This window comes from Ensifer sp. ENS03, from assembly GCF_014852035.1.
GTDB lineage: Bacteria > Pseudomonadota > Alphaproteobacteria > Rhizobiales > Rhizobiaceae > Ensifer > Ensifer adhaerens.
This window is the reverse complement of sequence record NZ_JACVAV010000001.1, coordinates 619,522-677,192: the sequence shown is the minus strand read 5'-3', so window position 1 is coordinate 677,192 and position 57,671 is coordinate 619,522. Positions and strand designations below refer to the sequence as shown.

The window sequence follows — 57,671 nt, the reverse complement described above, 5'->3', positions numbered from 1 at the left end:
GACATTGACGCCGTCGCCGTAGAGGTCGCTGTCGGCGACCATGATGTCGCCCATGTTGATGCCGACGCGCAGCACGATTTGCTGATCGTGGGGCACGTCCGCATTGGCGGAGATCATCGCCCGCTGCAAGGCAGCCGCACATTCGACCGCGTTGACCGCGCTGGAAAACTCGATCAGCACGCCGTCGCCCGTTCGCTTGAACACCCGGCCCTGGTGGGTTTCGACGAGCGGTTCCAGCACTTCGCTCCAGCGCGCCATGAGCTGAGTATAGGTGGTTTTCTCGTCTCGCTCCATCAGCCGGCTATAGCCAACGACATCAGCAGCCAGGATGGCGGCAAGCCGCCGTGTGATGGATTCTTTGGCCATGGATTGCGACGCCTTACTGGGAATCCTCTTGGCGAAATTTTACCGGCGGATGAGCCCTATGTCCATTCGAACCGGATCCGCCCCGCGCCCAAGCGCTAGCCCGAATTGGGTATTGCCGCGACAGGAACCTGGCGCGGTATCCCGACGTTGCCTTCACAGGGAATTGAGCTGCTTGCTCAAGGCGATGGCTGCGAGCACGCCGGTCGCAATCGGCTCGCGCTCCCATTTCGACAAAGGAGTGTGAAAGGATGCTTGTGTCCATACCGGGCCGGCCGATCCTGCCGGGTGAACTCACCAAGATCGACGATGTCTTCAAGGAAACACTAAGAGAGCGAGAGCTGTCGCGCCAGTCGGCAGAGGCAACGGCGCTCGCCGCCCGGCTGATCGAACTTTATCAGAATGGCGTACAGGACGTGGTGGCGCTCAGAGCCTTGGCCAAGCTGTTCTGACGAAGCAAGGCGCCCCGCAAATCGCGATACCGATCGTTTAGAGAAGAAATGGTACGGTTGGTGGGAATCGAACCTACGACCTCAGGTGCCACAAACCTGCGCTCTAACCAACTGAGCTACAACCGCACATAAAGCGACATCAGTCGCTTGGCGGCTCACATACGGAGACTTCCGTCGCTTTGCAAGCCTTAACTTGAGATTATCCTGGAAAAAATCCGGATGGCAAGCCATCCGGATTCTTGGTTTTGGGCGCAGATGGCAGAATTCGGCGACAGCAGTCTGTCGCCATCGTTCAGCCGGCGCGGTCGGTTGACTTTAGACCTTCTTGAAGGACGACATCGCCTTTTCAGCGGCGTCCTTGCCCGGCTTGGTGACGTTTTCGGCAACCTTCTTGGTGGCTTCCTGCATCGACTTCGCCTGCTCGACCGCGAGTTCGGCCTGCTTGCGGACAAAGCTCGTCTGCAGTTCGACGAATTCCGACAGCGACTTCACGCCGAGCAGCGCTTCCATGTGAGACAGCGAATTTTCGGCATTGGTGCGCAGTGCGTCGATGGCCTTGAGACCGAGTTCGACGGAGCCGGTTTGGGCGCTTTCGAGCGTTGCTTCAACGGTCTTCGTTGCCTCTTCGGCAGCGGTCTTCATCTTGGCATAGGCTTCCTTCGACTGGACGGCACCCTTTTCCGCGAAGTCGCGGAAGCTGTCGGTGAACTTCGCCGGGTCGAAAGAGGAAAGGGAAAATACGTCGTCGGTCTTCTTGGTAGCCATGAAAGCGCTCCTTGGTGTCTGGCCCTCTTCAGAGGCGCCGTTGATTGATGCGCATTATATAAACTACTTGCTTGTGCATTGCAATAAAATTGTGCAGTGCACAAAATCCGGAGAATTAACCTTTCGCGCTGAAAGCCGTGACGAAGCTCCGGCCCTCGCTGGACCCTTGCGGGCCTGCCGGGTATTAATAGAGTGTTAACCCGCAAGCGATCCGTCAATAGGCCCCCTTTTATGCCCGCGAGACAGTATCCCTTCATTGATATCGCCGTGCATGCGCGGGTGCGGGAGCATTTTGCCCGCGGCGACGCGGCGATCCTGTTTTCGCGGGACTTTGCGCGCATTCTCTGGGCCAACGACCAGGGCGCGGCCTTTTTCGGCGCCGGGTCGATCTATGATTTCATCGATGCGGGACCGGACCAGGGCGAGCTGTCGCTGCGTCAGCTCAAGGCCGCGGGAGCGCAGCTCGTGCGCGCCGGCGACCGGCGCCAGCTTTCGATCCGGAAGTTCTCGGGTTTCCGCGGCACACCGCTCAATGTGAGCGTGGAGATGATCCGCGTGCGCCCGGACGAGGACGCGGTGCTCTTTACTGCACCGCATTCGGGCACGCCGCTGTCGCTTGAGGATCGCGCTGCGCGCATGATCGCCGGCCTCGACGGCCCGGACACCCACATGGCCGTTCTCGATGGCAACGGCGGCATCATCGCGCACTCGCCGGGCTTCATCGATCTCGGCATGTCGGACGAGACGCGCAAGCAGCTCGTCGATACGGTCGGCCGAGACCACGACTGGCTGATCAAGCGCCCGGTCGCAACGCGGAAGGGGCACCTGCCGGCCGCGGTCGGCAAGATCGCCGATGAGCCGTCGCTGCATCTGCTCTTTGCTGTCGAGACCATTCTCGGCACGCTCGATCCGGACGAAGAGACCTCGGCGGCGCAAGCGTTGCCAATCCTGCCGCCGACCGAGGAGCTGGAACCGACCGTCGAGACACCGGCCCCGGAGGCAAAGGATATCGTCGAACCGGCCGAAGCGCTGGTCGAAAGCGCTGCACCGGCCGAAGACGCTGCCCTGGCCGACGCATTCGAACAGGCGGAGTCCGTCGAACCGGTTGCCGCGCCACAGGACGATGGCGACCTTGAGGACGCAGACGTCCACGTCGCTGCAGGCCAGGTCGCTCTGCCGGAGGAACCGGAGGGGGTTGCCGCTGCAGATGCGAAAACTTCGGCGCAGGGCGTGGAGCCTGCGGAAGATGAAGGCGAGCCGGCGCTTGCGGTCGCGACCGACGTGATCGCGACCGATACGCCGGTTGCCGCGGAAATCCGCGTGACGGCAGAGGTCACACGCGAGGACGCGACGGTAGAGGCGACCGATGCTGGCACCGCTGAAACGGAACAGGCCGACTTCGCCTTCGTGCCCGGCGGCCGTGCCGTCCGCTTCGTCTGGAAGATCGACGCCGAAGGCCGCTTCAGCGAGATCTCCGAGGAATTCGCCACCGCCGTCGGTCCGCGCGCCGCCGATGTGATCGGCGCCACCTTTAACCACGTGGCAGCACGCTACGGCCTCGATCCTGATCAGAAGATCGGCGCGCTGCTGCAGCGCCGCGACACCTGGTCGGGCAAGACGATTTTCTGGCCCGTGCAGGGCACCAGCCTCAAGGTTCCGGTCGACCTGGCGGCCCTGCCCACCTACTCGCGCGCACGCGAATTCGACGGCTTTCGCGGTTTCGGTATCGTGCGCCTTGCCGATGCCGTCGAAGACGAGCACGCCAACGGCCTGACGTTCGGCGCCGCAACGGACATGACGGCAGAAGCTGCCGCGGAAGCGACGCCGTCGGAAGACCACGCGCATACTCCAGCGGTCGATCCTGAGACCGTCGGCCCTGAGATCGAGGAGCGGTCCGCCGACGAGGTGCAGGTCGTCGCGCAGAGGTCCTCCGAAACGGAGGCCGAGCCTGTCGCAGCTGCGCAGGATCGTGATGCGCCCCAAGACCGGACCCTCACCTCCAGCGAGGAGGCAGAGGCAGAGCCGGACCATGCAGCCGAAGTTGCCGCGGACGAACAGGTCGCCGCAACTGACGATCTCTTCCAGGGAGAGCGCCCTGCCCTACAGCTCGTCGACAACGCTGAGCCCCCCGTCTCCGACAAGATCGTCGAGCTCGAGAAACATCGCGCGGCGACCGCGCTGACGCGGGGCGAACAGGCGGCGTTCCGCGAGATCGCGCGGCAATTGGGCGAGCATTTTGGCGGGCCGGCGGAAACCGCACCCGCAGAGAAAAGCGACGCAGCGGCCGATGCAAGCACACCCTTCCCGGTAGACGCGCACGAAGCCATCACTTCCACGACGCCAGCGGCAGAAGAACAGACTGGCGCGGAAGAAACCGGAGAAGAGACCGACGACGGCGCAGCCGAGGACGAACAGGCGAACGTGCATCTCGAGCAGCAAGCGGCAGATATCGGCCTTAGCGGCGAGATCCTCGACAGCCTGCCAATCGGTATGCTCGTGCATCGCGGGGAAGAGCTGCTGCACGCCAATCCGGAATTCCTGCGGCTCACCGCGTATGGCGACCTCGACGACTTTGTCCGGGAAGGCGGCCTTGACGCGCTCTTTGCCAATGGCGAAGAGGCGACCGACCAGGAACCCGACGGCACGATGATGCTGATCCGCAGGGACGGTCAGATGCGGCCGGTCATCGCACGGCTGCACACGATCCGCTGGGACGGCCGGAGCGCGCTGATGCTGGCGCTGACGCCGGCGGCCGCGAACGCGCCGTCGACGAAAGCAGACGATGCCATCTCCGGTGACGACGTCGACCGTCTGAAGACGGAAATCGACGAACTCAAGTCCATCCTCGAAACCGCAACCGATGGCGTTGTCATTCTCGGGCATGACGGCGACATCCGCTCGATGAACCGCTCGGCAAGCGCACTCTTCAACTATGACGAGGGCGAGATCCGCGGCAAACCTTTCGCCGCGCTCTTCGCTCACGAAAGCCAGAAGGCAGTCATCGACTACCTGCACGGGCTTTCCGGCCACGGCGTCGCGAGTGTGCTGAACGACGGACGCGAGGTGATCGGGCGGGAAGCGAATGGCGGCTTCATTCCGCTGTTCATGACCATCGGCCGGCTTTCGGCCTCCAATGGCTTTTGCGCCGTGATCCGCGACATCACCCAGTGGAAACGCACCGAAGAGGAACTCCGGAACGCCAAGCGCGCCGCGGAAACGGCCAATGCCCACAAGACCGAGTTCCTCGCCCGCGTCAGCCACGAGATCCGCACGCCGCTCAACGCGATCATCGGCTTTTCCGACATGATGGCGAGCGAGCATTTCGGCCCGGTCGGTCACCCGCGCTACATCGAATATGCCGGCGACATCGGCCGGTCGGGCCGCCACGTGCTCGATATCGTCAACGATCTGCTCGACATCTCGAAGATCGAAGCAGGCGAAATGGAACTCGATTTCGGCGCCGTCGAGATCAACGACGCGGTCTCGGAAGCCGTGTCGCTCGTCCAGCCGCAGGCCAACAGCCAGCGCGTCATCATCCGCACCTCGCTGTCAGCGGCCGTGCCGAACGTCGTGGCCGACGGCCGGTCGATCAAGCAGATCGCGCTCAACATTCTAGCGAACGCCATCCGTTTCACGCCTTCGGGCGGCCAGATCGTGGTGTCGACCTCCTACGAGGCGAACGGTAGCGTCATGCTGAGGATCCGCGACACCGGCGTCGGCATGACCCGCGGCGAACTGGACCAGGCGATGAAACCGTTCCGGCAGGTGACGACAGGCGCGCGCAAGCGTGGCGACGGCACCGGGCTCGGGCTGCCGCTCACCAAGGCGATGGCGGAGGCGAACCGCGCCCACTTCTCGATCACCTCGGCACCCAACGAGGGAACGCTGGTGGAAATTTCCTTCCCGTCACAACGCGTCTTGGCGAACTGAGGCCGGATGCTATAAGGAAATGTTGACTTGTGGTGGCCAGTTTGCTGGCCGCCATTGGCCATTTCTCGCCGTCATGCCGCGGAATCGATCGATTGCAGTCCACATCTCAGAGCATCAAGCGCCGCCATGCGCGTGCCGGAACCGGTCTTTCGCATCCCCTGCTGGCGACATGGGCCGGATTGACATCGGTCATCGTGCTGATGCCGATCATCGCGATCGCCTGGCTGGCGATCTCGGGCGGCGGCGGCGACTGGCCGCATCTGATGCAGAACGTCATTCCGCGCGCCACCGGGCGCACGCTGCTCTTGATCTCGCTGACGGGTGCCGTGACCGCCTTCGTCGGCATCCTCACGGCCTGGCTTGTCGCAAGCTGCGAGTTTCCGCTGCGGCGCTTCCTGTCGGCAGCACTGGTGTTGCCGCTTGCAATCCCCGCCTATCTCGCTGCCTATGCGTTCGGCGAGCTTTTCACCTTTACCGGGCCGGTGCAGGGACTGATCCGCGCGATCTTCGGCTTCAAGACGAGCCGTGACTACTGGTTTCCGGATATCCGCTCGCTCGGCGGCGCCGTGCTCGTGCTGAGTTCGGTTCTCTATCCCTATATCTACCTCGCCTGCCGTTCGATGTTCCTGATGCAGGGACGCGCGGCCGCCGACGTCGCCCGCACGCTCGGCGCCGGGCCGCTGAAAGTGTTCTTCCGCATCCAGATCCCGATGGCTCGCCCGGCCATCATGATCGGCCTGACGCTGGTGGCGATGGAAACGCTGAACGACATCGGCGCAGTCGAATTCCTTGGCGTGCAGACGCTGACCTTCTCGATCTTCGACACCTGGCTGAACCGCGGCAGCCTCGCGGGCGCCGCGCAGATCGCCTGCATCATGCTGGTCTTCGTCATCGGCCTGATGATGATCGAGCGGGCCGCACGGCGGCGTCAGCGCTTCTCCAGCCAGAAGACGACGTCCGCCGTCCACGATGCTGCCCGGCTCATACTGTCCGGCTGGAAGAAGTGGGCCGCCATGGTCGCCTGCCTGCTGCCCGTGGTTTCAGGCTTTGCCGTACCCGTGCTGATCCTCGGCAATTATGCGCTCAAGCGCATCGACCAGTTCATCGAGCCGCGGCTGCTCAACGCGCTCTTTCATAGCATCCTCGTCTCAGGTGCGACCGCAACGGTGACCGTTCTGCTCGGTTTCGTGCTCGCCTATGCGGCGCGCACGGGGCATTCTCGGGTGAGCGACATCGCCGGGCGGCTCGCCTCCTTCGGCTATGGCGTGCCCGGCACTGTTCTTGCGATCGGCGTGCTCTTCCCGCTGGCCGCTCTCGACAACATTATCGATGCCGGCATGCGCGATACGTTCGGTATCTCCACCGGGTTGATGATGACCGGCACCGGCTTTGCGATCATCTACGCCTGCAGCGTGCGCTTCCTCACCATGGCCGAGGGCTCGCTCGAAGCGGGTTTCCAGAAGCTTTCGCCGCATCTCGACATGGCGGCGCGCGCGCTCGGCCGGACCGGCGGCCAGACTTTGCGCACCGTGCTTTTGCCGATGATGCGGCCGGCGGTACTGACCGCCGCTCTCCTCGTCTTCATCGAGACGATGAAGGAGCTTTCGGCAACGATCATGCTCAGACCGTTCAACTTCAACACGCTCGCCACGCTCGTCTACGAAGACGCGTCTCGGGCCAAGGTCGAAGACGCTTCGGTCGCCGCGATGATCATCGTCGTCGCCGGCATGATCCCGGTCATCCTCGTGTCGCGGTCGCTCGAACGCCGCTCCTGAGCCCCGTTCAGCAAGGCCTGGCGGGCGAGAAACGCATAAAAAAAAGGTGGCTGGGAGGCCACCTCGATAGTTGAATGCTAAACCAACAATCGCTCGAGAAGTAACGACGTCATGTCCGCGACGGCATCTCTGCCGAACGCCGATCCAACATCGATCGGCCTCAAGTTGGCATGACCATGCGCCCCCAATCCTTAACAAGACCTTACCCGCCGGATCCGCAATTTTAGGGATTTTTCAGCAAGTCTGAAGCCTTGGTTAATTCCAATCACGCGAATCCGTTAACGCGCCCTCAATTTTTAAGGGCATCCAGTCCGGCGTAAAGATCAAGCGCCTCGGGGTTGGCGAGCGCCTCCTTGTTCTTCACCGGACGGCCGTGCACCACATCACGGACCGCGAGTTCGACGATCTTGCCGGACTTCGTGCGCGGGATATCGGCGACCGCGATCACCTTTGCCGGCACGTGGCGCGGCGAGGCGCCGACGCGGATGCGGTTCTTGATCGCCTTCGTCAGGTCGTCGGTCAGGGCGACGCCGGCGGCGAGACGAACGAAGAGAACGACGCGCACGTCGTCTTCCCAGTCCTGCCCGATGCAGAGCGCCTCTGCGACCTCCTCCATCTGCTCGACCTGATTGTAGATTTCCGCCGTGCCGATGCGCACCCCACCGGGATTAAGCGTCGCGTCCGACCGGCCGTGGATGATGATGCCGCCATGCTCGGTCCATTCGGCGAAGTCGCCATGGCACCAGACATTGTCAAAGCGCTCGAAATAGGCGGCGCGATACTTGGCGCCCTCGGGATCGTTCCAGAACATCACCGGCATCGACGGGAATGCCTTGGTGCAGACGAGTTCCCCCTTCTCACCGCGCACCGATTGCCCCTCATCGTTCCAGACGTCGATCGCCAAGCCAAGACCCGGCCCCTGGATCTCGCCGCGCCAGACGGGCTTCAGCGGGTTGCCGAGGACGAAGCAGGAAACAATGTCGGTCCCGCCCGAGATCGACGCAAGCTGAACGTCAGACTTGATGCCTTCGTAGACGAAGGAAAAGCCTTCCGGCGACAGCGGCGAACCGGTCGAGGTCAACAGCCGAAGGGTGGAAAGATCATGCGTGTTGGCCGGTACGAAGCCGCCCTTGCGCACGGCGTCGATGTACTTCGCCGAGGTGCCGAACACCGCGAACGTCTCGGCTGCGGCATAGTCGAAGAGCACGTTGCCGTCGGGATAGAAGGGCGAGCCGTCGAACAGGCAGAGGGTCGCGCCGACGGCCAATCCGGAAACCAGCCAATTCCACATCATCCAGCCGCAGGTGGTGAAATAGAAGAGCTTTTCGCCGCGGCGAAGGCCGCAGTGGAAACGATGCTCCTTCAGATGCTGCAGCAGCGTGCCACCGGCCGAATGCACGATGCATTTGGGAACGCCCGTCGTGCCCGAGGAAAACAGCACGTAGAGCGGATGGCTGAAGGGCAAGCGTTCGAAGGTCAGAGTTGTTGCCGCAAACGGCGCGATGAAATCGGCAAGGGTTGCGCCACCCTCGATCGAGGCCGCCAGCGCCGCGCTGTCGCCGGCATAGGGAACGATCAGCGCCGGCACGCCAAGGGCCTTGGAGACCGCGCGAACCTTCACATCGACGTCCTGGCCCTTGCCGTTGTACCAATAGCCGTCGCAGGCAATGAACAGCTTCGGCGTGATCTGGCCGAAACGATCGAGGACGCCCTGCTCGCCGAAATCGGGAGAACAGGACGACCAGATCGCGCCGATCGAGGCGGTCGCCAGCATCAAGGCGATCGTTTCGGGCATGTTCGGCATCATAGCCGCAACGCGATCGCCGGGGCCGATACCCTGAGCCTTCAGCGCCTGCTGCAGGCGCGACACGAGCGCGCGAAGCTCGTCCCACGACAGGCGATACTCGACCTTGTCTTCACCGCGGAAGACGAGCGCGTCGCCGTCGCCGGTTTCGCGAAGAAGGTTCTCGGCAAAGTTCAGCTTCGCGTCGGGGAAGAAGCGAGCATCGAGCATGCGGTCGCCGTTGACGAGGGCTGTTGCGCCGCGTTCTCCGATGACGCCGCAGTGCTCCCAAACCGCGGTCCAGAAGTCGCCGCGCTCGGCCACCGACCAGGCGTGGAAGGCATCGTAATCCGCAAAGGTTCTGCCGAAGCGTTTGCTGCTCCAGGCGATGAATTCGGCCATGGGGCTATGCGCAAGGATTTCCGGACCTGGAACCCACAACGGCTGCTCTGCGTGCATGCTTTCCTCCACTCCTGCTCCATGCCCTCTATACCATGCTGCATCGCAAAATAAACAGCACCGGAAAGCGCCTCGTCATCGCGTGGACGACATTTACCTGTCTGTTGCCTGTCCGTCGCATTTGATTTCTGAGGACCGAAGGCCTATCCAAGCTCACGTGACCCAAGCGACGGCGACCAGGCGGACATGAGACGTAAATTTCTGCATATGATGCGCGACGTACGCCTGTTGTCGCAGCTGCGGCGCCGCCATTTCCTGTGGCCGGCCGCGATCGGCGTCGGGCTTGCAGCCGGCTACAACGCCGTCCTGCCTCTGGTGATTTCGACGACGAACGTGCGTCCGACCGTGGAGCATATGCTGGACGCCTGGTCCGGCGGAAAGAGCCGAATATCGGGCAATCCCGAGATCAGCTTCTGGCCGGAGCCGACTTTGACGCTCCGCTCGGCGACGATCGAAACTACGGATGGATCGTCCCGCAAGCTCGCGCATATCGGCAGCATTACCGCGACGTTCAGCCTGTTTTCAGCGATCGACGGCACACCGGCGCTGGACGATATCCGGCTGATCGAGCCCGTCGTCACGCTCGAGCGGCACACGGACGGCACACTCAACTGGCAGCGGCCGCACTGGCTGAGTACCCCGGACACACAGGCTGCCGAGAAGGATACGCCGTTCGGCGATGTCACCGTCGAAAACGGCCGCCTGCAGATCATCGACCTCGTCACCAACCAGACTCGGGAATTTTCCGGTATATCCGGAACCGTCTCCTGGCCTTCGTTCACCAAGCAGCTCAGCGCCCGGCTTTCGGGAAGCCTTGGCGGACAGACGGTGGCCTGGACGCTCGAATGCAACGAACCGCTGATGCTGCTGACCGGCCACGATGCGGCGCTCAAGACGTCGCTATCCTCGGCGGCGCTCAGTCTCTCGTTCGAAGGCAACGGCAATCTCTCCCCTGCACCGACTGCCGCGGGACGGCTGCAGGTTTCGACGGCCTCGCTGCAGGCCCTTGCCGCCTGGTACAAAGGCAAGGCGGCGGGCGCATTGCCGGACAGCGGCTTCAGCCTCAGCGCCAACGTCACCAGCGGTAAGGCCTCGCTGAAGCTCGACGAGCTTCAGCTGACGCTCGGCGGCGCCAACGCGAGCGGCATCCTCGACATCTCCACGCCGATCGACGATACCCACCGCGTCGAAGGCACGCTCGCCTTCGACCGCATCGATCTCAATGGGCTGCAGCCGTTCATCGACCCGCTGGAGCCGGACGAACTCACACAACAACTCGGCGACGCGTTCGCGCGCAGCTGGCGTGCCGATGTGCGGCTGTCGGCGCAGGAGGCGCTGGCAGGCCCGCTACGGCTCGAAGATCTCGCCGCCGGCGTCATCATCGATCACGGGCGCGCCTCCATCGACGTCGCCGACAGCACCTATGCCAATGGCCGGCTCAGCGGGCGGCTCGCCGCTTCGGAAGAGGGGCTGGCCGGCGGTGGCCGTCTGGAACTGGTGCTGAAGAATGCCGACCTTGCCGCCGCCCTTGCTGACTTCGGTTTCACCGGCCCGGTTCCGACCGGCCGGGGCAATGTCAATCTGGACCTTACGACGGAACACCCGTTCTGGCGCGCGCAGGTGGCCGAGGCTTCCGGCCGCATCAGGCTTTCGCTCGCCAACGGCAACCTCACCGGCTTCGACGCAAATGCCTTTGCGAACCTTGTCCGAGCCGGCGAATTCTTTTCGCTGGCGCAGGCGAGCGACGGCAACTTCGCCTTCCAGACGGCGGATATCGAAGCCAGCTTCGGGGAAGGGTCGGCGCGGCTGAACCGAGCGCTCTTTGCCGGCCAGACCGGCAATCTCTCGGTCAACGGCGTCATTCCCTACCGCAGCGGCAGCCTGGCGCTCGCAGGCACCTACACCGACACATTGAATGCCGGGCAAAGGCTGCGTTTCTTCGTCGGCGGTTCCTGGCCGAATGCAGTGATCTCACCCCTGTCGGTTCTTGGCGAACCCAACTGAAAACGGCCGGCGTCAGAGACACCAGCCGTCGGTTCGTGGCGGACAAGCCGCGTCACGCTAGTCTCGAATTCGCACCGTTCAGGACTGGGCGAAGGCCGCCCGCTCGTCCCGTTCGCGCTGCGCCTCGCGCTGCTTGGTGACGATCGAGGCAACGACCACCCCGATGGCGACGACACCGATGAGGATGGTGCAGATCGCGTTGATTTCCGGCGTCACGCCCAGCCGCACCTGGCTGTAGATCTTCATCGGCAGCGTGGTGGCGCCCGGTCCCGTGGTGAAACTCGAGATCACCAGATCGTCCAGCGACAGCGTGAAGGCGAGGACCCAGCCGGAAAACACCGCGGGCGCGATGACCGGAAGGGTGATCGAGAAGAAGGTCGTGACCGGCGTGGCGCCGAGATCGAGGGCTGCCTCTTCGATCGACCGGTCGAAGCTGAGCAAGCGCGACTGCACCACCACGGCAACGAAGCACATGGTGAAAGTGATGTGCGCCAGCGTGATCGTCCAGAAGCCGCGGTCGAGACCGATGGCAACGAACAACAACAGCAGCGACAGGCCGGTGATCACCTCGGGCATGACGAGCGGTGCATAGACCATGCCGGAAAACAGCATGCGGCCACGGAAGCGCGTGTAGCGGACGAGCGCCAAAGCCGCGAGCGTACCGAGCACGGTGGCGAAGGTCGCCGAGATCAGCGCGACGCGGATCGTCACCCAGGCAGCATCGAGCAGCGCCTGGTTATGCCAGAGCTGCGTATACCACTTGGTCGAAAAGCCCGCCCAGACGGTGACGAGCTTCGATTCGTTGAAGGAGAAGATCACCAGAAGCACGATCGGCAGGTAGAGAAAGCCGAAGCCGAGCACGATCGAGGCGATGTTGAAGCGTGACCAGTTGCCCATGTCCTACCTCCCCTCGCTGTCGGCTTTGGCCTGGGCGTTCTGGAAGTAGACGATCGGCAACACCAGGATCAGAAGCAGGATCGTCGCCACGGCCGAAGAGACCGGCCAGTCGCGGTTGGCGTTGAACTCGTTCCAGAGCGTCTTGCCGATCATCAGCGTTTCCGAACCGCCAAGCAGGTCGGGGATAACGAATTCGCCGACGGCTGGGATGAAGACCAGCAGGCAGCCGGCGACGACGCCCGCCAGCGACAGCGGGAATGTCACGCGCCAGAAGGCGGTAAACGGCGTGCAGCCGAGGTCGAGCGCGGCCTCCGTCAGGGTGTGATCCATCTTCTCAAGCGACGAATAGATCGGCAGCACCATGAAGGGCAGATAGGAATAGACGATGCCGATGTAGATCGCCCAATTGGTGTTGAGGATGATCAGCGGCTGGTCGATGACGTTGATGCTCATCAGGAACTGGTTGAGCAGCCCCTCGGGTTTGAGGATCGCGATCCAGGCGTAGACGCGGATCAGGAAGCTCGTCCAGAAGGGCAGGATCACCAGCATCAGCAGCGTCGGGCGAATGGTCTTCGGCGCTTTCGCCATACCGTAGGCAACCGGATAGGCGATCAGCAGCGTCAGCACGGTCGAGACGCCCGCGATGATGACGCTCGACACATAGGCGTTGAAGTAGAGGACGTCTTCCGTCAGCCAGACGTAGTTGTCGAAGGAGAATTCCCGAGCCTTTTCAAGGATACCGGACAGGCCTCCGAACAGATCGAAGACCGGCGTATAGGGCGGCATGGCCACCGCCGTCTGCGACAGCGAGATGCGGAAGACGATGAAGAAGGGGATCAGGAAGAAAAACAGCAGCCAGGCATAGGGGATGATGATGACGAGGCGGCTGAAGAGGGCGGATGCGACACGGGTCATGGCCTCAATCCTTCAGAACGACGCCGGCGTCTTCGCCGAAGGAAACCCAGACCTCCTGGTCGTAGCCGAGCGGATCCTCGACCGCGCGCACCGCGTTGAGCGACGAGGCCTTGATCACGCGTCCGTCCTTCAGGCGCACGTGGAAGACGGTCATGTCGCCGAGATAACCGATGTCCCAGATCTCGCCCTGAACGGTGTTGACGGGCGCGTGCGCCGGCGGCTGGCGGCTGACGCGGATCTTTTCCGGGCGGACGGCAACGGCGGACTTGCCGCCGGCAGCCGGCGTCTCGGGCGATGCCATGCGGATCGGGAAACCGTTGGTGCCCTCAAGGCGCACATAGCCGCCCTCGGCGCCGGAAACAGCGCCCTCGAAAATGTTGACGTCGCCGATGAAGTCCGCGACGAAACGGGAGTTCGGCGCCTCGTAGATTTCGGCAGGCGTCGCCACCTGAATGACCTTGCCGTGGCTCATCACCGCGATGCGGTCGGCCATGGTCATTGCCTCTTCCTGGTCGTGGGTGACGACGACGAAGGTGAGACCGAGTTCCTGCTGCAGATCCATCAGTTCGAACTGGGTCTCCTCGCGCAGCTTCTTGTCGAGCGCGCCGAGCGGTTCGTCGAGGAGCAGCACCTTCGGCCGCTTGGCAAGTGAGCGGGCAAGCGCGACACGCTGGCGCTGACCGCCCGAAAGCTGGTGCGGCTTGCGCTGGGAGAACTTTTCGAGCTTCACCAGCTTCAACATCTGGGCGACGCGCTCGGCAATATCCGCCTTCGGCATGCCATCCTGTTTCAGGCCGAAGGCGATGTTCCTCTCCACGTTCATATGCGGGAAGAGCGCGTAGGACTGGAACATCATGTTGACCGGACGCCTGTAGGGCGGAATCCCGGCCAGGCTCTGTCCGTCGAGAATGATCTCGCCCGACGTCGGCTGTTCGAAGCCGGCGAGCATGCGCAGAAGCGTCGACTTTCCGCAGCCGGACGCACCGAGCAGCGCAAAGAACTCGCGCGTATAAATATCCAGCGAAAGGTCGTCGACGGCGGTGAAATCGCCGAACCGCTTGGTCACGTTCTTAAAGGAAATGAATGGCTTGGAAGCGGGATCCGCCCAAGGGGCAAAGGACCGCCGGATACTGCCGAGAGACTTCATCATCTATCCCCGAATGATACAGCCGATGGGCACTCTCGTTTTCCCCGGTGCCCCCTTAAGAAAATTGCCCGGATTTTGAGGTCCGGGCAATTCGTTTTCCGCTCTTACTGGCCGGTTACGACCTTTGTCCAGAGTCGGGTCAATACCCTCTGCTCTTTCGCCTCGAAGGGCGTCACCGTGAACAGTTTCTGCATCACCTCTTCCGTCGGGTAGATGGCGGTATCTTCCATGACGGCCTTGTCGAGGAACTGCTGCGAGGCCTTGTTGCCGTTGGCGTAGAAGACATAGTTCGATGCCTTGGCGACGACCTCGGGCTTCATCATGTAATTGAGGAAGGCGTGCGCCTCCTCGACGTGCGGTGCATCAGCCGGGATCGCAAGCATGTCGAACCACATCTGCGCGCCCTGGGACGGGATCGCGTAGTCGACGGTCACACCAGCCTTGGCTTCGGCCGCACGGTCGCGGGCCTGGAAGACGTCGCCGGAAAAGCCGATTGCAAGGCAGATGTCGCCGTTGGCGAGCGCGTTGATGTATTCCGAGGAATGGAACTTGCGCACATTGGGGCGGATGCTCGCCAGCAGCTCAGCCGCCTTTTCGAGATCGGCCGCCTCGTGGCTATCCGGGTTGAGGCCGAGATAGGCGAGCGCCGAAGGCATCACGTCGGTCGGGGAATCGAGGATGTGGATGCCGCAATCCTTGAACTTCGCCGCCAGTTCCGGCTTGAAGATGACGTCCCAGTTGGGCTTCTCGTCCGTGCCGAGGATCGCCTTCATCTTGTCGACATTGTAGCCGATGCCGGTGGTGCCCCACATGTAGTCGATGGCATAGTCGTTGCCAGGATCGTACTTGGCCGTACGCTCCATGATCACGTCCCACATATTGGAAAGGTTCGGCAGCTTCGACTTGTCGAGCTTCTGGAACACGCCCGCGGCGATCTGCCTCTGCAGGAAGGTTGCCGTCGGCACCACCACGTCGTAGCCGGAGCCACCTGCAAGCAGCTTCGTCTCCAGGATCTCGTTGGAATCGAAGACGTCGTAGACGACCTTGATGCCGGTCTCCTTGGTGAAATCTTCCAGAATGCTGCTGTCGATATAGTCCGACCAGTTGTAGACGTTGACCACGCGCTCCTGCGCCGAGGCCAGCATGGTCGAGCCGGCCAGAACGGCTGCCGCCAGGGTTGTGACGATGAGCTTGGACATACAACTCCCCTCTTGGTTTTTTCGTATCGGGCCCGGCACGCCGGGACACCGTCCAATCCGCTTCGTTCAGGCCGGAGGTTAGGCATCTTTCTCGATAACCTCAAGCGCTTTCGTGCCGATAAGAAGCGCCGCCCTGTGGGCTCATCAGTTTCACAAGTCGAAGAAAAACGGGCACTTATGGCGCCTTGCTTCCAGCCTGTCGCCTTCGACCCGGCCGCGGCGGCACCGTTAACCATAGCTTTGCCGCCTCTGTACGGACCGCCATTTACGATTGATTAACCATGATCGCCATGCGATTTTCCCGACAGTTGCGGTTCAGGATCTCAGGTGTCGTCATGGGTGAGCAGATCGTCGGCGGGAAAGGCCGCAGGATCGATCCGAAGCAGTTGAAGCGCCTGTCGGTGCTCGAGCCGCAAAAGGCCCTTGCGGCAATCGCATTCGACTGGACGATGATCGCAGCAGCCATCGCCGTCAGCGAGTATTTCGGCAATGTCTTCGTCTACCTGATTGCCGTGGTGCTGATCGCCGGACGCATGCACGCGCTCGGCTGCATGATCCACGAGGCGGCGCACTATCGCATCATCCGCAACCGGAAACTCAGCGACTGGATGAGCGACCTGCTGCTCGCCTGGCCGGTGCTGGCCACGGTCGATGGCTACCGCCAAAATCATCTCGCCCACCATCAGCACGCCAATAGCGACGAGGATCCGGACTGGACAGCGAAGCTCGGCATGCCGCAATTCACCTTTCCGCAAAAGGTTGCGCGCGGCGTCACGCAATTGCTCGGTTACCTCGTCGCGGTCAATTCGCTGCGCGACATGCTGCATATGGCCAAACGCATGGGCAAGAACGACCGTTCAACGCTGCAGTACAAGCTGCTGCGCGTCGGCTTCTACGCCGCCGCCGCCGCGATCTTCACGCTCTTCGGCATCTGGCGGGAAGTGGCGCTCTACTGGGTGGTGCCGTTCCTCACCTTCTTCTGCCTGTTCCTTTATATACGCAGCGTCGCCGAGCATTTCGGCAGCATGGACTATAGCGACGAACTGACGAGCTCACGCACCGTCTATCCGCACGCCTGGGAGAAGCTGTTCTTCGCGCCCCACAACATCAACTACCACCTGGAGCACCATCTGTATCCCGGTGTGCCGTTCTACAATCTACCGGAACTGCACGCGATCCTGATGCGCAACAAGGCCTATGCGGACACGGCCCATATCACCCGCGGCTATACTACCGGGCTACCGGCGGAATGCTTTGCCGCGAATGCGCCGCTTCTGCCCAACCAGCACCCCGTCAGCTACTGAAAATCGAAAACGCTGAGCCCGGTCGCCATCTCATCAAGTCCGAGCGGCCGGGTAACGGGCGGCTCGGCACGCGCCAGGCAGCCCTGGCGCTCGCAGAGCCGACAGCCGGCACCGATTTCGACCGCCGGCAGCAGCACCGAACCGTAGACGGTCTCGTCGGCAACCGAAGCTTCGCAGCCTAGAAGCAGGGCTGTGCGCCGGACGCGCTCGTGGAACGCCGCCTGCGGACCCTCCAGCGTGCGTGCGATGGTCAAGAACGCAGCGCCGTCGGGCATCTCGACACGATCGACCAGAAGCTGGCCCGGCACTGAGAAGGCGGCATGGATGTTGAGCTTGGGACAGCCACCGCCGAACTTTGCCTGAGGGAAGCCCGATGCGCCCGCCCTCCGCAAGCGGTGGCCGGCATTGTCGATCTCCATCAGGAAGAATGGCAGCCCTTGGGCGCCCGGCCGTTGCAGCATGGTCAGCCGGTTGGCCGCCTGTTCGAAGGAGACCTGGAAACGGGCGCGCAGGACATCGATGTCGTACTTCGCCCGTTGTGCGGCGGCGAGGAACGCAGCATAGGGCATCATCAGCGCATGCGCGCCATAGCGCGCCAGCTCGAAGCGAGCGATACGGCGTGCCTCCGCGGTCGAAAGCCGTAACGCCCCAAGCTCGGCCGTGATCGCCTCGTGGCAGGCAATCGACACGGCCTCCATCGCGATCTCGCGCAACTGGTCGTAGGGCGACAGCCGCTCGGAAACGAAGAGACGCATGGAGTGCCTGTCGAAGCGACGGCGCAGGTTCGGCATGGCATGGACCGGCAGGCTGCGCACGACGAGGCCATGCTCCTTCTTCAGCCAGGCCTTGAGCGCGCCGATGAGATCATCACCCGGCGAGAGCGCCTCGTGGAAGGCTTCCGCCGCCGCCTCGATGCCGGCAAAATAATTCGGCCGCCCCTCGAAGGTCTCGCGTACCTCGTCCATCGGCAACCGTGTGCCCGAAAGCGCCTCCATGTGCCCCTGCCCCGCCAGGAGGTCAGCCAAGTCCTTGAGGCGCGCTGCCTGCTCGCGATAGGCGCGATAGAGCTTGACGACGCCGCCGGCAGCATTGGGGGCCGCTTCCGCCACCTCGATCAGCTCCTGCTCTCCCGGTAGCTCGGCCGACAGCAGCGGATCGGCGAAAACCTCGCGCAATTGCGTGAGGCTGCCGCCGGTTTCGCCCTGCAACTCGTCGAGGTCGACCTTGTAGACCGAGGCAAGCTTCAAAAGCAGCTGCACCGTCAGCGGCCGCTGGTTGCGCTCGATCAGATTGAGATAGGACGGCGAGATACCGAGGGCCTCGGCCATGGCCGTCTGCGTCAGCGACAGGCCGTTACGAATGCGCCTGACCCGCGGGCCGGCAAAGATCTTGTTCTCGGCCATTTGTAACTACCTTTACAATCCGCTCAACGCAGGACGCTTTACATTTTTTACAAATTTACTTCGCCGCCCTGTCAAAGGCAAGACAAGATAACCCTTTTGATCTCTGCAAACCACCGTTTCCAATAGCCGAATACTGCAGCGCAATGTAAAAACTGTCACATGAACTCGAAACACAAGTCGCCATACGACAAAAGTCGAATGGGTGTTTGATTTTGACAGGAGGAAGTAATGACTGATTTTTACAAGCTCGTTCCCAGCGCACCGCAAGGCCGCTTCGATGGCGTCGATCGCCCCTATACCGCAGAGACCGTGAAGCGGCTGCGCGGGTCGGTCGAGATCCGCTATTCGCTGGCCGAAATGGGCGCGAACCGCTTGTGGAAACTCATTCACGAAGACGACTTCGTCAACGCACTCGGCGCACTTTCGGGCAACCAGGCAATGCAGATGGTGCGCGCCGGCCTGAAGGCGATCTACCTCTCCGGCTGGCAGGTCGCAGCCGATGCCAACACCGCTTCGGCCATGTATCCGGACCAGTCGCTTTATCCGGCCAATGCCGCGCCTGAGCTTGCCAAGCGCATCAATCGCACGCTGCAGCGCGCCGACCAGATCGAGACCTCAGAAGGCAAGGGCCTTTCGGTTGACACCTGGTTCGCACCGATCGTCGCCGATGCCGAAGCCGGTTTCGGCGGCCCGCTCAACGCCTTCGAGATCATGAAGGCCTTCATCGAGGCGGGCGCTGCCGGCGTCCACTACGAGGACCAGCTTGCTTCGGAGAAGAAGTGCGGCCATCTCGGCGGCAAGGTGCTGATCCCGACGGCAGCCCATATCCGCAACCTGAACGCGGCACGGCTTGCCGCCGACGTCATGGGCACGCCGACGCTGGTCATCGCCCGCACCGATGCCGAAGCGGCAAAGTTGCTCACCTCCGACATCGACGAGCGCGATCGCCCCTTCGTCGACTACGATGCCGGCCGCACGGTCGAAGGCTTCTACCAGGTGAAGAACGGGCTTGAGCCCTGCATTGCCCGCGCCATCGCCTATGCGCCGCATTGCGACCTGATCTGGTGCGAGACCTCCAAGCCGGACCTGGAACAGGCCCGCAAGTTCGCAGAGGGCGTGCAAAAGGCGCATCCGGGTAAGCTGCTCGCCTACAATTGCTCGCCGTCGTTCAACTGGAAAAAGAACCTCGACGACGCGACGATCGCCAAGTTCCAGCGAGAGCTGGGCGCAATGGGCTACAAGTTCCAGTTCATCACGCTTGCCGGCTTCCACCAGCTGAACTTCGGCATGTTCGAACTGGCGCGTGGCTACAAGGCACGGCAGATGGCCGCCTATTCGGAGCTGCAGGAGGCGGAATTCGCCGCCGAGGTCAACGGCTACACCGCGACCAAGCATCAACGCGAAGTCGGCACCGGCTACTTCGACGCCGTCTCGATGGCGATCACCGGCGGCCAGTCCTCGACAACAGCCATGAAGGAATCGACCGAGCACGATCAGTTCCGCCCGGCCGCAGAGTGAAAGCCCGGCGGGAGCGTGGCAATCCCTGCCCGCTGCGCTCCTGCCGACCCCTCGCAAGTGAAATGGATGCGGGCGGAAAACCGCAAGCACCTCCAGCCTCGAACCTCAAGGAGAAGTCCAATGACAGTCCAGACACGCGTCAAGGAACGGGCCGAGGAACAGTCTTCGGCGATGACCCCGGACCAACAGGCAGCGATCCGCATGGTCGCCAACGACCTGCACCGCCTCAACCAGTCCGTCATGAAGGCCGTCGATGCCGGCGTTTCGGTCGAGCTCGTGCGCTCCGCCCGCCACCACGGTGGCGAGGGCAACTGGGGCGACCTGCTGATCCCGGTTATCGTCACCCAAGGCCGGCCATGATGCTCGTCACAACGCTCTTCGCGGCGATGCTGCTGTCGCCGCTAGCGCTCCGCCACGCAGCTGTGGCCGTGAGCATCAAAGCAACCAAAAGTTGATTTCACCGAAACCGGTTGAAAGTGGGAGAAATTGGAATAGCCGGCTCTTTGCCGGCTATTCTGCGTTGTCAGGATGACAGCGCACGCAACGAATGCTTGTCTCCGCTATTTCAGGTTGATCGAACCCGTGATGCCTGACTATATTAGGAATACCTGTCTTAGACAAAGGCACGCATGTATCGTTCGACGAAACCTGCAGATACCGCCGAACTGACGGAGCTGATCTACGGCGCCGCCTGTGGCGATTGCGGCTGGCAGGATTTTCTCGACCGGCTGACGACGACCATGCCCGATGGATGCTCTGCGCTCCACTATCATGACCTTACAGCGCCAGCGTCGTGCGTGCCCTATGTCTCCGGCTTTACCTCTGATGCCATCGACCAGTTCAACGATCACTTCGCGGCGATCAATCCCTGGATACCGAAATCGGTTCTCGTACCGGTGGGCCGCGGTCTCTCCGGCGAGCATATCGTCTCGCGCTCGGAGCTGATGAAATCGGAATTCTACAATGACTGGCTGAAGCGCCAGACCGGCAGCGAGACCACCGTCGGCGTGACCATCGTGCGCAGCCCGACGCGGACCCTGCTCGTGTCGACCTGCACCTCGTCGACGAACGCGGAACTCAACCAGCAGGCGGCCGATCAATACACGCTTCTCGCGCCTCACCTGAAGCGCGCCTTCGACTTCCTGCGGCGGCGCGACCTGATGATGGCCGAGCAGCATGAGGGCCGGACCCTGCTCGATACGATCGGCGTCGGCGTGATTTATGTGGGCGGCAATCTGCGCATCCGCTCGATGAACCACAATGCCGAGCGAATGGCGGCGAACGGCTCACCGTTCCGGGTCGCGGTCAACGGCCGCCTGTTCATGGACGAACCGGAAACCAATGCGGCGCTCGAGCTTCTGGCCTCGCCGGTCGGCGCACCGGCACAGCCGCAACTGCGTGTCGTCAGGACCGCGGAGCACGGCGCCTTCCGCATTACCTTGGTGCGGCGAAGCGCCAGCATCTTTACCGAACTTCTCGACGGACCGACTGTGGCGGTTCTGGTCGAGCCTGCGACGTCGCTGCTCGGCGATCTCAGGCACGACCATCTGAAGGACAATTATGGTCTGACCCCCGCCGAAATCCGCATCGCCTGCGGTATCGCCGCCGGCCTGACGCTGAAGGAAATGTCGCAGGCCAACGGCGTCAGCTATGAGACGATCCGGACGCAGCTCAAAAGCATCTACGCCAAGACCCGGGTCAACTCGCAGGCGGCACTCGTCAAGCTGCTGATGCGCTGACCCATATACAGAAAAGACCACGGCGGTAGCGTTCCCAGCAGCAGGGTTCAGTCCTTGCTCCGCCTCAGCTGCGGCGCGGTCGCTTTCCGGCAAAGATGTCCACGTGACTACGCAACAGCCTGGTCATGCGGTCGACAACCGTTCGTATTTCCTTGCGGTGCCGATCCTCATTGTTCATGACGATCCATTGCCGGTGCCGGAGCGCCGGGATCTCCTCGCCGGCGCGCTCCAGCATCGGATCGAGATCGCCGACGAAACAGGGAAGCACCGCACAGCCGGCGCCGGCGCGGGCGAGATCGAGCAGCGAGCGCGGCCGTGTGACCGTGGCGACGATCCGCCCCTCCCAGCCCCCTTTCACCTGCTCGTGCGGCCAGCGCAGATAGGCGGAGATCGCCTCCTCCTCGCCGACGGCCACCCAACGCGCGCTCGCGCCCGACGGCGCGTTCTTTTGACGATAGGCGGCATAGGCGACGTCGCCGACCGGACTCGCCGCCAGATAGGCCTCCTCGGGCTCGAAGGCGCGGATGCCGATATCGGTCTCGCGATAGGCGAGGCTGGCGCGTGTTTCGCCGACCGTGATCGCCAGACTGAAGCCGTCCCTTTCGGTGCAGAGCGCCGGAAAGTTCTCCGCCAGCAGCCAGGCGATCCAGGTACCGACGGTGATGCGGACCGTTACGCCCTCGCCTTCCTGCCGCCAGCTCTCGACCCGGCGCGCCGCCGATTCCATTTCCTGAAGCTGCTCGAACAGCAGTTCACCATCGCCGGTAAGCTGGTAGCCGGTCTGGCTGCGCAGAAACAGCGCGCGGCCCGTGCGCTCCTCGAGTTCCAGCATCCGCCGGCCAACGGTCGCCGGGCTGGAGCCGAGCGCCTGCGCCGCTCCGGTGAGCCCACCAGCGCGCGCCACGCTCATGAAACAGCGATAGATATCCCAATCCATGTCTTTCATCGGTGAAAAACATAGAGCGATATCCGATGTATGTAAAACTAACTTTGCTGCATAAAAGAAGTGATGCCCATCAACTAAGGAGCATCACGATGGAAATGATGGCAATGGTCTACATCGCCGACATGGCCCTGAAAACGCGCCGCTGGGACGAGGATTTCGATCCGAAACCGCCCGGCCTTCTACGTCGGACCTTCACAACACTCGCGGCCGCGGTCACCAAGCGACGCAAGAGCAGCCTCTACGCCGATAAAAAAAGCACCGCGAAGCCCTGCGGCCACGCGGTGCAATGTTAGCCCCTGCCCTTGTTATATCGCACGGCACCGGTTGCCGTGCTTTCGGCTGGCGGCGTTGCCTGCCGCCAGCGAAACCGTCTACCGCACGCCTCAGGCCGCCCGGTAGTTGTCGTAGTCTTCCGCCGCCGGCTCCAGCCGGAACTGCTCGACCAGCATCATCAGCGTGTCGGCCTGGTTTGAGAGCGCGCGGCTCGTCGCCGTCGCCTCTTCCACCATCGAGGCGTTCTGCTGCGTCATCTGGTCCATCTGGTTGACTGAGCCGTTGACCTCGTTGAGCGCCACGGCCTGGTCGCGGCTGGCAGTTGCGATCATCTCGACGTGCTGGCTGACCGTGACGATCTGGGCGCTGATCGAGGCCAGCACTTCGCCGGTTTCCTTGACCAGGTGCGAGCCGGCATTGACCTCGTTGGTCGACTTGTTGATCAAGCCCTTGATCTCGCGCGCAGCTTCTGCCGAGCGCTGGGCCAGTTCACGCACTTCCTGGGCGACGACGGCAAAGCCCTTTCCGGCTTCACCCGCCCGTGCCGCCTCGATGCCGGCGTTCAGCGCCAGGAGGTTGGTCTGGAAGGCGATGTCGTCGATCACTTCGATGATTTGCTCGATCTGGCGCGAGGCCTCCTCGATGCGTCCCATGGCGGCGATCGCGTTGGTGACGACGGTCGCCGAGCTATCGGCGCTGCGTTTCGTCTGGATCACCGCATGGTTGGCTTCGCCGGCACGCTCGGCCGAGGAACGGACGGTGACGGTGATCTGGTCGACGGCGGCCGCCGTCTCTTCGAGGGAGGCGGCCTGGGCCTCCGTGCGCTTCGACAGCGAATCTGCCGCATGGTGCATGCTGGAGCCGCTCTCCTGGATCGCCTGCGCATTGGCGCGGATCTGGGCGAGCGTGTCCTGCAGGCGGATCAGCGAACCGTTGAAGTCCTGGCGAAGCTGTTCGAGGCGACCATGGAACGGCACGTCGATCTGGCGCGACAGGTCGCCCTGGGCCAGGCGGCCGAGGCCAGCGGCAAGCTCGCTGACGGCGAGATCGATCTGGCGATCGAGCTCGCGCTTTTCCTGGTCGTTACGGCTACGCTCGATTTCGGCGCGGCTGCGCTGCTCCTCGCTTTCCGCTTCGATGCGGACCTTCGAGAGCGCGTTCTCCTTGAACACGCCGAGCGCACGGGCCATGTCGCCGATTTCGTCGCGACGACCGTCGCCATCGATCGTCGTGTCGAGGCGGCCATCGGCGAGACGACGCATCGCCGCGGTGATCTGACCGATCGGCTTCTTCAGCGTCAGCGTCAGCGCGATGCCGGCCAGAAGCGCGATGACGACGCCGGCAACGGTGGCGGCAACCGAGATCTGGTTCGCCTCGTTGCGCTCGGTCCCGGCGGCAACCTTCTGCTGTTCGGCAAATTCGGTGAGATCGGTCCAGATCTGGTTGATCGATTGTCCGGCGGCGTCGAAGTCTGCGGTGCGCTTGACCGTGATTTCGACGAGCGCTGCGGCATCCTTCTTCATCGCGGTGAGGATCGGCATCAGCGTGTCGGCGATCTTGTCGAAGGATGCGCCGTCGCTTGCGACACCGCGAAGCGTCGCCATGTTCTGCTGAACGGCGAGCGACTTGTCGAGCAGCTTCTGGCGATTGCCCTCGTTCGTCTGCCCCATGAAGGTGGCGGCGGAAATCTGGATATCGGTGATCGACGACGACAGCCTGCGGGTAGCGGTCAGAACCGATTCCGTCGTGACGATCTGTTCGTCGAGTTCGGCGAAAATCCGCGTGGCGTCGCGCATCTTGCCGACGGAAGCCGCTTCCAGGCGGAAGCTCGCAGTGCGGAAGCGGTCGACATATTTGGAAATGCCGGCAAGCGTTTCCGGTCCGGCGGGCGCCTTCAGGATCGAGCCGATCTCGCTCGAAGCCGAGGTGATGGTCTCGGTGAGCGACTTTTCGTCCTTCGGCAGCAGGCGGAAGATGTCACGCTCGGTGCGACCGATCATCGGGAAGCGTTCCTTGACTGCCTTCAGCTTCTCCTCGACGGTGATCGCCTTGCTCACTTCGGTGCCGAACTCGTTGAAGAAGCGGCTTGCGCGCATCAGCTTTTCGGCTTCGCGCAGCATGGTCTTGGCGGCGTTCTCGCTCTTGCGAACGGCGTATTGCAGGCGGTTCGACTCTTCATTGATCTTGGCGCGCTCGATCAGCAAGGCGTCGAGGTTCGAGCTCATTGCCGTGCGCAAGTCCTGCTCGCCAACGTGCAGCGTCCAAAGGCCGCCAATGCGGGCCTCGATGTCGCTGGTCGCCGCGATCGCCGCCTTCAATTCGTCCTGGCCGTTCTGGCCGGCGACCTGTGCAGCGGTATCGGCGAGCACGTCCTTCTGCGCCGAGATCGTCGACTGCACGGCATCACGTGTTTCTTCGGTTGTCGAATGCAGGAAGGCGTTCATGCCCGCATAGACATCCTTGAAGCCGCTCAAGGTCTGCAACACGCTGTTGGAAATCTCCATGCGTCCCTGAAGCAGGCCGGATGCATAGAGGCCGGTGATACCGACGGCACAGATGCTGACGACGAAGGGCAGGATGAAAAACAGCACCTTCGTCTGGATCTTGAAGCGGGCAAGAATTCTATCGATGAACATGGAAAACACCTTGGCTCGCAGCTCGCATTCGCCTCCCCCGACGGCTCACTACGTCTTCGCACTCAACGACAAGGCGTGAATGTGCGAACGATCGAGAGCCACCCGATGCGCAAACAGGCTGATGTTTTTCGAAAAATCATGCGGCGCACACCGCCAGTCCGTCGGCAATCATTGCGGATCCACGGCGCCACTCCTCGGCAACGTGAACCTGACGAAACTCACATCGTCACACTATCTGTTTTGAACGATTAAAATTTGTATAAACGCGTTCCGCCCGCGACAGAAAATCCGTAGGCGTGCGCGGACGCGTCAAATGCGCCCGAGAGACGGCCGCTCAGGGCCGATCCCCTGAACTCAGAACCAAAGAGCCGGGAGGGCTGCGAGGGCAGCAACGGCAAAGAATGCAATCAAGGCGAAGCGCGTGAGCACGGCCTTCTGCTGACGGCTTTCATCGGTGCGGGCGATCGCGATGGCGCGGGGACGGCGGCGGATTTGGTTCATGGCATCCTGTCCTTGTCACATTGACCGGCAACGTTCGGTCCGGATGACCCCGCATTGCCTGTCACAGTTATATTGCAGCCATGCCGTGGCGGAAGAAAGTCAAAAAATTAGAAACAGTGTTATTTCCGTTTACGCGACAATCCGATCCACCAACTGCCGGCTGTGCCGACAAGGATAAAGGTTCGGCGAGATACATTAACAATCACTGAAGCTCGATCCGCCAAAAGCGGGGAGATCAGGCGTCCTGGCCGGCCGCAAAGCCCGATGCCCAGGCCCATTGGAAATTGTAGCCGCCGAGCCATCCGGTCACATCGACGCACTCACCGACAAAATAGAGCCCCGGCACCGCCTTGGCCTGCATCGTCTTGGAGTCGAGCCCGTTGGTATCGACGCCGCCAAGCGTAACTTCGGCCGTCCGGTAGCCTTCCGAACCGGCTGGCTTGATGGTCCAGGCCTGGATAAAGGTAGCAAGCTGATTGATGGCCTTATCCGAGAGGTCGGCAAGCTGGCGCCCGGTCAGCTTTGCGCCGTCGGCGAAAAACTGTGCCAGCCGCCGCGGCAGGATATCGCCGAGCGCCGTCTGCACCGCCTGTTTGCCGTGGGTGCGGCGGATTTCTTTCAGGATCGCGGCAATGTCGATGTCGGGCATCAGCCTGAGCACGATCTCCTGCCCTTCGCGCCAATAGGAGGATATCTGCAGGATCGCAGGGCCGCTCAGGCCGCGATGGGTGATCAGCACCGCCTCGCGGAACGCCGTCTTGCCGGACCGCGCTTCCGCATCTGCGGCGACGCCGGCCAGTTCCCCGATCGCTTCGAGCTGCGCCGGGTCGAGCGTCAGCGGCACGAGACCGGGCCGCGTTTCAATGAGCCCGAGACCGAACTGCTCGGCGATCCGGTAGGCAAGCCCGGTCGCCCCCATCTTCGGGATCGACTTGCCGCCGCTGGCAACGACCAGCGACTGCGCATCGATCGGCCCCTCGCCCGTCATCACGCGAAAACCGGCGCCATGGCGCTCGACACTCTCGATCGCCGTTTCGAGGCGAAGATCGGCATGCACGTCACGCATTTCGGAAAGCAGCATCTTGATGATGTCTTTCGCCGAATGGTCGCAGAAGAGTTGGCCGAGGGTCTTTTCGTGCCAGGCTATGCCATGCTTTTCGACAAGAGCCAGGAAATCGCGCGGGGTGTAGCGCGCCAGCGCCGACTTTGAGAAATGCGGGTTGGTCGACAGGAAGTTCTTCGGTCCCGCATGGATGTTCGTGAAATTGCAGCGGCCGCCGCCGGAGATGCGGATCTTTTCGCCCGGCGCCTTGGCATGGTCGAGCACGGCCACGCGGCGGCCGCGCTTGCCCGCCTCGATGGCGCACATCATGCCGGCGGCACCGGCGCCAATGATGACCACATCTGTCTTTTCAGCCACGAAACACTCCGCTCGTTTGTCCTTCCATTCCGGGGGCAAAGCAGAAAGTCAATGATCAAGCCCATCTAGCCAATTGCCAATCTGTGGTTATGATGCGCTATCCGAAGCCAAAACCGGTGATTTATGCCCTCCAAGAGAAGTGCTGCCCAACAAACAACGAAAATCAGCAAAACTTCGAAAATACCTCCCGCCCTCCACTCCCTCCGAGGTGTAAAGACCTGGAAGGAAGCCACGGACTGGCTCAAGATCCGCGGCATCGAAGACGTCGAATGCATCACGCCCGATCTTGCCGGCGTTCCGCGCGGCAAGATGATGCCGACCTCGAAGTTCACCTCCAATACCTCGCTGGCGCTGCCGTCCGCCGTCTATCGCCACACGATCTCGGGCGAATATCCAGACGAAACCGGCCAGTTCCGCTACGATTCCCGCGACAGCGACATCAAGCTCGTGCCCGATCTCTCGACCCTTTCGGTCGTGCCCTGGGAGACCGACCCGACGGCGCAGGTGATCTGCGACATCGTCGGCTCGCAGGGCGAACAGATCAGCTACACGCCGCGCAACGTGCTGAAGCGCGTGGTCGATCTCTACAAGCAGAAAGGCTGGAAGCCGGTCGTAGCACCCGAGATCGAATTCTACCTCGTCGCCACCAATGACGATCCGGATTATCCCCTGCATCCACCGAAGGGCCGCTCCGGTCGCTCGATTCTCGGCGGCCAGGGCTATTCGATCGCCGGCATCAACGAATTCGACGAACTGATCGACGACATCTACCACTTCTCGGAGAAGCAGGGTCTCGAGATCGATACGCTGATCCACGAAGAAGGGCCGGCGCAGCTGGAGATCAACCTGCGCCATGGCGATCCGATCGAGCTGGCCGACCAGGTGTTCCTGTTCAAGCGCACCATCCGCGAGGCGGCGCTGAAACACGGCATCTACGCCACCTTCATGGCGAAGCCCATGCAGGGCCAGCCGGGCTCGGCGATGCACATTCACCAGTCGGTGGTCGAGATCAACACCGGCCGCAACCTGTTCTCCAACCCGGACGGTTCCGCATCGAAGGAATTCTTCCACTTCATTGGCGGCATGCAGCACTATGTGCCGCGCACGCTTGTGATGATGGCGCCCTATGTGAACTCCTTCCGCCGACTGACGCCCGACATGTCGGCGCCGGTCAACACCGCCTGGGGCTACGACAACCGCACCACCGCCTTCCGCATCCCGGTGTCGGAGCCGGTCGCCCGGCGTATCGAGAACCGGCTGCCGAGTTCAGATGCCAATCCCTATCTGGCGCTCGCGGCCTCGCTTGCCTGCGGTTATCTCGGCATCATCGAACAGCGCGAACCGACGGCGCCGACCGAGGACACGGCCAACGAGGGCGAGATCGACTTGCCCCGCGGCCTGCTCGAAGCCGTGGCCCTGCTGGAATCGGCACCGTCGCTGGCCGAGGTGCTGAGTCCGGAGTTCATCGCCATCTATGCCGGCGTCAAACGCGGCGAGTTCGAGACCTTCATGCAGGTCATCAGTCCCTGGGAGCGCGAATTCCTGCTTCTCAACGTCTGACCTCAGAGGTTCTCCATGTCCTGGCAAAGCCCGATCTCGCCCGGTTATTCCTGGTATGAGGCGACGGTTCCGGACCGACCGGAGTATCCGGCCATGCCGGGATCGCGGAGAGCCAATGTCGCGATCGTGGGCGGCGGCTATACGGGATTGCAGGCGGCTTACAACCTTGCCAAGCAAGGCGTCGACGTCACCCTGATCGACGCCTGCCGCTTCGGCGACGGCGCCTCTGGCCGCAATGGCGGCCAGTTTGGCACAGGTCAGCGCGCCTGGGCGGATGAGACGGAGGAAAGCGTCGGCCATGAGCGGGCGCAGGCACTGTTCGACATGGCCGAGAACGCCAAGCGTTACGTGCTCGACTTCGCGAACGGGAACGGGATCGACATCGAATTCGTGCCAGGCCAGCTCTCGGTCGGGCACAAGCAAAGCCTCGAAAAAGACTATCGCGACCATGCCGAAGCGATGGCGGCGCGCTTCGGCTATCCGCATCTGACTTTCATGGAGCGCGAGGAAACAGCAAGCCGGCTCGGATCGAACCACTACCACTTCGGCATTCGCGATGCCGGCACCGGCCATATCCACCCCATGAAGCTGCTGGTCGGCCTTGCGAAACAGGCAGCGCTGGCCGGCGCCAACCTTTTCGAGCAGACCAAGGCCCTGAAAATCGACCGCCAGGGTGGCGCGATCGTCATTGCCACCGACCGCGGCACCATCACCGCCGACCGCGTTCTCGTCGCCTGCAATGCCTATATCGGCAACCTGGAGCCGGTGAGCGCCAGCCACGTCATGCCGATCCGTTCCTTCATCGGCGCGACGACGGTGCTTTCGGACCACCCTGATGTCATTCCCGGCGGCGAATCGGTCGACGATTCGCGCTTCGTCGTGCGCTACTTCCGCAAGTCGCGGGATGGGCGGCTGCTGTTCGGCGGCCGCGAAGCCTATACGGCCGACAATCCGCGCGACATCTCCACCCATATCCGCCGGCAGATCAGCGAGATCTACCCGCAGCTCGCCAATGTCGAGATCACCCACGCCTGGGGCGGCTCCGTCGGTATCACCATGCCGCGCACCCCCTTTTGTCGCGAGGTCATGCCGGGCGTCACCTCGATCGGCGGCTATTCCGGCCACGGTGTGATGCTCTCCAACTATTGCGGCAAGCTCTATGCGGACCTGGCGCTCGGCAAGGGCACCGAGCTCGACCTCTTGAAGGCTCTGAAAATCCCGGCTTTTCCGGGCGGAACCCGGTTCCGCTCCGCCCTTCTCTTCTTCGCGCTTAGCTGGTACGCATTACGCGACAGGTTTTGAAAAACGCTTGCGGCGGCATTTTATTGCGCCGCACTCTAGCGCCTTTAAATCGATTAGATTATATGTGCCCCTGACCTGAACAGATCGAGATATCCCATGAGCAGCCAGATCATCCCCGTCGAACCATTTGACTATGTGGTGTTCGGGGGCACCGGCGATCTTGCGGAGCGCAAGCTGTTGCCGGCGCTCTATCACCGCCAGTTGGAAGGCCAGATCACCGAGCCGACGCGCATCATCGGCGCCTCGCGCGCGGCACTCAGCCATGAGGACTATCGCAAGTTTGCCGTCGATGCTCTGAAGGAACATCTGAAGGCGGAAGAGTACAAGGAAGAGGAAGTCGCGAAGTTCGCTGCACGCCTGTTCTACGTCTCCGTCGACGCCAAGTCCGACCAGGGTTGGGACTCGCTGAAGAAGATCCTCGAAGAGGGCAAGGAGCGCATCCGCGCCTTCTATCTCGCCGTCGGCCCTGCGATCTTCGGCGACATCTCCGAGCGCATCCGCGATCACAAGCTGATCACCAAGAACACCCGCATCGTCGTCGAAAAGCCGATCGGCCGCGACCTCGCCTCTGCGACCGAACTCAACGACACGATCGGCAAGGTTTTCCGCGAAGAGCAGATCTTCCGCATCGACCACTATCTCGGCAAGGAGACGGTGCAGAACCTGATGGCGCTGCGCTTTGCCAACGCGCTCTACGAGCCGCTGTGGAACTCGGCCCATATCGACCACGTGCAGATCACCGTGTCGGAAGCCGTCGGGCTTGAAAATCGTGCCGGCTACTACGACAAGGCCGGCGCGCTGCGCGACATGGTGCAGAACCACATCCTGCAGCTCGTCTGCTTCGTCGCCATGGAAGCGCCGACCTCGATGGACGCCGAAGCGGTGCGCGACGAGAAGCTGAAGGTTCTGCGCGCGCTGAAGCCGATCACCTCGTCGAATGTCGAGCAGGTGACGGTGCGCGGCCAGTACCGCGCCGGCGCTTCGGCCGGCGGCCCGGTCAAGGGCTACCTCGAAGAACTCGAAGGCGGCGTTTCGAACACCGAGACCTTTGTAGCGATCAAGGCGGAAGTCAGCAACTGGCGCTGGGCCGGCGTGCCTTTCTACATCCGCACCGGCAAGCGCCTTGCCGGTCGCATGTCGGAAATCGTCATCACCTTCAAGCAGATCCCGCATTCGATCTTCGACAGCAATGCCGGCCGCATCTCGGCCAATCAACTGGTCATCCGCCTGCAGCCGAACGAAGGCGTGAAGCAGTCGCTGATGATCAAGGATCCGGGCCCGGGCGGCATGCGCTTGCGCAGCGTCTCGCTGGACATGAGCTTTGCCGAAGCCTTCGCCGTGCGCAATGCCGATGCCTATGAGCGGCTGCTCTTCGACGTCATCCGCAACAACCAGACGCTGTTCGTGCGCCGCGACGAGGTCGAGGCCGCATGGAAGTGGGTCGATCCGATCCTGAAGGCCTGGGAAGAAACCGGGCAGCAGGTTCAGGGCTACACCGCCGGCACTTGGGGTCCGAGCCAGTCAATTGCGCTGATCGAGCGTGACGGCCGGACCTGGAACGACGCGATATAGGTGCGCCGATGACGTCTAAGCTTCATACATTCGAAAACGGCGCGGCACTGGCGCAAGGCCTTGCCGATGCGGTCAGCAGCGCTCTTTCTGCCGGTGTCGCCGCACGCGGCTCCGCAAGCATCGCCGTCTCCGGCGGCTCCACGCCCAAGGCATTCTTCCAGGCGCTTTCGAAGAAGGACATCGCCTGGGACAAGGTGACGGTGACGCTGGTCGACGAACGCTTCGTGCCGCCGGAAAGCGACCGCTCCAACCATGGCCTCGTGGCGGCCAACCTGCTTCAGGACAAGGCCGCTGCAGCAACTTTCCTGCCGCTCTACCAGGCAGCCCCGACAGCGGAGGCCGCGGCTGATCTCGCAAGCCGGGAAACGGCGAAGATCGGTGCACCGTTCGATGTGGCGATCCTCGGCATGGGAACGGACGGGCACACTGCATCGTTCTTCCCGGGCGGATCGCAGCTCGCGCGCGCCATCGATCCGGCAACGCCGCGCGGCGTGATCACGATGGAAGCCGAGGGTGCCGGCGAAACCCGGCTGACCTTTACTTTTGCCAGCCTCCAGGATGCGCGGCTTCTGGTGCTGCACATCGAAGGCGAAGGCAAGAAGACGGTTCTCGCCAAGGCCGAAGAAGCCGGCGACGAGAAGGACATGCCGATCCGCGCGATGCTGCGCCGCGCCGCGTCGCCGGTGCAGATTTACTGGGCGCCGTAGATCGGAATGATGTTGGGCCGAACCGGCCCGATAGGAACTTTGGAGACACGTTCAGCCGGTGGCACGCTCCCGTCGGAATGGACAGGTGTTTCTGAGAAACGCCGGGACGCGGCTTGCGCTCTCCCAAGCTCGCCGCGCTCCGGACGATGACTGGATGAAGATGAGGAGTCTGAAGACTCCGGAACAGGATTTGTCATGTCCGCCGATTCCCGCATTGCCTCGATCACGGCTCGCATCGTCGAGCGCTCGAAACCCCACCGCGAGCCCTATCTCGATCGCGTCCGCCGGGCGGCATCGAGCGGTCCGCATCGCAGCGTGCTCGGCTGCGGCAACCTCGCGCATGGATTTGCGGTCTGTTCCCCCGCCGAGAAGGTAGCGCTTGCGGGCGACCGCGTGGCCAATCTCGGCATCATCACCTCCTACAATGACATGCTTTCGGCGCATCAGCCGTTCGAGACCTATCCGGCGCTGATCCGCCAGGCGGCAAGCGAGGCAGGGGGCGTCGCACAGGTTGCCGGCGGCGTGCCGGCCATGTGCGACGGCGTCACGCAGGGGCAGCCGGGCATGGAGCTCTCGCTGTTTTCCCGCGACCTGATCGCCATGGCCGCCGGCGTCGGCCTGTCGCACAACATGTTTGATTCCACCGTCTATCTCGGCGTCTGCGACAAGATCGTGCCGGGCCTCGTGATCGCAGCGCTCACCTTCGGCCACCTGCCGGCGATCTTCGTTCCCGCCGGACCAATGACCTCGGGCCTACCGAACGACGAGAAGGCGCGGGTCCGCCAGTTGTTCGCCGAAGGCAAGGTCGGCCGCGACGAACTGCTCGAGGCGGAATCCAAGTCCTACCACGGACCGGGAACCTGCACCTTCTACGGCACCGCCAACTCCAACCAGATGCTGATGGAGATCATGGGCTTCCACCTGCCCGGCGCTTCCTTCATCAATCCGGGCACGCCGCTGCGCGACGCGCTGACCAAGGAAGCCGCCAAGCGGGCGCTGGCGATCACCGCCATGGGCAACGAGTTCACCCCGGCGGGCGAAATGATCGACGAGCGCTCGATCGTCAACGGCGTCGTCGGCCTGCATGCGACCGGCGGGTCGACCAACCACACGATGCACCTCGTCGCCATGGCGCGGGCTGCCGGCATCTTGCTCACCTGGCAGGACATTTCAGAGCTCTCGGACATCGTTCCGCTGCTGGCCCGCGTCTATCCGAACGGGCTCGCCGACGTGAACCACTTCCACGCCGCCGGCGGCATGGGCTTCCTGATCAGCCAGCTGCTTCGCGCCGGCCTGCTGCACGACGACGTGCGCACCGTCGTCGGCCAGGGACTCGACGCCTACAAGATCGACGTCCGGCTTGGCGCCAACGGCAATGTCGAACGCGTGCCGACGCCGAAGGAAAGCGCTGACCCGAAGGTGCTTGCGACCATCGATCAGCCGTTCCAGCATTCGGGCGGCCTGAAGATGCTGACCGGCAATCTCGGCAAGGCCGTCATCAAGATCTCTGCCGTCAAGCCGGACCGTCACATCATCGAGGCGCCTGCCAAGATCTTCCACGACCAGGCCGAGCTCAATGCCGCCTTCAAGGCCGGCAAGCTCGAGGGCGACTTCGTCGCCGTCGTGCGCTTCCAGGGTCCGAAGGCGAACGGCATGCCGGAACTGCACAAGCTGACGACCGTGCTCGGCATCCTGCAGGACCGCGGCCAGCGCGTCGCCATCCTGACGGACGGCCGCATGTCCGGCGCCTCCGGCAAGGTGCCGGCGGCAATCCACGTGACGCCGGAGGCCAAGGACGGCGGCCCGATCGCTCGCATCCAGGAAGGCGATATCGTCCGCATCGACGCTGTTGCCGGAACGATCGAGGTGCTGGTCGAGGACATCGCACTCAAGACACGTGTGCCCGCGCATGCGGATCTTTCGGACAACGACTTCGGCATGGGCCGCGAGCTGTTCGCGCCGTTCCGCGCGATCGCGGGTGCGGCTGATCAGGGCGCCAGCGTTCTCTTCCACTGACATAGAAAAGCGCCGCTCCCGTTGGGGCGGCGCTTGGTCTTCAAACGATCGTGAAAAGCTCAGGGCAGTGGCCCGGGGAACATGTCGTTGCGCCCGTCATAGCGCTCGATTTCCAGCGTGAAGACATCGACCCTCTCGATGCAGCGCGCATTGATCGAGATCTTGTTATCCGGATAGCCGCTGCGCATGATCGGAGTCGAACAGGTCGGGCAGAAATGGTGCCCCTCGTTGAGCCCGCGCCAGATGTAGCTCGACAGGCGACGCTTTTCGGTCAGCAGCTTGACCTTGGCGGCATCCACCTTCCAGTGCAGAAAGCCGGAGCGCCGGCAGGTGGAGCGATTGCAGTCGACGAGACCGGTAAGCTCTTCGTCGACTTCGACGGCGATATCGCCGCAATGGCACGAAAGCAGATAGGGCCGCTGCATGGTTCAGGTCCGAATCCGTTGATTGAGACCACAACCATCCATTGAGCGCGGTGGAGCCGTCAAGCCCAGCATGGCACTCAGCGGTAGATGTCGAGCGTCCGGTTGCGGTGGTTCGGATGGCTGCTGTAGACGAAGATACGATTGAGGTCGCGGTCCGTCAGCATGCGCAGGAAGCGCGCCTCGATGACGTTGTTGGCATGCACCCGCTTCAACAGGCAGCCGACCATCTGGATGCGTGCGCTCGGGATATCCAGGTAGAAATTCTGTGGCAGCTGGTACTGCGTGAGGATGCTGATCAGCGCGCCGCTTTTCGAAAGCTTGATGATTTCGCAGCGACGAGAGCTCAGTTGCGTCATGCCCTTCTCAGTGTATTCGATGCGCGCCTCGTTTCGCGTGTCCTCCATCGGGAAGCTGGTCTCCCGATCGTACATGAAGGACTCTTCCTTGTTCAGGAAGTGCTGCAAGACAGGTGCCGCGCCGTTCATCGAAATGCCTTTCCATATCCCCTTTTGATACAGACTAGCGGCAGAGATTTAACAGACGGTTGGTCCGACGACCGGATGAAAAACCGCCCGGCAAAAACCGGGCGGAGCAAGTTCGTGACCAGGAATCTTGGTTACGCAATCCTCAACGCAAAGCCGCTTCGCACGCTTCCTTGGAAGTAGGCCGCAATTCCGGACGGAAAACCGCTTCGCACTTTTCCTGCAATTGCTTCAGACGCGGTAGCTGCGGCCCTCGTCGTTGAAGAGGTGGAGCTTGGCCTTGTCGGCCGTGAAGCGCACCTTGTCGCCGCGGTGAACCGGCAGGATGCCGGGGATCTTGGCGATGATCGGCTCCTTGTCGACGAGACCCTCGATATAGAGCAGGGTCACTTCGCCGAGCGCCTCGACGATCGAGATCGTGCCTTCGAACAGGAAGTCGTCGCCTGTCGAGACCTGCAGGTCTTCCGGGCGAACACCGAAACTCGCAATCTTGCCGTTCTGCGAGGAGTCGGTCGGGATATCGAGCGTCACGCTCTTGCCGCCGGTCAGCTTCACCGTCGTCTGCGCGCCGGTCGCCGTGATCGTCGAAGGGATGATGTTCATCGCCGGCGAGCCGATGAAGCGCGCGACGAACAGATTGGCCGGACGCTCATAGAGTTCGAGCGGCGGGCCTACCTGCTCGATGTGCCCCTGCGACAGCACGACGATGCGATCGGCGAGCGTCATTGCCTCCACCTGGTCGTGAGTGACGTAAATCATCGTCGTGCCCGCCATCTGTTCGCTGAGCTTGGCGATCTCGATGCGGGTGGCGACACGAAGGGCCGCGTCGAGGTTCGAGAGCGGCTCGTCGAACAGGAAGACCTTGGGGTCGCGGCAGATGGCGCGGCCGATGGCGACGCGCTGGCGCTGGCCGCCGGAAAGCGCCTTCGGCAGACGGTCGAGATACTTGGTCAGCTGCAGGATATCGGCGGCGTTGCGCACGCGACGGTCGATCTCTTCCTTGCTTTCCTTGGCGATCCGCATGCCGAAAGCCATGTTGTCGTAGACGGTCATGTGCGGATACAGCGCGTAGGACTGGAACACCATGGCGATGCCGCGCTTCGACGGCGGCACGGTGTTGACGCGCTCGCCGTCGATGAACATGTCGCCGCCAGTGATCTCCTCGAGACCCGCAATCATGCGCAGAAGCGTCGACTTTCCACAGCCGGACGGGCCGACGAAGACGATGAACTCGCCCTGCTTGATGTCGAGATTGATGCCGTGAATGACATCGACCGCGCCGTAGGACTTGCGGATATCTTTAAGCAGCAGACCCGTCATTGCACCCTCCTCTTCGGTTCTTCCCGTCTATCTCTGTTGTCATCTGCCTTCACACCAGCCGCGCGAAGTAGGCGCCCCAGGCCGGCAGATGCACCGTTCCGTTCTTGACCTCGGACACGAAGCCGTGCCCTTCCAATGCAGCCACCGGCTCGTTCGGCAGCGTGGCCGCAGCCGGCACGCCGCTCATGTTGAACAGGCAGAAAAGCTTCTCGTTGCCGTGGCTGCGCACGAAAGCAAGCACCGAGCCGTCCGTGCTCAGGAACTCGATCTCGCCCTTGGCAAACGCCGGATACGCCTTGCGGAAATGCAGGAAGCGACGGTAGTGCTCGAGCACCGAGGCCGGATCGCCCTGCTGCGCCGACACGGCGCGGGCGAGATGTTCGGCCGGAACTGGCAGCCAGGGTTTTGCGCTGCCGAAGCCGCCATTGACCGTGGCACCGTCCCAGACCATCGGTGTGCGGCAACCGTCGCGACCCTTGAAATCCGGCCAGAACTGGATGCCATAGGGATCCTTCAGGTCTTCATAGGCAAGCTCGGCTTCCGACAGCGCCAGTTCCTCGCCCTGATAGATGCAGACCGAGCCGCGCAGCGACATCAGAAGGCTCGCAAGCAGTTTCGCATGAGCGTCGCGATCGGCAACGCCCGCTCCCCAGCGGCTGACATGGCGCACGACGTCATGGTTCGAGAAGGCCCAGCAGGCCCAACCTTCTGGCGCCGCCTTCTGGAAGTTTCGGAGAACCTCGGCGACCGTCGCCGGTGTCAGCGGATCCGGCGCCAAGAATTCGAAGGCGTAGCACATCTGCATCTTGTCGCCGCCGGAGGTATATTCGCCGGCGATCTCCAGACCGCGCTGGCTGTCGCCGACTTCGCCGACCGCAGCGATCGCCGGGAACTCGTCCATAACGGCGCGGAAGCGCTTCAGGAACTCGAGGTTCTCCGGCTGGTTCTTGTCGTAGAGATGTTCCTGATAGTTGTAGGGGTTGACCGCCGGTGCGGTCTGGGCGTTGCGGCGCTCCGGCGCCAGCGCCGGATTGTCGCGCAGCTGCTTGTCGTGGAAATAGAAGTTGATGGTGTCGAGGCGGAAGCCGTCGACGCCGCGCTCCAGCCAGAAACGCTCGACGGCCAGCAGCGCATCCTGCACTTCCGGATTGTGCAGGTTGAGGTCCGGCTGCGAGGTCAGGAAGTTGTGCATGTAATATTGCAGGCGCGTCGGATCCCACGCCCAGGCCGAGCCGCCGAAGATCGACAGCCAGTTGTTGGGCGGAGTGCCGTCCGGCCTGGAATCAGCCCAGACGTACCAATCAGCCTTCGCGTTCGTCCGGCTCGACCGACTTTCGACGAACCAGGGATGCTGGTCCGACGTGTGCGAGAGAACGAGGTCGATCATCACCCGGATGCCGAGGCGGTGCGCCTCGGCTATGACCGCGTCGAAATCGGCGAGGCTGCCGAAGATCGGGTCGACATCGCTATAGTTGGAGACGTCATAACCGAAGTCCTTCATCGGCGAGGTGAAGAACGGCGAAATCCAGATTGCGTCGGCACCGAGGGCGGCAATATGCGGCAAGCGGGCAACGATGCCCTTGAGGTCACCGATGCCGTCGCCGTTGGAGTCCTGGTAGGAGCGCGGATAGATCTGGTAGATCACCGCGCCGCGCCACCAATCCCGATCGGCCTGCAAAGTGGAAGTGCTCATTTCGGTCATGCTCATTGTCGTCGAAAGTCCTTAGATGTCAGCCGCCCTTGACCGAGCCCGCCAGCAGGCCGCGCACGAGATAGCGCTGCAGGCTGAAGAAGACGATCAGCGGAACGATGATGGTAATGAAGGCGGAGGCCGTCAGGATCTCCCAGTTGCCGCCGCGTGAACCGAGCAAGTTGACGAGCCGGCCGGTCAGAACCAGTTCGTCGGGCCCCGCGCCCAGGAACACGATGGCGACCAGCAGGTCGTTCCAGGTCCACAGGAACTGGAAGATCGCGAAGGAAGCGAGCGCCGGGAAGGACAGCGGCAGGATGATCTTGACGAAGATATCGAAATCGCTGGCGCCATCGACGCGGGCGGATTCCATGATTTCGCGCGGCAGGCCGGCCATGTAGTTGCGAAGCAGGTAGATCGCCAGCGGCAGGCCGAAACCGGTATGCGCCAGCCAGATGCCGACATAGGTCTTGGCCGGCACGCCGAAGAAGGCGCCGACGCCGTTATAGAGCTTCAAGAGCGGGATCAGCGACATCTGCAGTGGCACGACGAGCAGACCGACGACGACGGCAATCAGGATTGCCCGCCCCGGGAACGGCATCCAGGCAAGCGCATAGGCTGCGAAGGCGGCGATCATGATCGGGATGATCGTCGCGGGAATGGCGACGGTCAGCGAGTTGATGAAGGAGCGGCCGATGCCTTCGGCACTCAAGACTTCGCCGTAGTTTTCAAAAGTGAAGCGTGGCGGCGAGGACGCGGTTATGAAGACGCGCTGGCCGCGCGACCCTTCCATCTTCTTGTCGGAGACGATCTCGAAATTGCCGTCGGCCTGCACGCTCAGCTTTTCGCCGTCGTTGAGTTCGGCGGTTTCGCCGGCCTTGAACGCGGTCGGCTCGCGGCTGTTAAAGCCGAAGGCCGAGATCTGCCCCGCCTGCCCGTCGAGCAGGTTGCCGGAAATGACGAACTTGCCGTCGCGCTCGACCTGGGCGTCCGGGCCGGGTGCGCGAACGACGATGTTCTGCGACGAGGTCGAAAGCGCCGTCCACCAGCCGGAGACGGCGAGCTGATCCTTGTCGCGCAGGGACGAGATCAGGAGGCCCGCGGTCGGCAGCGTCCAGAGTGCGACGATCAAAAAGACCGAGAGGTGGACGACCCAGATGAGGGGAGAGCGTGTCGCTGGATTCATCTCAGTGCCCCTTCATTTCCTTGGCCGCATTGCGGATGTTCCAGACCATGATCGGAATGACGAGGATCATGATGACGACGGCGATCGCCGCCCCCCGACCGAAGTCGCCGCCACCGCGGAACATCCAGTCGAACATGAGGTTGGCAAGCACCTGGCTCTGCCACTGGCCGTTGGTCATGGCGAGAACGATGTCGAAGACCTTGAGCACCAGGATGGTGATGGTCGTCCAGACCACGGCGATCGTGCCCCAGATCTGCGGCACCATGATCTTGAAGAAGATCTGCCAGCCATTGGCGCCGTCGATGACGGCCGCCTCGATCGTTTCCTCCGGGATGCCACGAAGGGCCGCCGACAGAATGACCATGGCAAAACCGGTCTGGATCCAGACGAGGATCGCCATCAGGAAGAAGTTGTTCCAGAAGGGCAGCGTGATCCAGGCCTGCGGGTCGCCGCCGAAGGCAACGACGATGCCGTTCAGCAGACCGATCTGTTCGGCACCCTCGGGGCGAAAATCGTAGATGAACTTCCAGATGACCGCGGCGCCGACAAACGAGATCGCCATCGGCATGAAGACCAAGGTCTTGGCGATATTGCCCCACCAGATGCGATCGGTGAGCGCGGCAATGATCAGGCCGAAGAACGTCGCCAGCGCCGGGACCACCAACAGCCAGAGGAAGTTGTTGTAGATCGACTGGCGGAACTCGCCGTCGTTGACCATCCAGACATAATTGCTGAAGCCGACGAAGTTCTGGCCTGCGCGATCATGAACGCTGTACCAGAGCGACATGAAGACCGGATAGATAAGGTAGATCGTCAGCGCGAACAGCGCCGGGCCCAGGAACAGCCATGGGCGGATGGCGTTGGTGATGCGCAGGTTTCTCGAGGCGACAGCGCCGGATTTCCCTTTCGACGGGAAGATCAGGTCGAGAATGAAGCTGGTTCCCCAGAAGTAGGCGGCGCAGCCAATCACCCCGCCCAACATGAACCCTGCAGCTATTAGAAGCTGAAACAACATGACATGTCCCTCCCCCTCGGTGCACGGTCGCGTGCAGGGCTGGCGATTGTCGCCGTTCTCATTGGGGTGCCCCACCTCTCCCGTGAACGGAAAGCTGCTTTCGCATGTCCGTCCTCTCCTGGCAGCGAACCCGCATCGGCAACGGGCGGCATCTCTGCCGCCCGTCATCCGGTGTTACTTGATGGCGTCCCAGGCCTTCTGAACGCCGTCGGCAACGTCAGCCGACGACTTGCCGCCAACGAAATCGACCATACCGGTCCAGAACGCGCCTGCACCGATCTTGCCCGGCATCAGGTCGGAACCGTCAAAGCGGAAGGTGGTGGCGTTCAGGAGGATTTCGCCCTGCTTCTTCAGCGGCGGATTGCCGTAGGTATCGACGTTGACGCTCTTGTAGGGTGTCAGGAAGCTCGTCTGCGCCATCCAGACTTCATGCGCGATCGGCGTCTTCAGGAATTCGATGAAGGCGCGTGCGGCCGGCGAATCCTTGGTGATCATGGCGAGCGTGCCGGCGCCGAGCACCGGATTGCCGAGTTCCTTCTTGCTCTCGTAGGGCGGCATGTAGAAGAAGTCGGCATCCTCGCCGATCTTGGTGCCCTCAGGGAAGAAGGACGGGATGAACGACGCCTGGTGGTGCAGGTAGCACTTCGGCGGCGAGGCGAAGAGGCCCTTCGGGCTGTCGCGGAAGTCGGTGGAAGCAACGGCTGCAGCGCCGCCATCGACGAACTTGTCGTTCTTCGCAAACCAACCGAACTCGTCGATCGCGCCGACGACGGCCGGATCGGTGAACGGAATCTCGTTCTTGACCCACTTGTCGTAGACATCGGCCGGCTGGGTGCGCAGCATCATGTCCTCGACCCAGTCGGTCGCCGGCCAGCCGGTCGCGCCGCCCGAACCGAGGCCGATGCACCACGGCTTGCCGCCGTCGGCGGCGATCTTCTCAGTCAGCGCCTTCAGCTCTTCCATGGTCTTCGGCACTTCGTAGCCGGCGTCTTCGAAGTTCTCGGGCGAGTACCAGACGAGCGACTTTACGTCGATCTTATATGGAAACGCATAGAGCGCGGCATTGCCGTCCTTGCCCTTGTAGGTCGACAGATCGACCCAGGACTGACCGGCGGCATAGTTGTCGAGCAGCCACTTCTGGGTTTCGTCGCCGAGCGGCGTCAGGTAGCCCTTGGAGGCGAGATCGGCGATCAGACCCGGCTGCGGGAGGATCGAGATTTCGGAGGGGCTGCCGGCCTGGGTGTCGATGACGATCTGCTGCTCGTAGTTTTCAGACGAGGAGTACTTGATCTCGGCGCCCGTCGCTTCGGTGAAGTAGGCATAGACGCTCTTGAACAGCGCCTCGTCTTCGCCGCGCCAGGGGCCGAAGATCGTCAGCGTCTGGCCCTTGAGGTCGTGGCCCTTCTTGAACTCCTCGAAGCTCGCCCAGTTGAACTTCGTACCTTCGCCCGGCTTGAATTTGAGGTCGGCGGCGCCGGCTGCACCTGCAATCAGGGCAAAGGCGGCCACGCCCAACAGCAATGATCTCTTCACGTTCTTCTCCTCCCAAAGATGAACCCGGATCCCGCCGGGCAGACGACAATGCGCGAAAAATTCAAAGCGCTTTGAGTTCGCTAACAAACCATTGCGACACGCGCGGAGTCAAGAGCTTTCCCATCGCTGTTCTCCATGCGACGTATTTGTGCCCTGCGGTAACGTTTTGCACCGCGCAATAGTTGAATTCCGCTTTGTTGCTCGAAAAACGGATGCTACACAAACCGGAGGGCGCTGGGGCCAAACACCAAAAATCATATGGGTATCCAAAGCGCTTTGAGAGGAATCCCGACCATGGCGGTCAATCTCAAGCAATTGGCGGAGCTGCTCGGCCTGTCACAGACGACGGTCAGCCGGGCGCTGAACGGCTATCCGGAAGTCAACGCCGAAACCCGTCAGCGCGTGCTGCAGGCCGTGCGTGAGACCGGCTACAGGCCGAACCGCGCAGCGCAGCGATTGGCCACCGGCAAGGCCTATTCGATCGGCATGGTCATGCCGATCGCGCCCGGCATCGATTCCGACGTACATTTCGGCGAGTTTCTGGCAGGGCTGGCGGAAGAGGCGGTCAAGCACGACTTCCACTTCGTGCTCAATCCGAGCGCGCCGGAGGACGAGGAGGTGACCTTCCGGCGCCTGGCGGCCAGCGGCAATGTCGATGCGCTTTTCCTCGCCTATATGCGCGCCAACGACCCGCGCATCGCCATGCTGAAATCGCTCTCGATCCCCTTCGTCGTGCACGGCCGATCGATCGGCGAAAGCCGCGACTATCCGTTCCTCGACATCGACAATACGAGTGCCTTCTACGACGCGACACGGCTGCTTATACAGCTCGGACACCAGCGGATTGCGCTGATCAACGGGCCGGAATATCTGGCTTTTTCCATTCGCCGGAAAAAAGGCATGCTGCGGGCGCTCGCCGAACACGGCCTTTCGCTCGACGAGGCACTTGTCCAGCATTCGCTGATGACCGACGAGCACGGCTACCGCAGCATGCAGCCCTTCCTGCAGCACGCGCAGCCGCCGACGGCGGTGCTCTGTTCAAGTACGGTGCTGGCGCTTGGCGCTGTCAGGGCGATCAACCAGGCGGGCTTGAAAATCGGCGAAGACATTTCGCTGATCGCCCATGACGACGTCTTGCCGATGCTGAAGCCCGAAAATTTCAGCATCCCGCTGACAACGACACGCTCGTCGCTGCGGGCCGCCGGGGCGCGTATCGCCACACGGCTGATCGGCGGCATCCTGAAGCGCGGCGACTATCCGGAGCAGGAACTCTGGCGCGCCGAACTCATCGTGCGCGCCTCGACCGGACCTGCCCCGCAAAAATGAAAACGCGCCGCAATCGCGACGCGTCTCATCATCCCATATGAGCCAGGATCAAAAGCGCGGCGGCTTGCGGCCGGCCTTGCGATAGGCGGCAATCACGGTGTTGGCCATCAGCATGGCGATGGTCATCGGTCCGACGCCACCCGGCACCGGCGTGATCACGCCTGCAACCTCGGCGGCTTCCGCAAAGGCGACGTCGCCGACGAGTTTGGACTTGCCCTCACCCTTCTCCGGCGCTGGTACGCGGTTGATACCGACGTCGATGACCGTCGCGCCCGGCTTGACCCAGTCGGCCTTCACCATTTCGGGGCGGCCGACGGCGGCAACGAGGATATCGGCGTTGCGGCAGACGGCGGCAAGATCCTTGGTGCGCGAATGGGCGGTCGTCACCGTCGCGTTGGCGGCAAGCAGCAGCGCTGACATCGGCTTGCCGAACAGGTTCGAGCGGCCGATGACGACAGCGTTCAGACCGGAGAGATCGTCGCCATGGGTCTGGCGCACGAAGACCATGGCGCCGGCCGGCGTGCAGGAGACGAGACCTCCTTCGAGATCGCCGGTCGCAAGCTTGCCGGCATTGACGACGTGCAGGCCGTCGACGTCTTTTTCGGGTAGGATCGACTGGATGATCGGCTCGGAATTCAGATGTTTCGGCAGCGGAAGCTGCACGAGGATGCCGTGGATAGAGGGATCGGCGTTGAGCTTAGCCACGAGTGCAGCGAGCTCTTCCTGGGTCGTTGCCTCGGCCAAGGTGTGCTGGACCGACAGGAAACCGCACTCCTTGGCCATCTTGCTCTTGGAAGAAACATAAGCGTGGCTTGCCGGATCGTCGCCGACGATCACGACGGCGAGACCTGCGCGAACACCCGCATCCGTTTCGAGCGCACGGGTCGCGGCCTTCACGCTTTCGATCACCGAAGCGGCGACCTTCTTGCCATCAATCACAGTCGTCACGGCATGTTCCTCCTGGCTTCCTGTTCACGCGGCATACTCTAGTTCGCCTCAGAGAAGGCGATGGCCTCAACGCGCCCTATGCTGTCCCAAACGCATAAATGCAAGAGGCGACAACGAGGTTGGCTGCCGTTTCGAGTGCCCCGATGATATTTCCTCTCAAGACTGAGAGGTGCACGTGGTTTCGCCGAAAGCCGTGAGGTCTCAGCCTCACAAGACGTTCGCGAATCAAGCGTGCCTCTCCGCCCGACGTATCAACGGCGCGCGAGCTTCTGGCGGGAATAGTGCTCGACGCGAGACCTCAGCGCGCGAAGGCCTTCCTGGACCTTGGCGATGTCGGCGTCATCCTCGTCTACGGTCTGCGGCACAGGCTGAGCCGTGACAGGACCCGCCGTTGCGCTCCGGCGAGCAACGGCATAGGCAGCGTTCAGCGATTGCGCATGGTGCGCAGCCGGGCTGAACTGCGGCGGCAGCTCGAGCCTGGCCGAAGCCGGATCAGGCTGCGGCTGCTGGCGCCGCGTGGGCTCGGGGCCGCCATCGGGTTCCGGTGGCTCGGGCGCCTCATCGTCCTCGACCTTCCGGGTTGCGGGAAACAATCCGTTCAAGCTGCGATAGATGCCGAGCAGCACGCCGAGGCCGAGGCCGGCAAAGAAGCCCGCCATGGTGGCGGCGATCACGATGATCTTGCGGGAGGGCCCTTTTGCCTGCAGCGCCGGCTCGGCCTTGGAGATCACCCGGATGTTCTTCGCGGTCAGCTTTTCCTCTTCGCGCGTCTCGCCGGCGCGCTTCAGGAAGGATTCGTAGATCTCGCGGGTCGCCGCCGCTTTTCGCTGCAGCTCGCGCAACTCGACGAATTCGGCGGAGGAATCGATCTGGCGCGCCTTCTGGACGGCAAGCTGCTGCACGAGGTCCTGTTCCGTTCGCTGGGCGCGGTCAAGCTCGGTCCCCGCCGCAGCCGCGATGCGGCGCAACTCGTTGGCGATCTCCGAGCGCGACGACTCGAGTGCCTGCTGAACGGCGATGCGTTGCGGATGGCGGGGCCCGAGGCTCGCATCAAGGGCGCTCAGTTGCGCCCTGGTCGCCGCGTATTGCTTGCGCAGTTCGGAGAGCGCCAGCGAACTGATTTCCTCGGGGTAGGCGCCCGTCAGAACATCGGTGAGCTGCACCTTGCCGGACGCCTCGGCCTTGGCTTTCGCCTCGGCGATGCGATTGCGGGCCGCAGCGACCTGATCACTGAGGCTGAGGAGCTGCTTGTCGGCGATCAATTCGCCGCCGGCGCCGACAATGTCGTTGCTCGCCTTGTAATCCTCGACGGCCTTTTCGGCCGCGTCCAGTTCAGCCTTCAGTTCCTTGATACGCGCGTCGAGCGCAACCGTCGTCTTCTGGAAGAAGCCGGATTGCGCGGCGGTCTCCTCGCCGAGGAACGTGTCCACCAATCGGTTGGCAATCAGTGCCGACTTCTCGGGATCCCTGGTCTTCGCCTCAATGGTGACGATGAAGGTTTTCGGATCGCGCCAGACCTGAATTGCCTCGCCCAAGGTCTTCAGGACGCGCGCGGACGCGTCGCCACCAGCTCCCTTGCCGGCGAATTCCGGGTCCTTTTCCAGATCGAGACTGGCCGCGACCTTTTCCATAACCGTTCGCGAGCGCAACACTTCGAGCTGGCTGTCGACGATGGCGAGAATGCCTTCGGTTGCGAGCGATTGTTTCGACAGATCGGAATCCGTCAGCCGCACTTCGCGCGGATCGACGTAGAGCTTGCTTTCGGAAACGAAGACGCTGGGCGTCGACAACGCCAACAGGACGCCACCGACGGCGCCGAGCGCCGTGGTCGCGAGAATGATCTTGCGGAGCTGCCAGACCGCGCGCACCACGGTCTTGATATCCACGAGCGGGCGGTCACCTGCGGCTCGCCCGTCGGCTGTCACTCCCGGCGCAGCCCCCTCAGGCGGACTATCGGCAAGCCAGCGCGCAAACTTGCCACGCATGCCGCCGAGGCCGGGTTGGTTACGGGCGGCGGATGCCTTGGCTGTCGGCCGCACCGTTTCGTCGCGCGGGGGCTGACCTTTCGAACGGTTTTCGCGCCGCGCCGCTGATTGATTGGCTGATCCACCGGAACCGGACGGACGACCGAGCAAGGACGAGCCTGCACCCTGCGGGTCGGCGGTGCGCCTGTCTCGCGCACGCGCGGGATCGCGCGCGTCCTCTGCTGCAAAATCGAGCAACGATGCACGCGGAACCGGGCGTTTCTCGTCGTCGATGTTGAACATGACTGATCCCGCGGCTGCCGAAACGGCGAATTCCGAATAGTGAAGCCAACCTAAGGAAACATGGAAAACAAATCGTTAATTTCGGCGGGAAGTGACGGCGCGAACGGCGTGATCTCACGCCTTATTAAGCTTTCCCGCCTATGACGGAGGGACGAGCGCAATTCCAGGCGAACGCTTTGCGCGCCCTGCCCTTGGAAGTGTGAGATATCAAGGAGATAGAGCGTTTCCATCGGCATCGAGCGGGAACGCGCTACTGGAAATGTCGGCCGTGCCCCATCGCATCAAAGCGCTTTATCTCCGCCACCGGGCGCTCATCCACGCTTACCTCTCGATGACCGGAGGTTCGGCGGGCCGGCTCGTGCTGTCGCTCGTCTATTTCATCGCCGTTGCCAACACGCTCGCCATCGCCGATTTCGGGTTGTTCGCGACCGCGTCTGCCGCCGGCATCATGATATCGCGCGTGCTTGCCTTCGGCTTCATGTCGCCGCTCTATCGGGTCGCGACCGTAAAGCCGCTGCTTGTCGGCACCTATAGCGCCGGCTTCCTGGTCGGCGCCGTGCTGTCGCTGCCGTTGATCGCAATCATCTGCGCGATCACCTTCCTCGCCCTCTTTTCCCGCGACATGGCTGCCGGCACTTTTGCTGCCTTCATGTTGGCCGAGATCCTCTGCTGGCGCGGGCTGGAGACCGCCGTCATCGTGCTGAACGGTCTGGGTCGCTTCGGGCGCGGCGCCCTCCTCGTGGTGATCGGAACGGCGATCCGCACCGCCGCTGCCCTGTTCCTTGCGTTGCTCCCCTGGAAAACGCTCGAAGCCTGGTCCTACCTCTATCTGCTTGCGAATGCGCTCGGCCTTCTGGTGGCCCTTCTCTGGTTCTACCCGCCTGTCCGGCTGCGCTGGCAGCCACGGCTTTACTTCCGGCGCTGGGCGGATTCGGTGTCGGTCGCCGGCGCCGAGGTGCTCTTCTACATCCAATCGGAGTTCGACAAGATTGCGGTACTCGCCATTGGCGGGCCGGCGGTGTCCGGCCTCTATGCCATCCTGATGCGGCTGGCGGACCTGACGGCGCTACCGGTGCGGTCGTTCAACACCTTGCTCGTCCAGCGCATCATGCGAACGCCCGAGGCGATTGCTCGCTGGCGTGTCCGGCTCTCGATCGAACTCCTGGTGGCGCTTGCGTCCTTTGCCGCCATCGCGGCCATGGCATTCTATCTGTGGGTCTTTCCCGATGGCCTCGGGCGCAACGTGTCGGCAGCCGCGCCGATTGTCGCGATGATCGTGCTCGTGCCCTCGTTCCGCAACCTGATCGAGTACCACTCCGAACTGCTCTACGCGACCGGCCGCACTGTGCGGCGCATGCTGAACCTGTTGATTGCCGGCGTCGTCAAGGTGGGGCTGCTGGTTCTGTTGCTGCAGACGACGACCGATGTCGCGACCTGGGCGCCGGCGCTCAACGGGATCTTCCTGGTCCTCTACGCGCTCTCGTTCGGACTGACCTATTCGGCGCTCAGAAAGCCGACTGATCGGGTCATCTGAAGCAAGACAGATGCCTCAGGCCGCGAGTTCGAACACCGCCCGGCGAATATCGTCGAGATCGTGGCCGACGAAGGACTGCACGCCGATGCCGACCTGATGCGGCGCCATGTCCTTCAAGAACGCCCTGAGACCGGAGAGATCCTGCCGGTAGCTGTCTTCGAACCAGAGCACATGACAGAGCGCGGCATCAGAGGGAACATGACCTTCCCCGCCCAGCACCTCGTCGACGAAGCGCCCGTAGATCGTGCATTCGGAGAAGGCGCGGGTGCGGGTCATCGCCCTCACCCAGTTCCGACCGTGCAGCGTCTCGATGTGCTCGAGCAGCTTGCGGCTGGTATCGGTGCGCCACGCGATCAGCGTGTTGATATAGTCGTTGGCCGGCAACGTGTAGGGGCCGATCCCGAGAAGCCTGTCGGAATGGGCGAGCCATTCGAGATGGTTGGAGCGCATTTGCGCATTAATCGCCCCGTCCTTGCGGTAGAGCGTCAACCGCTCTCCCTGCCAGAGGCTGGCGGGATCGAAGGCGCGCAGGAAGACGACATCGGAATCGACGGCAAACATCGCCGCCTCGTCGATGTGGCGCGCGAGCACCAGGCGGCGAAGCTGTTGGGCATGCCAGCCACGCAGCGGCAGGCCAAAGGGACTGAGCCACAGCTTCCGGCGGCCGCCCGAAAGCGGGTCGGTGACGGGATGCAGCCACCAGGGCAGGAGATCGCGTTCGCTGATAACCTGGCGTCTGGAGCCCTCCAGTTGCCGGAAGAGCTTAACGTCGAAATCGGCAACCAGCAGATAGTGCTTCCAATCGCCCTGAAGCTTGCGGTCCATGCTTTCGCACATCAGCCGGCAGCGCTCGAAGTCATTGGCGTAGGACGCTGTGACAATGGCTGTGCGCATGGTCTGACCGTTCACGATGTTCCCGTCCGAAGGCTGGTGTCGGCGACGTTTTCCCGCGCCCGCCCCGACAGCTTGTGCCAGAGGACGTAAAACAGGAAAAGCGGGTTTCCGAGGACATAGCGACGCCACATGCGCCGCGGCTCGACCGCCAGGCGAAAGAACCATTCCAGCCGCATCCGGCGCAGGAACTTCGGCGCCCGCGGAAACGCCTCGGCGACGAAATCGAAGAGCGCGCCGACGGTAATGACCAGCCGGGCGTCCTGCGGCCCCACATGGGCATCGACCCATTTCTCCTGACCGGGGCTTCCCATCGCCACCAGCAGGATATCAGCATTCAGCGCCCGGACATCGGCAAGCACTTGCTCGGAGTGGTCACGATCGAAGAACCCGTCGGAAACGGGGAGGAACTCGTGCCATGGCGCGTGCCTGCGAAAATTCTCGGCCGCGCGCGCAAGCACCTTCGCACGGGCGCCGATCATCGCAACGCGCAGCGGCCGGTCGATGAAGGTCAGCAGCGCCGGCACGAAGTCCGTGCCGTTGAGATTGGCCGGGAACATGCTGCCGTAAAAGAGATAGGAAGCGATATCGACGCCGTGACCGTCGGGAAAGACGACCTGGCGACCGAGAACCTCGCGGTACTCGCCGTCGCGCATCATCAGGTTGGCATTGTTGGCGTTGAGGAAGGCGAGCGTTGTTTGCCCGCCCGGGCGCGACAGCGCGTCGGCCGCAAAGGCAAAGGCACTCCCCCAATCGAAATCGACCACCGGCATGCCCAGGATGAGGCGCCCGGACAGGGCGGCGTTCGCGCCGGTGGTCGTCTTGGTCACGACCGCCCCCCGTCATGGACCTTTAGCTCGGGCGGAACCGAGGGTGTCTCGGCCGAGGCACTCGGAGCGAGGCCGGCCAGCACATTGCGCATGACCCGCATCAGCTTCGCCTTCTGGGCGCGATGGAAGACCGAACCGTCAAGGCGTTGGCGGTCGCCGCCGCGCGCGCGGGTGACCTTGTCGACCAACAGGCGCGCGAACTCGGCCGGATCTTCGGCCGCGGCGCAATTCTCAGGAAGCGCCTCGATGCCGCGCAACGACGCCTGCGTCGCCACGGATGGCATGCCAAGCTCAAAGGTCTCGATGCTCTTCAGCTGGACGCCCGTACCGCCCCGGCTGACGAGCGGTATGACCGCACTTTCCGTGACGAAGGCGCGTGCATCAGGAACCCGTCCGACGAAGCGAACACCGGGATGGGAAACCGCCGGTATGCCATCCATCTGGCCGGCAATCGCGATCGAAAGATCCTGCGGCAGATGCGGTACGACCTCGGCGAGAAACCAGTCGAGCCCCAATCGGTTCGGCCGCCAGCTCCAGGTCCCGATCAAGCCGAGGTCCTGCTGGAGCTCGGCTGCTTCTGTCGGCACTACTGCCGCATCCCAACCGGTGACCAGCGGCAGCACGAAGGCCCGGTCGCTGACGGCGCGGCCGAAGCCGAAGCGATCGGCCTCCGCAAACGTCCAGACGGCCACCGCATTCTGCGCCAGTTGCTGCTCGTAGCGTTCGAGATACTGCGCCTCGCGCCGGAAAAGAAAGCGTTCGACCGTACCCTTGGCCCGCTCGGCATTCTCAAAGGCAGAATCCGCCTCGACATTGTGCGCGACATAGATCGACGGATGGGGGCGGAAAACCTGCTGGAAAGCGGCCGGCAGTTGCACCGAGTTGAGCACGAGACCGTCGAACGGAGCGAGGCTCTCGAGGATCGACTGAATCCGGCTCGACGACACCACCAGCATCTTGCCGGATGAGACGGTCGTGCGGTTGAGGAAGGCCGTCGCGAGCCAGCTCAACTTCTGCCACGTGCCAACCTTGGCATTGGTGACTTCCAGCTCGCCGAGAAGATGCATATCGCAATCGGGCGCGGGCACGCGTCCCGGCTGGAGAAAACCGATGACGCTGACGCGGTGACCGAGCGCGCGCAGACCGTCGAGCACAGCCCGGTTGGCAATGTCGAAACCGGACGCCGGATTGGCGACGGGAACGAGCGAAGAGACCAGGACCAGATGCATTTTGCCACGCGTCATGAATGGAACTGCGGCCTTCATTAGCAGCATGGGGTGAAGGAGCGCTTAAAGACCCCTTTCAAAATATGCCGCCAGGGTTCAGCATCTGTTTAGGAAGATTTGCTGTATTGCGACACAATTTTGCTTTTACAGGTTTCGCCATGACGACGACCGGCCAGGACATTTCCGTCTACTTCCGGACAGAGCTGGAAGACGCCGGCGACATCGAACTCGTCGTCGTGCTGCCGACGTTCCGTCGGCCGGACCATGTCGTCAAGACGCTGAAAACCATTGTTTCCCAAAGGCCTGACATCTCCTACGCCACGGTCGTCGTCGAAAACGATGCCGACGGGCTGGCCGGGGCTGCGGCGACCAAAGACTTCTTCCTGGGACATCCTTCGGATTCTGTCGTGATCGTCGCGCATCAGCGCGGAAACTGCCACGCCTACAATGCCGGCTGGGCGACGGCGCTCCAAACCTACCCGAACCTCAAGGCGATCGCGATAATCGACGACGACGAAGTGGCGGCGCCCGAATGGCTCGATTGCCTCATCGCGGCACAGGAAACGACCGGTGCCGATATGGTCGGCGGCCCGCAGCTTCCGGTTTTCGAAGGCGATGGCGGGCAGAAGTGGAAACGCCATCCGGTCTTCACGCCCCATTATGACGCGACCGGGCCGGTGCCCATCCTTTATTCCTCCGGCAACGTGCTCGTTACGCGTGGAGTGCTGGACGCGATGCCGCAACCCTTCCTGGATCCCGCCTTCAACTTCATCGGCGGCGGCGATGCGGATTTCTACAGCCGCTGCAAGGCGAAAGGGTTTTCCTTCGCCTGGGCAACCGACGCCTGGGTTGCCGAGACCGTGCCCGCCCGCCGCACCAGCGCATCCTGGATCAGGGCGCGCAGCCTCAGGAATGGCGCGATCTCGACGATGCTCGAACATCGGCGTGACCCGAGCTTCAAAGGCCGGCTCAGGACCTTCGGCAAATCGCTGGCGCTGCTTGGCGCATCGGTGCCGCGCGGGTTGGAACTGTGGAACAAGAGCGGGCTGGCAGCGGCCGGACTATACCACTTCTATGTGGCGATCGGCCGGCTGATGGCGGAACTCGGCCTCGTCAACGAGCAGTACCGCACCCCGGAAAAGAACTGACGGATACCGCCTCGTCGAGGGCAAGCGGCCGAGCGGAAACCCACCCGGGCGTCCCTTCCAACAATCATCAGTGTGCGCTGCTTGCCTTGACGGCGCCTTCAGGCAACTTGTCGCCGGCGACGTTGCCGTTCCTGTCGGTGATCGGGACCGGCTTTTGCCGCGGCACATTCTGGCTGTTGGCGACGCGTTTGACGTCTTCCTTGGTCAGATATTCGAGCTGCTCGACGAGCACCTCGGTAATCACCTCGTCGCCGAGCTTCTTGTTCAGGCCGTCCTTTACCGTCGTCTTGAAGGTGGGCAGGTCGAACGTACCGGTGTCGGCGATGTCGATGAATTTCGAACCGACGAGCAGATCGTAGAGCTCATCGGTAACCATCTGGCGCAGCGGCGCGCGAAGATTGTTGATCCCCTCCTTGGTGGCGGAGAAGGAAAGCTTGGTCAGGAAATAGCCCTGAACGGAACCATCCCGGATGACCGGAATGGTGATCATCTCACCGGGAACATATTGCTCCGATGCGCGCCGGGCAGCCTCGCCGTCCGGGACGGCGGGCGCGGAGGCGCTTTGCATCGAGAAGTAGACGGATCCGAGCGTGACCGCGCAGACCCAGACCCCGGTGAAAACGAGCTTCAGCATCAGAAATCGCTATAGCGGAACTGCGCTTCGGAATAGATGCCGTCCGCATCGGCATCCTGGGCGGCGGTCTTCAGGAGGTCGACGACGGCGCGAACGGCTTCGAGATGGGCCTCGACCTTCTGCGAATTGACCGACAGCTTTTCGCGCAGGTGCAGAGCATGCGAGGAGAAAGCCGAAGAGTTTTCGCCCGGCAGCATGTCACGGTGCAGCATCGTCAGTTCGTAGAGGCAACGGCTCTTGTGCGCGTTCGATGTCTTGATATCGAATTCCGGGTCGATGCCGATCCGGCTGTTCTCGTTGTCGAGGATCATTTCCAGGCGGCCGAGCACGTTCTGGATCCGGACGTCATTGGATGCCATGGCTTCCATGAATCAACTCCCAATTGGATCACGATGATTTCTGGTCGGATCGACCGGATTCTCAAGCGCGATCTATTCCTATGAATTAGAGCGAAATGCGGATGGAAAACTGCAAGCAGTTCCCCCACCCCGCCCTAGGCTTGCTTGTTCTTGTCGTTGTCGGTCGTAAAGCCGGTCAGCGTCTTGCGCTCGTATTCCTGCACGAGGCTTGCGGCGAGGTTTCGGCTGTTACCGTCCAGCGATGCCTGAACCCGATCGGTGCCTTCGGCGCCCGCGAGCTGTTCGGCAATGCCGATGCCACCGCTCTTGGAGATCACGTCGCCGATCTGCTCGGCCATCATGCTCTTCCAGATATCACCCGCATTGCCCTTGCCGAAAACGTTCTCGCTTTCGGTCGGCAGCATCGACTTCACGAAGTTCTGCAGCACCATGGCCTCGAACTTGCGATAGGTCTCCGGAATCTTCTTCTGTTCGACGCGGTTGTTGAGGTCGCCGAGCCCGCTCGAACCTTCCGGCGACAGATTGAGAACGTTGACGGCAGCGGCAAAGCCGTTGCCGTTTTCCGCCAGACTCGTCGCCTTGAACGCGGCACGGTTGGCCTTCAACCGCGCCTGCGCTTCCTGCACTTCGGTGGGGTCGGCGGCGCGCACGACATCCATCACCAGATCGCTGGGCGGAGAGATGGCCATGACGAATCCTCTCAAAATCGAGCCTGGGCATTGGTCGGCCCGGATCCGCTCCGCCATCGGAGCAAACCGGGAATGACGCACTATCGCCCGTCAAGCTTACGGGAAGCTGGCGCGTTGCCCGTAACGTGTTGATCGATCAGGTCGTAGATGGAATTGTCGGCCTCTTCGCGGTCCTCGGACTGGCGGGCCTCCTTCATGTTTTCCTCGAGCCGGTCGGCTTTCGCGCGCTCCCTCAGCATGCGCGCCTCGTGCGTTTGCTGGATGCCGTGCAGCATCTGGTCCTTCTGCACAAGCCGTCCGATCTGCGAGGAATAGTGGCCGGAGAACATGCGGTGCATCGGATGAGCCGAGCCCATGGCATCGACGACGACATCGATCGTCTCAGCCAGGACCTCGCGCTGCCGCACCATCTCGACGAAATCCGCCTCCGCCATCTGCTCCAGATGGCGTTGGACGGCGACCAGGCGCTTGAGCTTCTGCGAGCGGGTCTTCATGCGGCTATCCTCCCTGCATGACGAGCGCGAAACCGTCGCCGAACAGGCGCAGCATCGCAGCGATACCGAGATAGAGCAGGAACAAGCCGCCCATGATCAGATAGGGCTGCGAGATGAAGTAGATCGGGATCTGTGGCGCCAGCTTGTTCACCATGCCGATCGCCACGTTGAAAAGCAGGCCATAGATGATGAAGGGGCTCGCGAGCCTCAACATGATCATGAAGATCTGCGCCAGCGAATCCGTGAGCGTGATCAGCACACCCTGCGGATCGAAGGGAGTGCCGATCGGCATGGCCCGATAGGATTGAACGATCGCCTCGATCATCACATGATGGAAATCCAGCATGAACAGCACCATCAGGCCGGCGAAGCTGATCAAGCTGGTCACCTGGTTTTCGGGCGTATCTTCGATCACATCCGACGATGGCGGCGAGGCAAAGCCCATCAACATGGTGATCGCCGTTCCGGTGAACTGCAGTCCAAGGACATAGTAGCGGGCGACAAGGCCCATGACCGCGCCGACCGCCGTCTCGGCGGCGATCAAATAGATGTAGCTGTGCCCCTTGCCGGTTACCTGCGGATAGATGTCCGTCCACATGACCGGCAGGATCGCCATGGAAACCGCGACTGCAATGAACAGCCGCACCTGCATCGGAACGCGCGCGCTGGAGAACCCGGGCATGATCATGATGCAGCCGCCGATCCGGCAGAAGGCCGCAAACAGCGCCAGCACCGTGCCCTCCGGGTCGGTGATCATGAAATGGAGCCGATGATCTTGATCTCAAGGCCCTTGGCAAGCTCGACATGCGAGAGCACGGGCAAGGTGGCAAAGAGGCGCTCGATGATCATGCGCACATAAGAACGGGATTCGGGCGAACTTACCAGCACGAAGGGCATGCCGCGATCGAGATGTTCACGGATAACTTTCGTCGCCTGCTCGCTGAACTCTTCGAGGTGACGCGGATCGATGTCGAACTCGACGACCTCGCCCTTGGCGTCGCGCTTCAGCGCCTGGTGGAAGACCATGTCCCACTTGTTGCCGAGCCTGAGCACGCGCAGGACGCCGTTGTCGGCGAGGTCGCCGCAAAGCTGCTGCGACATGCGCACGCGCACATGCTCGACGATCTGCTCAGTCTTGCGTACATGCGGCGCGAGTTCGGCGACCGCTTCAAGGATCAGATGCAGGTTGCGGATCGAGACACGCTCGGCAAGCAGCAATTTCAACACCGCCTGCAGGCCCGAATAGGACATGTGCGAGGTGCAGATTTCGTCGGCGAGCTTGCGGTACTCCGGATCGAGCCGCTCGATCAGCACCTTGACGTCCTTATAGGAAAGCAGGTGCGGCAGGTTGTTGCGGATCACTTCGCTCAAATGCGTCAACACCACCGAGACGTTATCGATCGGATGGAAGCCTTCGCGCTTGAGGTCCTCGGTAAAGGTTTCGAGGATCGAGACCGCCGGCATGCCGAAGGCGGGTTCGCGGATCTCGTCGCCCGGAACACTCGGCCGGCGACCGCCGCCGGTGACCACCAGGACTTCGCCGACGCGCACCGTGTTGGACGCGATCGTCGTGCCGTGGATGCGGATGTGGTAGGCCTTGTCCGGAATGCTGATGTCGTCCGAAACCTTGATCTCCGGAATGACGAGGCCGTACTGGCCAGCAAACTTGCGGCGCATCTTGCCCACGCGGAAGGCGAGTTCCTGGTGTGCGCCAAGCAGGCGGGTCGAGACCTGCTTGCCGAGAAGCAGCTCGATCTCAGCGGTCTTCAGCACCGACTTGACCGAATCCTGCTCGCCTTCCTTGGTCTGCTGGACCTTGGCCGCCTCTTCGGCGCGACGCGCGGCATTGGCAGCCTCGATCTGGCGCGGCACGAGCCAGCTCAGGAACGCCATGCCGCCGCCGAGCACGGCGAAGGGCAGGAACGGCAGGCCGGGAACGACCGCTAGGAGAATGATAAGACCGGAGGCGACCATGAGCGCCTTCGGATAGCCGCCGAGCTGCCCGACGACCGCCTGGTCGGTGGAGCCGGCCGTGCCGCCGCGCGACACCAGAAGGCCGGCGGCGAGCGAGACGATGAGCGCCGGGATCTGCGAGACGAGACCGTCGCCGACCGATAGCTTGACGAAAACGTCGGCCGCTTCGCCGATCGGCATGCCATGACGCAGGTAACCGATGATGATGCCGCCGAAGATGTTGATCGCGGTGATGATCAGGCCGGCGATCGCATCGCCGCGCACGAATTTGGACGCACCGTCCATGGCGCCGTAGAAGGAGCTTTCTTCCTCGAGTTCACGCCGGCGGCGCTGTGCTTCCTTCTCGTCGATCAGGCCCGCCGACAGGTCGGCGTCGATCGACATCTGCTTGCCGGGGATCGCATCGAGGGTGAAGCGCGCGCCGACTTCGGCGATACGCGTCGCACCCTTGGTGATGACGATGAAGTTCACGGTGATGAGGATCAGGAAGACGATCAGACCGATGACAAAATCGCCGGACATGACGAGGCTGGCAAAGCCGGAAATGACGCCGCCGGCAGCGCCGTGGCCCTCGTGGCCGTGCGAAAGGATGACTCGGGTGGTGGCGATGTTCAAGGCCAGGCGCACCATGGTCGAGATCAGCAGGATGGTCGGGAACGAGGAGAACTCGAGCGGACGCTGGATCCACAGCGAGACCATCAGGATCAGCACGGAAAAGGCGATCGAGAACGCGAGCCCCATGTCGATCAGGAAGGGCGGGATGGGCAGGAAGAGGATCGACAGGATCGCGACGATCCCGAGCGCGAAGCCGACGTCCCGGCCCTTCGGTGCTACTTTCGGGATGATCAGCGCTGCTTGCTGTGCCATGTCTCTTCCGTCTCATCATGAGATCAAGGCAGCATTCACACGCGCTGCCCCACTATAGAGACGGAGATAGCGACCCAAGCTTGCGCGAGGGTTTCATGCCGCTGCATGCGAACAAGCTTTAAAGCTGCGGCTTCAGAAACCGGATTGGATGCGCGAGAAGATGATGTCGGTGAAGATCGAAATCTGGGCGCCGATAAAGGGCGCGGACACGGCAACCGTGATCATGACGGCAAGGATCTTCGGGACG

The 57,671-nt window shown here is 62.6% G+C and carries 48 protein-coding genes and 1 tRNA gene (2 of these 49 only partly in view); 17 read left to right on the top strand and 32 right to left on the bottom strand.

All coding sequences use genetic code 11. The features are described 5' to 3' along the window. A protein-coding gene (locus tag IB263_RS03310) for an adenylate/guanylate cyclase domain-containing protein (protein ID WP_060584011.1) crosses the window boundary here: on the bottom strand, positions 1–366 show its start. Its footprint begins 1,398 nt before the window's first position; 366 of the gene's 1,764 nt are visible here — the first part of the coding sequence; its start codon is at positions 364–366; the stop codon falls past the left edge of the window. Between the two features lie 248 nt (positions 367–614). Here IB263_RS03310 and IB263_RS03305 point away from each other — a divergent pair, with 248 nt between their 5' ends. Next, positions 615–815, top strand: coding sequence for a hypothetical protein (locus IB263_RS03305; protein ID WP_060516485.1), 201 nt, complete (start codon positions 615–617; stop codon positions 813–815). 49 nt (positions 816–864) lie between these two features. Here IB263_RS03305 and IB263_RS03300 read toward each other — a convergent pair. Together IB263_RS03300 and IB263_RS03295 are read right to left on the bottom strand one after the other, a co-directional pair. Further along, positions 865–941 (bottom strand) — tRNA-His (locus IB263_RS03300). Between the two features lie 189 nt (positions 942–1,130). Further along, on the bottom strand, positions 1,131–1,580 hold the full coding sequence (locus IB263_RS03295) for a phasin (protein WP_034800834.1): 450 nt from the start codon (positions 1,578–1,580) through the stop codon (positions 1,131–1,133). A gap of 231 nt (positions 1,581–1,811) precedes the next feature. On the opposite strand from IB263_RS03295, the gene IB263_RS03290 reads away from it, so the two are divergent. Both IB263_RS03290 and IB263_RS03285 read left to right on the top strand, forming a co-directional pair. Then, entirely contained in the window at positions 1,812–5,510 is a 3,699-nt protein-coding gene (locus tag IB263_RS03290; RefSeq protein ID WP_192437595.1) for an ATP-binding protein, read from the top strand. Positions 5,511–5,602: 92 nt separating this feature from the next. Then, positions 5,603–7,285 (top strand): iron ABC transporter permease, encoded by a 1,683-nt coding sequence (locus IB263_RS03285; RefSeq protein ID WP_034801377.1) that lies wholly within the window; start codon positions 5,603–5,605, stop codon positions 7,283–7,285. Positions 7,286–7,574: 289 nt separating this feature from the next. Here the strand turns inward: IB263_RS03285 and IB263_RS03280 are convergent, their stop codons facing one another. Beyond that, positions 7,575–9,527: an acetoacetate--CoA ligase gene (locus IB263_RS03280; RefSeq protein WP_060584007.1), complete on the bottom strand. Its 1,953-nt coding sequence runs from the start codon at positions 9,525–9,527 to the stop codon at positions 7,575–7,577. 186 nt (positions 9,528–9,713) lie between these two features. Between IB263_RS03280 and IB263_RS03275 the strand changes: the two genes are divergently transcribed. Next, positions 9,714–11,531, top strand: coding sequence for an AsmA-like C-terminal region-containing protein (locus tag IB263_RS03275; RefSeq protein WP_113293737.1), 1,818 nt, complete (start codon positions 9,714–9,716; stop codon positions 11,529–11,531). 78 nt (positions 11,532–11,609) lie between these two features. On the opposite strand, the gene IB263_RS03270 is transcribed toward IB263_RS03275, so the two are convergent. The 4 genes from IB263_RS03270 to IB263_RS03255 all read right to left on the bottom strand — a co-directional run bounded on the left by IB263_RS03270 (position 11,610) and on the right by IB263_RS03255 (position 15,689). Then, positions 11,610–12,428 carry an ABC transporter permease subunit gene (locus tag IB263_RS03270; protein ID WP_034800828.1) on the bottom strand — a complete coding sequence of 273 codons (819 nt, stop codon included), beginning with the start codon at positions 12,426–12,428 and terminating at the stop codon, positions 11,610–11,612. A 3-nt stretch (positions 12,429–12,431) separates the two neighbouring features. Further along, the gene (locus IB263_RS03265; protein WP_034800826.1) at positions 12,432–13,343 is read right to left on the bottom strand and encodes an ABC transporter permease subunit; all 912 of its coding nucleotides are present in this window, start codon (positions 13,341–13,343) and stop codon (positions 12,432–12,434) included. A gap of 4 nt (positions 13,344–13,347) precedes the next feature. Then, positions 13,348–14,490: an ABC transporter ATP-binding protein gene (locus IB263_RS03260; protein ID WP_176960278.1), complete on the bottom strand. Its 1,143-nt coding sequence runs from the start codon at positions 14,488–14,490 to the stop codon at positions 13,348–13,350. 104 nt (positions 14,491–14,594) lie between these two features. Further along, the gene (locus IB263_RS03255; RefSeq protein WP_034800823.1) at positions 14,595–15,689 is read right to left on the bottom strand and encodes a polyamine ABC transporter substrate-binding protein; all 1,095 of its coding nucleotides are present in this window, start codon (positions 15,687–15,689) and stop codon (positions 14,595–14,597) included. A gap of 335 nt (positions 15,690–16,024) precedes the next feature. Between IB263_RS03255 and IB263_RS03250 the strand changes: the two genes are divergently transcribed. Continuing rightward, a complete protein-coding gene (locus IB263_RS03250) occupies positions 16,025–16,993 on the top strand; it encodes a fatty acid desaturase family protein (RefSeq protein WP_192437592.1) in 969 nt (322 codons plus the stop codon). Here IB263_RS03250 and IB263_RS03245 read toward each other — a convergent pair. Then, positions 16,987–18,396 carry a short-chain fatty acyl-CoA regulator family protein gene (locus IB263_RS03245; RefSeq protein WP_060516495.1) on the bottom strand — a complete coding sequence of 470 codons (1,410 nt, stop codon included), beginning with the start codon at positions 18,394–18,396 and terminating at the stop codon, positions 16,987–16,989. The two genes, IB263_RS03250 and IB263_RS03245, sit on opposite strands and share 7 nt — an antisense overlap. Before the next feature lie 228 nt (positions 18,397–18,624). Between IB263_RS03245 and aceA the strand changes: the two genes are divergently transcribed. The 3 genes from aceA to IB263_RS03230 all read left to right on the top strand — a co-directional run bounded on the left by aceA (position 18,625) and on the right by IB263_RS03230 (position 21,653). Next, complete coding sequence (gene aceA, locus IB263_RS03240) at positions 18,625–19,914, top strand: isocitrate lyase (protein ID WP_060601923.1); 1,290 nt, start codon at positions 18,625–18,627, stop codon at positions 19,912–19,914. Positions 19,915–20,034: 120 nt separating this feature from the next. Beyond that, positions 20,035–20,274 (top strand): hypothetical protein, encoded by a 240-nt coding sequence (locus IB263_RS03235; protein ID WP_034800815.1) that lies wholly within the window; start codon positions 20,035–20,037, stop codon positions 20,272–20,274. Positions 20,275–20,543: 269 nt separating this feature from the next. After that, positions 20,544–21,653, top strand: coding sequence for a helix-turn-helix transcriptional regulator (locus IB263_RS03230; RefSeq protein ID WP_113504861.1), 1,110 nt, complete (start codon positions 20,544–20,546; stop codon positions 21,651–21,653). 64 nt (positions 21,654–21,717) lie between these two features. Here IB263_RS03230 and IB263_RS03225 read toward each other — a convergent pair whose 3' ends face one another. Then, on the bottom strand, positions 21,718–22,599 hold the full coding sequence (locus tag IB263_RS03225; RefSeq protein ID WP_060583999.1) for a LysR family transcriptional regulator: 882 nt from the start codon (positions 22,597–22,599) through the stop codon (positions 21,718–21,720). Between the two features lie 89 nt (positions 22,600–22,688). Here IB263_RS03225 and IB263_RS03220 point away from each other — a divergent pair, with 89 nt between their 5' ends. Next, positions 22,689–22,892, top strand: a complete 204-nt coding sequence (locus IB263_RS03220) for a hypothetical protein (protein WP_060516499.1) — start codon at positions 22,689–22,691, stop codon at positions 22,890–22,892. A gap of 90 nt (positions 22,893–22,982) precedes the next feature. On the opposite strand, the gene IB263_RS03215 is transcribed toward IB263_RS03220, so the two are convergent. From IB263_RS03215 to IB263_RS03205, 3 genes are all read right to left on the bottom strand, one after another. After that, positions 22,983–25,508 (bottom strand): methyl-accepting chemotaxis protein, encoded by a 2,526-nt coding sequence (locus tag IB263_RS03215; protein WP_034800805.1) that lies wholly within the window; start codon positions 25,506–25,508, stop codon positions 22,983–22,985. A 354-nt stretch (positions 25,509–25,862) separates the two neighbouring features. Beyond that, entirely contained in the window at positions 25,863–26,009 is a 147-nt protein-coding gene (locus IB263_RS03210; protein ID WP_192437590.1) for a hypothetical protein, read from the bottom strand. A 235-nt stretch (positions 26,010–26,244) separates the two neighbouring features. Then, entirely contained in the window at positions 26,245–27,429 is a 1,185-nt protein-coding gene (locus IB263_RS03205) for an NAD(P)/FAD-dependent oxidoreductase (protein ID WP_192437587.1), read from the bottom strand. Positions 27,430–27,552: 123 nt separating this feature from the next. Here IB263_RS03205 and IB263_RS03200 point away from each other — a divergent pair, with 123 nt between their 5' ends. The 5 genes from IB263_RS03200 to edd all read left to right on the top strand — a co-directional run bounded on the left by IB263_RS03200 (position 27,553) and on the right by edd (position 34,586). Next, positions 27,553–28,989 carry a glutamine synthetase family protein gene (locus IB263_RS03200; RefSeq protein ID WP_034800800.1) on the top strand — a complete coding sequence of 479 codons (1,437 nt, stop codon included), beginning with the start codon at positions 27,553–27,555 and terminating at the stop codon, positions 28,987–28,989. 15 nt (positions 28,990–29,004) lie between these two features. After that, positions 29,005–30,291, top strand: a complete 1,287-nt coding sequence (locus IB263_RS03195; RefSeq protein ID WP_192437585.1) for an FAD-binding oxidoreductase — start codon at positions 29,005–29,007, stop codon at positions 30,289–30,291. Positions 30,292–30,387: 96 nt separating this feature from the next. After that, the gene (gene zwf / locus IB263_RS03190) at positions 30,388–31,863 is read left to right on the top strand and encodes a glucose-6-phosphate dehydrogenase (RefSeq protein WP_034800796.1); all 1,476 of its coding nucleotides are present in this window, start codon (positions 30,388–30,390) and stop codon (positions 31,861–31,863) included. An 8-nt stretch (positions 31,864–31,871) separates the two neighbouring features. After that, complete coding sequence (pgl, locus tag IB263_RS03185) at positions 31,872–32,570, top strand: 6-phosphogluconolactonase (RefSeq protein ID WP_060601914.1); 699 nt, start codon at positions 31,872–31,874, stop codon at positions 32,568–32,570. A gap of 195 nt (positions 32,571–32,765) precedes the next feature. Continuing rightward, entirely contained in the window at positions 32,766–34,586 is a 1,821-nt protein-coding gene (gene edd, locus IB263_RS03180) for a phosphogluconate dehydratase (protein ID WP_112975983.1), read from the top strand. Positions 34,587–34,645: 59 nt separating this feature from the next. Here the strand turns inward: edd and IB263_RS03175 are convergent, their stop codons facing one another. The 7 genes from IB263_RS03175 to IB263_RS03145 all read right to left on the bottom strand — a co-directional run bounded on the left by IB263_RS03175 (position 34,646) and on the right by IB263_RS03145 (position 42,237). Continuing rightward, positions 34,646–35,011, bottom strand: coding sequence for a GFA family protein (locus IB263_RS03175; RefSeq protein ID WP_192437583.1), 366 nt, complete (start codon positions 35,009–35,011; stop codon positions 34,646–34,648). A 77-nt stretch (positions 35,012–35,088) separates the two neighbouring features. Further along, a complete protein-coding gene (locus IB263_RS03170; protein WP_034800789.1) occupies positions 35,089–35,496 on the bottom strand; it encodes a hypothetical protein in 408 nt (135 codons plus the stop codon). A 228-nt stretch (positions 35,497–35,724) separates the two neighbouring features. Further along, entirely contained in the window at positions 35,725–36,813 is a 1,089-nt protein-coding gene (locus tag IB263_RS03165) for an ABC transporter ATP-binding protein (protein WP_060516511.1), read from the bottom strand. A 49-nt stretch (positions 36,814–36,862) separates the two neighbouring features. Then, a complete protein-coding gene (locus tag IB263_RS03160; protein ID WP_371814046.1) occupies positions 36,863–38,515 on the bottom strand; it encodes an alpha-glucosidase family protein in 1,653 nt (550 codons plus the stop codon). 28 nt (positions 38,516–38,543) lie between these two features. Beyond that, a complete protein-coding gene (locus tag IB263_RS03155) occupies positions 38,544–39,689 on the bottom strand; it encodes a carbohydrate ABC transporter permease (RefSeq protein ID WP_113504855.1) in 1,146 nt (381 codons plus the stop codon). 1 nt (position 39,690) lies between these two features. Continuing rightward, a complete protein-coding gene (locus tag IB263_RS03150; RefSeq protein WP_113554013.1) occupies positions 39,691–40,704 on the bottom strand; it encodes a carbohydrate ABC transporter permease in 1,014 nt (337 codons plus the stop codon). A gap of 174 nt (positions 40,705–40,878) precedes the next feature. Then, on the bottom strand, positions 40,879–42,237 hold the full coding sequence (locus IB263_RS03145; protein ID WP_192437578.1) for an ABC transporter substrate-binding protein: 1,359 nt from the start codon (positions 42,235–42,237) through the stop codon (positions 40,879–40,881). Between the two features lie 294 nt (positions 42,238–42,531). On the opposite strand from IB263_RS03145, the gene IB263_RS03140 reads away from it, so the two are divergent. Next, positions 42,532–43,563 carry a substrate-binding domain-containing protein gene (locus IB263_RS03140; protein ID WP_034800775.1) on the top strand — a complete coding sequence of 344 codons (1,032 nt, stop codon included), beginning with the start codon at positions 42,532–42,534 and terminating at the stop codon, positions 43,561–43,563. A gap of 48 nt (positions 43,564–43,611) precedes the next feature. On the opposite strand, the gene folD is transcribed toward IB263_RS03140, so the two are convergent. Both folD and IB263_RS03130 read right to left on the bottom strand, forming a co-directional pair. Next, a complete protein-coding gene (gene folD, locus IB263_RS03135; protein ID WP_034800773.1) occupies positions 43,612–44,511 on the bottom strand; it encodes a bifunctional methylenetetrahydrofolate dehydrogenase/methenyltetrahydrofolate cyclohydrolase FolD in 900 nt (299 codons plus the stop codon). Between the two features lie 251 nt (positions 44,512–44,762). Continuing rightward, positions 44,763–46,778, bottom strand: coding sequence for a GumC family protein (locus IB263_RS03130; RefSeq protein WP_192437576.1), 2,016 nt, complete (start codon positions 46,776–46,778; stop codon positions 44,763–44,765). A gap of 259 nt (positions 46,779–47,037) precedes the next feature. Between IB263_RS03130 and IB263_RS03125 the strand changes: the two genes are divergently transcribed. After that, positions 47,038–48,312: a lipopolysaccharide biosynthesis protein gene (locus tag IB263_RS03125; RefSeq protein ID WP_060516517.1), complete on the top strand. Its 1,275-nt coding sequence runs from the start codon at positions 47,038–47,040 to the stop codon at positions 48,310–48,312. A gap of 15 nt (positions 48,313–48,327) precedes the next feature. On the opposite strand, the gene IB263_RS03120 is transcribed toward IB263_RS03125, so the two are convergent. Genes IB263_RS03120 through IB263_RS03110 form a run of 3 tightly spaced genes read right to left on the bottom strand, consistent with a single transcriptional unit; the run spans position 48,328 to position 51,277 of the window. Further along, entirely contained in the window at positions 48,328–49,206 is an 879-nt protein-coding gene (locus IB263_RS03120) for a DUF6492 family protein (protein ID WP_060584341.1), read from the bottom strand. A gap of 11 nt (positions 49,207–49,217) precedes the next feature. Further along, the gene (locus tag IB263_RS03115; protein ID WP_034800768.1) at positions 49,218–50,033 is read right to left on the bottom strand and encodes a WecB/TagA/CpsF family glycosyltransferase; all 816 of its coding nucleotides are present in this window, start codon (positions 50,031–50,033) and stop codon (positions 49,218–49,220) included. Continuing rightward, positions 50,030–51,277 carry a glycosyltransferase family 4 protein gene (locus IB263_RS03110; RefSeq protein WP_234824383.1) on the bottom strand — a complete coding sequence of 416 codons (1,248 nt, stop codon included), beginning with the start codon at positions 51,275–51,277 and terminating at the stop codon, positions 50,030–50,032. Before IB263_RS03110 ends, IB263_RS03115 begins: the two co-directional genes overlap by 4 nt. A gap of 140 nt (positions 51,278–51,417) precedes the next feature. On the opposite strand from IB263_RS03110, the gene IB263_RS03105 reads away from it, so the two are divergent. Next, a complete protein-coding gene (locus IB263_RS03105) occupies positions 51,418–52,407 on the top strand; it encodes a glycosyltransferase family 2 protein (protein WP_192437574.1) in 990 nt (329 codons plus the stop codon). Positions 52,408–52,474: 67 nt separating this feature from the next. Here the strand turns inward: IB263_RS03105 and IB263_RS03100 are convergent, their stop codons facing one another. From IB263_RS03100 to fliQ, 7 genes are all read right to left on the bottom strand, one after another. Then, positions 52,475–53,041, bottom strand: coding sequence for a hypothetical protein (locus IB263_RS03100; protein WP_060601879.1), 567 nt, complete (start codon positions 53,039–53,041; stop codon positions 52,475–52,477). After that, a complete protein-coding gene (locus tag IB263_RS03095) occupies positions 53,041–53,409 on the bottom strand; it encodes a hypothetical protein (protein WP_034800762.1) in 369 nt (122 codons plus the stop codon). Before IB263_RS03095 ends, IB263_RS03100 begins: the two co-directional genes overlap by 1 nt. Positions 53,410–53,534: 125 nt before the next feature. Beyond that, complete coding sequence (locus IB263_RS03090) at positions 53,535–54,089, bottom strand: rod-binding protein (RefSeq protein ID WP_034800760.1); 555 nt, start codon at positions 54,087–54,089, stop codon at positions 53,535–53,537. 80 nt (positions 54,090–54,169) lie between these two features. Continuing rightward, a complete protein-coding gene (locus IB263_RS03085) occupies positions 54,170–54,583 on the bottom strand; it encodes a hypothetical protein (RefSeq protein ID WP_060516519.1) in 414 nt (137 codons plus the stop codon). Between the two features lie 4 nt (positions 54,584–54,587). Further along, positions 54,588–55,340 (bottom strand): flagellar biosynthetic protein FliR, encoded by a 753-nt coding sequence (fliR, locus tag IB263_RS03080; protein ID WP_034800756.1) that lies wholly within the window; start codon positions 55,338–55,340, stop codon positions 54,588–54,590. After that, entirely contained in the window at positions 55,337–57,424 is a 2,088-nt protein-coding gene (gene flhA / locus IB263_RS03075) for a flagellar biosynthesis protein FlhA (protein WP_034800753.1), read from the bottom strand. The genes fliR and flhA overlap by 4 nt, the downstream gene beginning before the upstream one ends. A 132-nt stretch (positions 57,425–57,556) precedes the next feature. After that, on the bottom strand, positions 57,557–57,671 hold the 3' end of the coding sequence (fliQ, locus tag IB263_RS03070) for a flagellar biosynthesis protein FliQ (RefSeq protein ID WP_034800750.1). The gene runs 152 nt beyond the window's last position; 115 of the gene's 267 nt are visible here — the last part of the coding sequence; the start codon falls outside the window, past its right edge; its stop codon occupies positions 57,557–57,559.

What these genes read in the sequence shown, in the direction of transcription:
- IB263_RS03305 (WP_060516485.1), top strand. Translation starts at nt 615, where the DNA reads ATGCTTGTGTCCATACCGGGCCGGCCGATCCTGCCGGGTGAACTCACC.
- IB263_RS03295 (WP_034800834.1), bottom strand. Translation starts at nt 1,580, where the DNA reads ATGGCTACCAAGAAGACCGACGACGTATTTTCCCTTTCCTCTTTCGAC.
- IB263_RS03290 (WP_192437595.1), top strand. Translation starts at nt 1,812, where the DNA reads ATGCCCGCGAGACAGTATCCCTTCATTGATATCGCCGTGCATGCGCGG.
- IB263_RS03280 (WP_060584007.1), bottom strand. Translation starts at nt 9,527, where the DNA reads ATGCACGCAGAGCAGCCGTTGTGGGTTCCAGGTCCGGAAATCCTTGCG.
- IB263_RS03275 (WP_113293737.1), top strand. Translation starts at nt 9,714, where the DNA reads ATGAGACGTAAATTTCTGCATATGATGCGCGACGTACGCCTGTTGTCG.
- IB263_RS03270 (WP_034800828.1), bottom strand. Translation starts at nt 12,428, where the DNA reads ATGGGCAACTGGTCACGCTTCAACATCGCCTCGATCGTGCTCGGCTTC.
- IB263_RS03265 (WP_034800826.1), bottom strand. Translation starts at nt 13,343, where the DNA reads ATGACCCGTGTCGCATCCGCCCTCTTCAGCCGCCTCGTCATCATCATC.
- IB263_RS03260 (WP_176960278.1), bottom strand. Translation starts at nt 14,490, where the DNA reads ATGAAGTCTCTCGGCAGTATCCGGCGGTCCTTTGCCCCTTGGGCGGAT.
- IB263_RS03255 (WP_034800823.1), bottom strand. Translation starts at nt 15,689, where the DNA reads ATGTCCAAGCTCATCGTCACAACCCTGGCGGCAGCCGTTCTGGCCGGC.
- IB263_RS03250 (WP_192437592.1), top strand. Translation starts at nt 16,025, where the DNA reads ATGGGTGAGCAGATCGTCGGCGGGAAAGGCCGCAGGATCGATCCGAAG.
- IB263_RS03245 (WP_060516495.1), bottom strand. Translation starts at nt 18,396, where the DNA reads ATGGCCGAGAACAAGATCTTTGCCGGCCCGCGGGTCAGGCGCATTCGT.
- aceA (WP_060601923.1), top strand. Translation starts at nt 18,625, where the DNA reads ATGACTGATTTTTACAAGCTCGTTCCCAGCGCACCGCAAGGCCGCTTC.
- IB263_RS03235 (WP_034800815.1), top strand. Translation starts at nt 20,035, where the DNA reads ATGACAGTCCAGACACGCGTCAAGGAACGGGCCGAGGAACAGTCTTCG.
- IB263_RS03230 (WP_113504861.1), top strand. Translation starts at nt 20,544, where the DNA reads ATGTATCGTTCGACGAAACCTGCAGATACCGCCGAACTGACGGAGCTG.
- IB263_RS03225 (WP_060583999.1), bottom strand. Translation starts at nt 22,599, where the DNA reads ATGAAAGACATGGATTGGGATATCTATCGCTGTTTCATGAGCGTGGCG.
- IB263_RS03220 (WP_060516499.1), top strand. Translation starts at nt 22,689, where the DNA reads ATGGAAATGATGGCAATGGTCTACATCGCCGACATGGCCCTGAAAACG.
- IB263_RS03215 (WP_034800805.1), bottom strand. Translation starts at nt 25,508, where the DNA reads ATGTTCATCGATAGAATTCTTGCCCGCTTCAAGATCCAGACGAAGGTG.
- IB263_RS03210 (WP_192437590.1), bottom strand. Translation starts at nt 26,009, where the DNA reads ATGAACCAAATCCGCCGCCGTCCCCGCGCCATCGCGATCGCCCGCACC.
- IB263_RS03200 (WP_034800800.1), top strand. Translation starts at nt 27,553, where the DNA reads ATGCCCTCCAAGAGAAGTGCTGCCCAACAAACAACGAAAATCAGCAAA.
- IB263_RS03195 (WP_192437585.1), top strand. Translation starts at nt 29,005, where the DNA reads ATGTCCTGGCAAAGCCCGATCTCGCCCGGTTATTCCTGGTATGAGGCG.
- zwf (WP_034800796.1), top strand. Translation starts at nt 30,388, where the DNA reads ATGAGCAGCCAGATCATCCCCGTCGAACCATTTGACTATGTGGTGTTC.
- pgl (WP_060601914.1), top strand. Translation starts at nt 31,872, where the DNA reads ATGACGTCTAAGCTTCATACATTCGAAAACGGCGCGGCACTGGCGCAA.
- edd (WP_112975983.1), top strand. Translation starts at nt 32,766, where the DNA reads ATGTCCGCCGATTCCCGCATTGCCTCGATCACGGCTCGCATCGTCGAG.
- IB263_RS03175 (WP_192437583.1), bottom strand. Translation starts at nt 35,011, where the DNA reads ATGCAGCGGCCCTATCTGCTTTCGTGCCATTGCGGCGATATCGCCGTC.
- IB263_RS03170 (WP_034800789.1), bottom strand. Translation starts at nt 35,496, where the DNA reads ATGAACGGCGCGGCACCTGTCTTGCAGCACTTCCTGAACAAGGAAGAG.
- IB263_RS03165 (WP_060516511.1), bottom strand. Translation starts at nt 36,813, where the DNA reads ATGACGGGTCTGCTGCTTAAAGATATCCGCAAGTCCTACGGCGCGGTC.
- IB263_RS03160 (WP_371814046.1), bottom strand. Translation starts at nt 38,515, where the DNA reads ATGACCGAAATGAGCACTTCCACTTTGCAGGCCGATCGGGATTGGTGG.
- IB263_RS03155 (WP_113504855.1), bottom strand. Translation starts at nt 39,689, where the DNA reads ATGAATCCAGCGACACGCTCTCCCCTCATCTGGGTCGTCCACCTCTCG.
- IB263_RS03150 (WP_113554013.1), bottom strand. Translation starts at nt 40,704, where the DNA reads ATGTTGTTTCAGCTTCTAATAGCTGCAGGGTTCATGTTGGGCGGGGTG.
- IB263_RS03140 (WP_034800775.1), top strand. Translation starts at nt 42,532, where the DNA reads ATGGCGGTCAATCTCAAGCAATTGGCGGAGCTGCTCGGCCTGTCACAG.
- IB263_RS03130 (WP_192437576.1), bottom strand. Translation starts at nt 46,778, where the DNA reads ATGTTCAACATCGACGACGAGAAACGCCCGGTTCCGCGTGCATCGTTG.
- IB263_RS03125 (WP_060516517.1), top strand. Translation starts at nt 47,038, where the DNA reads ATGTCGGCCGTGCCCCATCGCATCAAAGCGCTTTATCTCCGCCACCGG.
- IB263_RS03120 (WP_060584341.1), bottom strand. Translation starts at nt 49,206, where the DNA reads ATGCGCACAGCCATTGTCACAGCGTCCTACGCCAATGACTTCGAGCGC.
- IB263_RS03110 (WP_234824383.1), bottom strand. Translation starts at nt 51,277, where the DNA reads ATGACGCGTGGCAAAATGCATCTGGTCCTGGTCTCTTCGCTCGTTCCC.
- IB263_RS03105 (WP_192437574.1), top strand. Translation starts at nt 51,418, where the DNA reads ATGACGACGACCGGCCAGGACATTTCCGTCTACTTCCGGACAGAGCTG.
- IB263_RS03100 (WP_060601879.1), bottom strand. Translation starts at nt 53,041, where the DNA reads ATGCTGAAGCTCGTTTTCACCGGGGTCTGGGTCTGCGCGGTCACGCTC.
- IB263_RS03095 (WP_034800762.1), bottom strand. Translation starts at nt 53,409, where the DNA reads ATGGAAGCCATGGCATCCAATGACGTCCGGATCCAGAACGTGCTCGGC.
- IB263_RS03090 (WP_034800760.1), bottom strand. Translation starts at nt 54,089, where the DNA reads ATGGCCATCTCTCCGCCCAGCGATCTGGTGATGGATGTCGTGCGCGCC.
- IB263_RS03085 (WP_060516519.1), bottom strand. Translation starts at nt 54,583, where the DNA reads ATGAAGACCCGCTCGCAGAAGCTCAAGCGCCTGGTCGCCGTCCAACGC.
- fliR (WP_034800756.1), bottom strand. Translation starts at nt 55,340, where the DNA reads ATGATCACCGACCCGGAGGGCACGGTGCTGGCGCTGTTTGCGGCCTTC.
- flhA (WP_034800753.1), bottom strand. Translation starts at nt 57,424, where the DNA reads ATGGCACAGCAAGCAGCGCTGATCATCCCGAAAGTAGCACCGAAGGGC.